Source organism: Methylobacterium oxalidis (genome assembly GCF_007992195.1).
GTDB lineage: Bacteria > Pseudomonadota > Alphaproteobacteria > Rhizobiales > Beijerinckiaceae > Methylobacterium > Methylobacterium oxalidis.
In genome coordinates this window covers 1-57,671 of record NZ_BJZU01000021.1, presented here as the reverse complement: position 1 = coordinate 57,671, position 57,671 = coordinate 1, and the positions used below count along the sequence as shown (strand labels likewise).

At 72.5% G+C, this 57,671-nt stretch carries 24 protein-coding genes (1 of these 24 running past the window's edge); 8 read left to right on the top strand and 16 right to left on the bottom strand.

The genetic code is table 11. The features are described from left to right. The 7 genes from MOX02_RS07125 to MOX02_RS07095 form a co-directional block, all read right to left on the bottom strand. A protein-coding gene (locus MOX02_RS07125) for an LEPR-XLL domain-containing protein (protein ID WP_210250372.1) crosses the window boundary here: on the bottom strand, positions 1 to 31,616 show its 5' portion. 10,921 nt of this gene lie to the left of the window's left edge; 31,616 of the gene's 42,537 nt are visible here — the first part of the coding sequence; its start codon is at positions 31,614 to 31,616; its stop codon lies off the left edge, out of view. A gap of 189 nt (positions 31,617 to 31,805) precedes the next feature. Then, positions 31,806 to 32,597 carry a SapC family protein gene (locus MOX02_RS07120; protein WP_147025115.1) on the bottom strand — a complete coding sequence of 264 codons (792 nt, stop codon included), beginning with the start codon at positions 32,595 to 32,597 and terminating at the stop codon, positions 31,806 to 31,808. A 535-nt stretch (positions 32,598 to 33,132) separates the two neighbouring features. Continuing rightward, positions 33,133 to 34,050 (bottom strand): radical SAM protein, encoded by a 918-nt coding sequence (locus MOX02_RS07115; RefSeq protein ID WP_147025114.1) that lies wholly within the window; start codon positions 34,048 to 34,050, stop codon positions 33,133 to 33,135. Positions 34,051 to 34,058: 8 nt separating this feature from the next. After that, entirely contained in the window at positions 34,059 to 34,931 is an 873-nt protein-coding gene (locus tag MOX02_RS07110; protein ID WP_147025113.1) for a hypothetical protein, read from the bottom strand. Further along, a complete protein-coding gene (locus MOX02_RS07105) occupies positions 34,928 to 37,339 on the bottom strand; it encodes a tryptophan 7-halogenase (protein WP_238179388.1) in 2,412 nt (803 codons plus the stop codon). The genes MOX02_RS07110 and MOX02_RS07105 overlap by 4 nt, the downstream gene beginning before the upstream one ends. Next, positions 37,336 to 37,986, bottom strand: a complete 651-nt coding sequence (locus MOX02_RS07100) for an AAA family ATPase (RefSeq protein WP_147025112.1) — start codon at positions 37,984 to 37,986, stop codon at positions 37,336 to 37,338. Before MOX02_RS07100 ends, MOX02_RS07105 begins: the two co-directional genes overlap by 4 nt. Then, on the bottom strand, positions 37,983 to 39,035 hold the full coding sequence (locus MOX02_RS07095; protein ID WP_147025111.1) for a methyltransferase: 1,053 nt from the start codon (positions 39,033 to 39,035) through the stop codon (positions 37,983 to 37,985). The genes MOX02_RS07100 and MOX02_RS07095 overlap by 4 nt, the downstream gene beginning before the upstream one ends. Before the next feature lie 287 nt (positions 39,036 to 39,322). Between MOX02_RS07095 and MOX02_RS07090 the strand changes: the two genes are divergently transcribed. From MOX02_RS07090 to MOX02_RS07070, 5 genes are read left to right on the top strand one after another with little or no spacing between them, the layout of a single operon-like run. Beyond that, positions 39,323 to 39,631, top strand: coding sequence for a DUF3467 domain-containing protein (locus MOX02_RS07090; RefSeq protein WP_238179386.1), 309 nt, complete (start codon positions 39,323 to 39,325; stop codon positions 39,629 to 39,631). A gap of 44 nt (positions 39,632 to 39,675) precedes the next feature. Then, positions 39,676 to 41,523 (top strand): efflux RND transporter periplasmic adaptor subunit, encoded by a 1,848-nt coding sequence (locus MOX02_RS07085; protein WP_147025110.1) that lies wholly within the window; start codon positions 39,676 to 39,678, stop codon positions 41,521 to 41,523. Between the two features lie 7 nt (positions 41,524 to 41,530). Beyond that, entirely contained in the window at positions 41,531 to 43,678 is a 2,148-nt protein-coding gene (locus MOX02_RS07080; protein WP_147025109.1) for a PqqD family peptide modification chaperone, read from the top strand. Next, positions 43,671 to 45,710, top strand: coding sequence for a preprotein translocase subunit SecA (locus MOX02_RS07075; RefSeq protein ID WP_174804888.1), 2,040 nt, complete (start codon positions 43,671 to 43,673; stop codon positions 45,708 to 45,710). The genes MOX02_RS07080 and MOX02_RS07075 overlap by 8 nt, the downstream gene beginning before the upstream one ends. Positions 45,711 to 45,721: 11 nt before the next feature. Further along, the gene (locus tag MOX02_RS07070) at positions 45,722 to 46,588 is read left to right on the top strand and encodes an efflux RND transporter periplasmic adaptor subunit (protein WP_147025108.1); all 867 of its coding nucleotides are present in this window, start codon (positions 45,722 to 45,724) and stop codon (positions 46,586 to 46,588) included. An 85-nt stretch (positions 46,589 to 46,673) separates the two neighbouring features. On the opposite strand, the gene MOX02_RS07065 is transcribed toward MOX02_RS07070, so the two are convergent. From MOX02_RS07065 to MOX02_RS07050, 4 genes are all read right to left on the bottom strand, one after another. Next, the gene (locus tag MOX02_RS07065) at positions 46,674 to 46,901 is read right to left on the bottom strand and encodes a hypothetical protein (protein ID WP_147025107.1); all 228 of its coding nucleotides are present in this window, start codon (positions 46,899 to 46,901) and stop codon (positions 46,674 to 46,676) included. Then, on the bottom strand, positions 46,901 to 47,083 hold the full coding sequence (locus MOX02_RS07060; protein ID WP_147025106.1) for a hypothetical protein: 183 nt from the start codon (positions 47,081 to 47,083) through the stop codon (positions 46,901 to 46,903). Before MOX02_RS07060 ends, MOX02_RS07065 begins: the two co-directional genes overlap by 1 nt. A 115-nt stretch (positions 47,084 to 47,198) precedes the next feature. After that, a complete protein-coding gene (locus MOX02_RS07055; RefSeq protein WP_147025105.1) occupies positions 47,199 to 48,413 on the bottom strand; it encodes an L-dopachrome tautomerase-related protein in 1,215 nt (404 codons plus the stop codon). A gap of 113 nt (positions 48,414 to 48,526) precedes the next feature. Then, positions 48,527 to 48,940, bottom strand: coding sequence for a VOC family protein (locus MOX02_RS07050; RefSeq protein ID WP_147025104.1), 414 nt, complete (start codon positions 48,938 to 48,940; stop codon positions 48,527 to 48,529). 217 nt (positions 48,941 to 49,157) lie between these two features. Here MOX02_RS07050 and glpD point away from each other — a divergent pair, with 217 nt between their 5' ends. After that, positions 49,158 to 50,678, top strand: coding sequence for a glycerol-3-phosphate dehydrogenase (gene glpD / locus MOX02_RS07045; protein ID WP_147025103.1), 1,521 nt, complete (start codon positions 49,158 to 49,160; stop codon positions 50,676 to 50,678). 47 nt (positions 50,679 to 50,725) lie between these two features. Next, a complete protein-coding gene (gene glpK, locus MOX02_RS07040) occupies positions 50,726 to 52,231 on the top strand; it encodes a glycerol kinase GlpK (protein WP_147025102.1) in 1,506 nt (501 codons plus the stop codon). 7 nt (positions 52,232 to 52,238) lie between these two features. Here the strand turns inward: glpK and MOX02_RS07035 are convergent, their stop codons facing one another. The 3 genes from MOX02_RS07035 to MOX02_RS07025 all read right to left on the bottom strand — a co-directional run bounded on the left by MOX02_RS07035 (position 52,239) and on the right by MOX02_RS07025 (position 55,331). After that, the gene (locus tag MOX02_RS07035; protein ID WP_147025101.1) at positions 52,239 to 53,150 is read right to left on the bottom strand and encodes a DMT family transporter; all 912 of its coding nucleotides are present in this window, start codon (positions 53,148 to 53,150) and stop codon (positions 52,239 to 52,241) included. 97 nt (positions 53,151 to 53,247) lie between these two features. After that, positions 53,248 to 54,345, bottom strand: coding sequence for a bifunctional DNA-binding transcriptional regulator/O6-methylguanine-DNA methyltransferase Ada (gene ada, locus MOX02_RS07030; RefSeq protein WP_147025100.1), 1,098 nt, complete (start codon positions 54,343 to 54,345; stop codon positions 53,248 to 53,250). A gap of 53 nt (positions 54,346 to 54,398) precedes the next feature. Beyond that, positions 54,399 to 55,331: a DNA-3-methyladenine glycosylase family protein gene (locus tag MOX02_RS07025; protein WP_147025099.1), complete on the bottom strand. Its 933-nt coding sequence runs from the start codon at positions 55,329 to 55,331 to the stop codon at positions 54,399 to 54,401. Positions 55,332 to 55,451: 120 nt separating this feature from the next. On the opposite strand from MOX02_RS07025, the gene MOX02_RS07020 reads away from it, so the two are divergent. Next, complete coding sequence (locus tag MOX02_RS07020) at positions 55,452 to 55,847, top strand: hypothetical protein (RefSeq protein ID WP_147025098.1); 396 nt, start codon at positions 55,452 to 55,454, stop codon at positions 55,845 to 55,847. Here the strand turns inward: MOX02_RS07020 and MOX02_RS07015 are convergent. Both MOX02_RS07015 and MOX02_RS07010 read right to left on the bottom strand, forming a co-directional pair. Further along, positions 55,802 to 56,275 carry a hypothetical protein gene (locus tag MOX02_RS07015; RefSeq protein WP_147025097.1) on the bottom strand — a complete coding sequence of 158 codons (474 nt, stop codon included), beginning with the start codon at positions 56,273 to 56,275 and terminating at the stop codon, positions 55,802 to 55,804. The genes MOX02_RS07020 and MOX02_RS07015 overlap by 46 nt on opposite strands. Before the next feature lie 52 nt (positions 56,276 to 56,327). Continuing rightward, positions 56,328 to 56,975: a LuxR C-terminal-related transcriptional regulator gene (locus MOX02_RS07010; protein WP_147025096.1), complete on the bottom strand. Its 648-nt coding sequence runs from the start codon at positions 56,973 to 56,975 to the stop codon at positions 56,328 to 56,330. Positions 56,976 to 57,671: the final 696 nt, after the last annotated feature.

Sequence of the window (57,671 nt, the reverse complement as noted above, 5' to 3'; positions counted from 1 at the left end):
CCGCCTTCGAGCACCAGCGGGCCCTCGATGCGGCTGAGGTCGTGCGGCTGGCGCGAGAAGGTCTTGACGTCCGAGGTCGTCTGCGAGGCGGCCGGATTCCGCTTCACGACGATGCGGATCGGCTGGTCGTAGTTCGTGGCGTCGAAGGTGACGGTCGCGGGGGTCGTCCCGCTCGCCGCGCGGAAGCGGGGATCGGCGCTCGACGTGAGGGTCTGGCCGTCGCCCGCGAGGGTGATCGTCACGGGCGCGGTCGGCGCCGTGGTCAGGACGAGGTCGTAGTAGGAATCCTGGCTCGCCGTCACGGCGACGCCGCCCGGCGCCGGCGTCACGACGACGCCCGCGGTGTTCCCGTCCGTCACCTGCACCCGCACGATTGGCGTGCCGACGAGGGCGGCCTTGAAGAAGCCCTCCGGCCCGTTGGCGCCGCCCACATGGCTCGTCACCACGTGGGTGATGTCGGCCACGAAGCGGTTCTCGGGCTTCGTGTCGGCGGGCGAGGAGACGAGCACGGTCTGCGGCTGGTTCCAGTTCGCCGCCGTGAAGGTGAGGTAGGCGCGGCCCTGCGCGTCCTTCGGCAGCGCGACGCCGCTGGCGTCGGCGAAGGCGAGCTCCGTGGTCGCGACGTCGAGCGTGACGCGCACCTCCTCGCCGGCCTCGGGCTGGTTGTTCAGCGCGACGGTGTAGCTGTCCTTCTGCTGCGGCTTGCTGCCCTCGATGACGGCGGTGCCGCCGTCGCTCTCGGTGATGATGAGGCCCGGCTTGTCGTTGTCGATCACCGTGACGAGCGTGTTGCGGACGTAGGTGCCGTTCACCTCGGCGTTGGTGCTGATCACCGAGTGGCCGATCGCCACCCGCTGCTCGCCCTCGACCGCCGTGTCGGACTTCGCCCGCACCCACACCGTCTGGTCCGCGCTCCACGCGAAGCCGCCGTTGCCGTCGGCGACCGCCGTGAAGGTCAGCGTCAGGATGTCCGCGTAGGTGGCGCCGTCCTTCGAGACCTCGACCGTGCCGGCATTGCCGGAAAGCGCGCGCGACTGCGCGGAGGCCTGGGCGGCCGAGACCGTGATCACGGCCTTGTCGCCGGCGCGCAGCGCGGTGGATTTCGGCGCAGGCGGCACGATGCGGTAGGTGCCGACGCTGCTGCCGGCCGCGTTCGCCGTATTGACCGCGCTGTCCTCGCGCAGGCTCAGGCCGGGGCCGTCGCTGACGCCGCCGCCGTCCGCGGCCGAGACCGAGGCGTTGATGCCCTGGACGAACAGGCCGTCGAAGCGCGCGTCGTCGCTCTTCACCGTGTGGTTGATCACGGCCGAGTTGCCCTTGGCGTCGCGGGCGATCACCTCGCCGCTGACGTCGCCGGCCACGTTGAAGGTGTCGCTGCCGAGGCCGCCGATCAGCGTGGTGACCACGCCCGCGGGGGTCGAGAGCACGTAGAAGGTGTCGTCGCCCTCCAGGCCGTCCACCTCGATCGCCTGCACGTTCGCGAAGCGGATGGCGAGGCCCGCGCCGTAGATCCCGTCGTTCGTCACCACGAAGGTGTCGGCGAACTCGGTGCCGAGGGCGACGATCTTGTTGAACCCGGAGCCGCCGTCGATGTCGAGCGGCGCGTTGATGTTGTACTCGATCCTGTCGTTGCCGGAGCCGGCATTGAGCTTGATCTTGTTCTCCTTGGACGTCGCGAAGGCGCGCACGATGAAGGTGTCGTCGCCGTCCTCGCCCTCCAGGCGCAGGTCCGCCTTGTTCGAGTAGATCTGGAAGGTGTCATCGCCCGTGCCGCCGTAGATCACGGCCGGGATCGAGATGCCGCGCGAGAGGTAGCCGCCGAAGGAGAGCAGCGTCGTCTCGAACGCGTCCTCGGCGAGGAGCCCGTTGGCCACGTCGCGGGGCGAGCCGAAGACCTGGCCGACCTGGAAAAAGTCGTTGCCGGCGCCGCCGTCGATCGTCATCAGCGCGGCGTTGTCGTCCATGCTGAAGCGGTCGTCGCCGAGCCCGCCCTCGACGATGACGCGCCCGTTGACGCTCATGTCGTAGTTGATCCGCTCGACGTCGGTGTTGGTGTAGGTGCCGTCGGCGTCCGGGTGGACGAGGGCCACGAAGTTCCGGCGCATCAGGAACTGGTCCGCGGCGTCGGTGCCGAGGATCGTCAGCGTGTCGACGCCGCGGTCCGCCTCGCCCGTGTCGTGGACGTTGATGCGGTAGCGCGAGGTGCCGCTGACCTGGACGCGGATCGTGTCCGTGTCCTGGCCGCCGTCGATGTCGAGGGTGTCGGTGCGGCTCCCGCTCGTGCTGGTGAGCGAGGGCAGGCGGTCGACGACGATCGTGTCGGCCCCGTCCTCGCCGTAGACGGCAGTGTTCCCGGCGATCGAGACGAGCGCCATGTCGAGGCGGTCGTCGCCCGCGCCGAGGCGGATCTCTGTCGTCGACGACTGCACGCGGCCGCGCAGGGCGAAGCGGTCGCGCCCGCCGGCGCTCGTCAGCGTGAGCGCGGTGGCGGCCACCGTGGTGCCGAGGAGCGTGAGGACGTTCTCGCCCCCGCCGAGGTTCACGCTCAGCGTGCCGCCCCGGAGGGTGGCGGCCCGGAGGGTGAGGCCGCCGCTCTCGGCCGCGTCGACCACCGTGTCGTCGCCCGATCCGGTCGTCAGGCTGAAGGCGCCGGTCGCGACGTGGCTGCCGGCCAGCGTGAGGCTGTTCGCCCCGTCGCCGAGGTCGATCGCGATCGAGCCGGCCTGCAGGTCGGCCGCCTCCGTCACCGCCGCGCCGACGATGCGCGCGTCCGTGAGGACGTCCGCGCCGCTGCCGGCGGTGAGGCTGTAGGCGTTCGTCACGCGGTAGCGGCCGAGGAGGCTCGCGCCGTTGGCGCCGTCGCCGAGGGCGATCGCCAGGGACTTCGCCTCGACGTCGGCCCGCGAGGCCACGGCGCCCACCACCCGCACGTCGGCGAGCGTGTCGTCGCCCGTCGTGCCGGTGATCGTGAAGGCGTCCCCGATCCGGTAGGTGCCCGTCAGCGTCAGGTCGTTGCGGCCCGCGCCCGCCGAGATCTCCATCGAGCCCGCATTGTAGCGGCCCTGCAGGTCGAAGATGTCCCGGCCCGCGCCCGCGCGCAGCGCCAGGGCGCCGGTCACGTCGTAGGTGCCGGACAGGATGATGGTGTTGTCGCCCTCGCCCGCGTCGAGGGTGAACGACCCGGCCCTGATGCCGCCCGCGAGCGTGATCGCGTCGTTGCCGGCGCCCGTCTTCAGGAGCATCGCGCCCGAGACGTCGTAGCTGCCCGCGAGGCTCGACGTGTTCACGCCGTCGCCGAGATCGATCGTGAGGGAGGCGGCCTTCACGTCGGCCCAAGACGGGACGCCCGCGAGGGTGCGCGTGTCGGTGAGGACGTCGAAGCCCGAGCCGCCCGTGATCGCGAAGGCGTTCCCGATCCGGTAGGTGCCCGTCAGGGTCAGGTCGTTGCGGCCCGCGCCCGCGCCGGCCGTGATCTCCATCGAGCCCGCATTGTAGCTGCCCTGCAGGTCGAACGTGTCGGCGCCCGCACCGGCGCGCAGCGCGACCGCGCCCGTCGCCGTGACGGTGCCGTTGAGGGTGAGGGCGTTGCTGCCCTCGCCCGCCTCGACCGTGAGGCTGTCGAGCGTGTAGTCGCCCGCGAGCGTGGCCGTGTCCGCGCCCGCGCCCGCCTCGATCCGCATCGCGCCGGTGCTGTAGGTGCCCGCGAGCGTGAGGGTGTTGGCGCTCTCCTTGGCCTCGACCGTGATCGAGCCGCCGCGCACGAGCGCGCTCTCGCTGGTGCCTGCGGCGGTGCCGTCGCTCGTGATGGTGCGCGTGCCCGTGCGGAAGGTGCCGTCGAGGGCGATCGTATCGCCGTTGCTGCCGCCCTCGATCCGGATCGAGGCGCCGACGAAGGTGCCCTTCAGGTCGATCGTCGCGGGCGTGTTGTCGGGCGTGCCGGCCGCGCTGTAGTCGGCCCGCAGGACGATGGCGACCGCGGCCTTGACGACGGCACCCGCCTCGACGGTGAGGTTGTCGCCCGCATTGAGCGTCACCGAACCGCCGGTCGAGAAGATCGTGACGCCCGACTTCACCGTCAGGTTGTCGCCCGTGGTGTTGGTCTCGCCCGCCTGCTCCGTGATGTCGCCGGCCGCGACGATGTCCTTGTCGATGGTGAGCGGGCTGGAGGTGCGCAGGCCGATCCGGCCCGCGGCCTGGAGGCCGGTGGCCGCGGTCGTGACGCCGCCGACCCGCAGGCCGCCGATGTTCCAGAGCCAGATGTCGCCCGCGATGGCGCGGCCCTCGATGCCGCCGTAGCGGTCGCCGTCGAGGCTGCGCATGTTGGCGACGATGCGCTTGGTGTCGCTGCCGATGCTGCCCGAGGCGATCAGGTACGCCTTGCCGGAGCTGAGGTTCGAGGTGCCGCCGGTGGTCTCGTTGTAGTCCGTGGCACCGTTGAGGATGTCGCCCGCCTGCGCGGTGATGAAGGCGGTGCGGTTCTCGGCCGTGGCGACGGTCGCGAGGTAGAGCGCGTCCGCGGTCTCGACCGCGTAGATGTTGCTGAGGCCCGCGCTGAGCGTCACCGTGCCGCTCGTCGTGCGGGCGACGTTGCTGTTGAACTCGAACGCGTCGTCGGCGGTGCCGATCCCGTCCTTGGCGACGAGCGTCACCGAGCGGGCGCTGACGTTGGCGCCGGGGTTGCCGCGCGAGCCGGCGGCGGTGTCGAGGCCCGAGTCGATGTCGCGCGGGTCGGTGAGGTCGCCCGCGTCGAGGATCGAGGCGTTGGCGCGCAGCACGGCGTCGCCCAGCGTGTTGATGGCGAGCACCTTCATGCTGGCGCCGGTCTCGGTGAGCACCACGTCGCCCGTGGCGGTCGCCCGGATCGCGCCCGTCAGCTTCACCTCGATCGCGTCGGCCTTCGTGCCGATCGAGCCGGTGGCCCGCAGGTAGACGTTGCCCGCCACGATCTTGTTGGTGTCGGTGCCGACCCCGTCGAGGATGCTGCCCGAAATCGCCACCAGGGTGACGTTGCCGCTCTGCGAGAAGGCGGATTCCAGGTTCAGGTCGCCGGCGCGCTCGGTGACGTAGATGTCCCTGGCCGTGCGGACCGCGAGGGCGCCCTCGCCCTGCAGGTCGATGCCGATCACCTTCGCGGCGGTGCCGACGGCGCCGTCGCCGCCCTCCAGCACAATGTCGCCGCCCTTGACGTTGACGGCGTCCGCCGCCCCGCCGTTGACGAGGCCGGCGCTGGACTTGAGGCGGATCTCCTTGCCCCCGGTCGATTCCACCTTGCCGACCGTGACGACGTTCGGCGCGTTGATGAAGACCTGCCCGCCCGCCGTGACGTTGAGCGCCTGGGCGCTCTCCACCACCATCGCCTTGCGCTTCTGGATGAGCAGCGTGGTGATCTTCGAGAACGGGTTGTTCGGGTCGGTCGCCGACTGGAACAGGACGACGCTGCGCTGGCTCTCCGTGCGGAGCACCGGCCCGTCGAAGACGAGGGTCGAGGCGCTGGCGCTGCGGATCGTGTAGCCGGTCGTCGCGCTCGTGGCGTTGAGGGTCTGCACGCCGAAGGTGCCGGCGAGGCCGATCTTCATGCCGTCCGCGAAGCCGTCCAGCAGGAAGCTGCCGGCGGCCCGGGTGATCACCGAGACGCCGCCCGCGCCGGTGGCGCGCACGCCCACCTGCACCGTCTTGCCGGTCTCGGCCACGAAGAGCTGGCCGACCTCGAGCCGGATCACCGACCCGCTCACCGAGGCGATGCGGTAGACGCTGGTGGCGGCCGCGCTGGTGTTGGCCGTGTCGCCCGCGAGGTAGAGCGTGTCGCCGACCGCGTAGGAGGCGTCCCAGCTCTGCCCGTCGGTGCGGGTCAGCACGCCCTGGTTCGCCGCCGTGTCGTTCGAGAAGGTGACGGTGGCGGCCGCGGGGGCCGCCTTGAGGCGGTCGAAGGCGACGTCGGCGGTGGCGCGCGGCGCCTCGCCGCTCACCGCGACGCTGACGCCGAAGCTGAGCCCGCGGGCGGCCCCCGCCGTGAAGTCCCGGTCGACGGTGAGCACGCCGCCGGAGACGCCGGTGATCTTGAACACCGTCGTGGTCTCGGCCGAGGCGTTCGGCGTCAGGCCGCCGATGTAGAGCGTGCCGCCGACCGCGAAGGTCCCTGCGTCCCAGGTCCTGCCGTCCGTGCGGGTCACGGTCCTGCCCGAGAAGACCACGTCGGCCGCGACCGGCCGGGCCGTCAGGAAGACGATGTCGCTGCGCTCGGCTGCGCCGAGGTCGATCTGCTGGTCCTGCGTCAGCGCCGCCTTCTGGCTGAGGTCGATCAGCGTGACGTCGCTGACCGAGCCGACGTTGCGGGCCGTCTCGATGGTGACGCTGCGGCCCTTGATGATCGGGTCCTGCGTGTCGATGACCGTGCTGGTGGTCTCCTTCAGGAGGCCCTGGCCGACGGCGTTCAGGAGCTCGTCCTGCGTCCAGCGCTTGATGCCGGCATCGATGGCATCCGCCGTCGCCTGATCGATGAAGAAGTGCGGGTTCGCCTGCTGGCTCGCGGTGAGGACCTTGGCCGTGCCCGCGGCGGGCAGCGCGTTGAAGAAGGCGTGGAGAGCCGCGAACTCGGCGGTGAGCGCGTCGCCGCGGGCCTGGACCTTGGCGGCCACCGCCGCGGTGATCGCCGTCGAGCCCGCCTTCTCGGCCTCCGCCTCGGCCCGGTACTTGGCGACGGCGTCGGTGAGCGCCTGGCCGGCGAGGCGCGGCGCGAAGGCCGCGTCGTAGACGGACGGGTCGACCTGCTGGTTCCGGTAGCTCCAGTAGGTGTCGTAGGCGGCCCTGTCGGCCTCGGCCACGAGCGAGGCGTCGTAGGCGTTGCCGAGGCTGCGGAAGCGGCCGTCCAGGGTGGCGTAGCTCGCCTTCAGCGCGGCCTCCGCCGCGGCGATCTTCGCGGAGGTGGCCGTGCGCAGGGCCGCCTCGCCGAGCGACTGCGTCAGCGCGTCCTTGGCGAACTGCGTCCGCAGCGCGGTGAGCTCCGTGCCGGTGATCCTGACCGTGCCGCCGACATCCGCCGCGCGGTAGCCGCTGTAGATCTCGTAGGCGGCGGAGAGCTTCTCCAGATAGTGGTTGCCGAAGCCGGCGAAGATCGACGAGAGCGCGGCGTACTCGGCCGGCAGGGCGTCGCCGACCGCCTTGATCTTGCCCGCCACGTAGGTGTCGAGGGCCGCGCCGGTCAGGGTCCTGCCGGTGGCGTCGGCCGTGAACTCGGTCCGCAGGGCCGCGAGCTGCTGGGCGTTGAGCGTCGGCGTCTCGTCGACCACCGAGTCGCGCAATTCCCAATAGCGCCCGTACTGCGCGGCGAAATCGGTGATCTTGCTCGAGTCCAGGCCGCCGAATGTCAACTTGAGGTTGTTGTAGTCGGCGGTCCTGGAGGCTTCGAGGCGAGCGACCTGATCGTCGACGTATTGCGTGAGCGGATCGGCGGCGATGGCGCTCGTGCGCGTGTCGGCCGCCACGAGGCCGACGGTGAGCTGCGCGCGCAGCGCGATCAGGTCGGCGCCGGTCACCTTGGCGTCGCCGTTCGCGACCCGGGTCGCGTTGATCTCGGCGACCTTGGCGTCCACGGCGGCGTTGATCGCCTCGCCCGCGATGGCGCCGGCACGCACGGCGGCCTCGATCGCGGCCCGGTCGGCGGCCGAGACCTGCACCTTGTAGGCGCTGTCGTAGGCGCCCGGCTGCTGGGCCCGGTAGCTCCAGTAGGTCGCGTAGGCCGCGTCGAGATCGGCGTAGTGGACGTCGCCCAGCGCGCCGTACTGGGCGTGGAGCGTGTGGTACTGCAGCGTCCGCGTCGCCTCGATGGCGGCGACGGAAGCGTTGACGGACTGCGTCACCTGCGCGTCCGAGATCGTGACGCCCTTCGCCGCCGCCTCGGAGCGCGCCTGCGCCTCGAACATCGCCTGGTAGTAGGCGAGCTCGCCGTTCTGCGCGTTGAGCTTGATCTGGAAGTTCTTGTCGTAGACGGCCGGGTTCGGCTGCTGGTTCCGGTAGGACCAGTAGGCGTTGTAGTCGCGCTCGCGGGTGCTCTCGTAGGCGTCGAGCGTGTCCTGGAACTTGAGGTTGGCGGCGTCCGTGGTGAGGGCGAGATCCTTCCAGACGCCCTTGATCAGGTCGGCCGCCTTGCGCTCGTCGCGCACGACCACGTTGTTGACGTTGAGCAGGCTGCCGCCGGGGACCGCGATGCGGACGTCGCCGGCCGCCCGGAGGCTGTTGAGGCGCAGATCGCCCGTGGCCTGGCGGACGGAGACCTCGCCCTGCTCGGCCTGGATGTCGACCCGGTCGCGCAGGGTCTGACCCGCCGTGAGGGTGAGCGCGGCAGCACCCTTGCCGACGTCGCCGCCCTTCGCGGCGAGCGTCAGCACGCCGCCCGCGATCGTCCCGGCCTTGCCGCCCGCGACCGTGATGCCGGCATTCGAGACGAGCGTCACGTCGTTGCCGTTGCCCGCGCTCACCGAGGCGATGGCGAGGCCCGCGGAGCCGGTGCCCCGGATGTAGACCGAGCCGTTCGCCGAACTCGCCGTGAGTGAGGGCGAGACCCCGGCCTCCTCGGTGAGCACGACGGTGAGCGCCTGCGCGCCCGCTCCCGGCGTCAGGACGAGGTTCTTGTTCGCGTCGAGGGCGAACTTCGCCGTACCGGTGCCGATGCTGCCGTTGGCGGTGAGGACGACGTTGACGCCCTGCACGAAGGCGGTGTCGGCGATCTGCTCGATCGAGGTGTTCGAGGTGATCGTCGTGGTGCCGGAGGTGTTGACGATCCCGCCCTTGATCAGGACGCGGCCGGCCCCGGTCGCGTTGATCGTGATGTTCCCGGAATCCTGGCCGAAGAAGCTGACGTTGATGGTCCGGTCGGCGCGGATGCTGGCCGTTGCGGTGCGCTCCTGCGGCTGCTCGCGCAGCCACTCCTGGTAGTAGGTCTTCTTGCCGTACCAGGTGCTCGTGCTCCAGCTCTCACCCTTCTTCGGCTGCGAGAAGTCGCCCTTGTCGACGACCCTCACGCCGTTGAAGACGTAGTCCTGGGCGTTCGCGCTGTTGGACACGTCGAGATAGTAGTAGGTGCCCTCCGCCAGCATCCGCGGCTCGCCGACGGCGATCGTCTGGAAGCCGGTGATGGTCGCGGGATCCTTCGCGAGGGCGTCGATGCCGGCCCAGGACGAGGTGCCCGTGACCGTGCGCTGGATCTCCTTCTCCGTCTGGCCGACCGCGTAGGCGTAGCGCCACTTCGCGAGCGGGTCGTAGGTGGCGCCGGTCAGGCCGTTCGTCGTCGCCGTCGGGGTGACGACCACGGGATCCCGGTTGACGTCGTTGTAGATCGTGTAGCTCGTCTTCTCGACGACGTCCGCGTTCTGGGCGTTCTTCGTCGCCTGGTAGATGGTCTTGCGGTAGCGGATTCCGGCCGCGTCGGAGGCGTAGGAGAGATCGTTGATCTCGACCTTGCCGGCGCCGCGGTTGCTGTTGTCGAGGCGGTTGACGACGATGTCGAACCGCGAGGCGTTGTTGATCGTGATGTTCGAGTAGCCGGACAGGGCCTTCAGCTCGCCGGTGCCGATGCCGGTGTTCAGGATCGTGCCGGTGATCGAGATGTAGCCGCCGGCGGTGTAGAGCTCCTGCACCACGAGGCGCTGGTTGGCCACGTCGAGCAGCGTCGTGAACCCGTCCTTCGTCAGGGCGTCGATCTGCATGAAGGCCGCGGTCGGCCGGGCGAGCTTGCGCTCGATCTCGGCGATTGCCGTCGCGTCGACGTTGAGCGTGTAGTCGGAGCGGCCGCTCTGCACGAGGCCGTTGATGTTCACGTACTGCGCGTTGATCGTGATCTGCTCGGCGTACAGGTTCGGCGACGACGACTTGTCGTCGAGCCGGCCCGTGACCTCCGAGGGCGTCGAGGCCGTGAAGCCGTTGTCCTTGAACGCGCCCTTCACCTGCGAGTAGGGCGTGCCGCCGATCTCGACCACCGACTTGTCGGAGATGCCGCCCGTGATCGAGGCGCTGCCGCCGCTCTCGACGTTGCTCTTCTTGACGATGATCCGGGCGTCCTGGAAGTAGTCGCCGCCGCTCTGGGTCTTCGGCGAGTACTCGGCGTTCGGCGCGATGATGTCGCCGCTGATGATGATCGCCGGCGCCGGGATGGTGAAGTTGTTCTCCGCGACGAAGTAGGTGCCGCGGGTGTTGGTGATGTTGATGAAGCTCGACGCCGCGTTGGCGAAGTCCCCGCCCGCGTCGATGCGCGAGAATCCCGGGGCGACCGGCGTGTTGCCGTCCTTCTTCGCGTTGGTCTTCGCGCCCTCGAAGATGTCGGAGCGGTTCTCGCCGACGCTGCCCTTCAGGGAGACGTTCTCGCCGTTCAGGAACAGGCCGCCGCTCGATTCGGGCATGCGGATGCCGCCGATCCGGAGCGTCGCGGTCGACTCGTTGACGATCTCGACCTTGGTCGAGGCCTTGGCCTCGAAGGACCCTGCGCCGCTCAGCTCGTCGGCCTGGACCGCGATGCGGCCCGAACCCGCCTGGAAGGCGCCGATCGTGATGACCTGGACCTGCTGGCGCGCCGCGCCCACGCCCGTGATGTTGCCCTGCGCGTCGCGGAAGATCTCGGCGAGGCCGCGGGACTCCAGGACCTTGGCGATGCGGATCACCTCGTCGCCGTAGAACTTCTGCAGGCCGGCATCGTTCTTGTACTGCTTGGCCTTGGCCTGCGCGTCGTTCATCGCGTCGATGAGGGCGACGCGCTGCAACTCGTAGCCCAGCGAGATGGTGATGGGCAGGCGCGGCGCCGTGAGCGAGTTCGTGTTGCCGCCGGTGGGCTGCGAGAGGGTGAAGGTGTTCGGACTGCCGCCCGTCTCGTCGAGCGTGCCGTCGGCCTTGATGGCCTTGCCGCCGACGTAGATCGTGCCCGTGAGCACGGTCGTGCCCGGGGTCTGGCCGGTGATGATCGTCTGCTTCGTGCCGTCCGCCAGCGTGACCTGGTAGCTGCCGGTGACCTGGCCATCGGTCTTCGAGAGGTCGTGCAGGACGATCTTGAGGTCGCTGAGGATGCCGGTGCGGATCGTGCCGTCCATGACGACGCGGCCGATCGACTGGCTGCGGGCGTCGCCGGACTGGACCGCCTGGCCGCTGCCGCCGAGCATGCTGTCGATGGCGCCCGCGACCGCCGTCGTCCAGTTGGTGCCCTTGGCCTTGGAATCCGTGCCGGCGAAGCCGATCCAGTTGGTGTAGAGGTTGGCGTCGCCCCCCGTCTCGATCAGCGCGCTCGACCGCACCGTGACGGTGTTGGTCTGGCGCAGGTCGATGTTCGAGTCGATCGACTGGATCGGGATGGCGCTGCCGGCGAAGGTGTCGGTGCGCGCGGAGAGGTCGTAGGGGTCGTCGCGCAGGTCGGCCTGCGCGCCCGCCACGAGGCTCACGTCGCCGTAGGCGCGGATCAGCGTGCCGCTGCCGACCGTCACGGCGTTGTTCGGCTTGAGCGTGATGTCGGTGCCGCCGACCGCGACGGTCGCCGCGCCGTAGGTCTCCGAGTTGACGACGATCGAGCCCTTCACCTTGGCGTTGGCCGTGGCGAGGAAGGTGCCGAGCGTCAGCAGCTCGGCGCTGTCGCCGATGTTGACGCGGGCGTCGAGGCCGTTGGTGCCGCGTCCCGCGTTCCACGCGCCGCTCAGCGACGCGGTGGCGCCCGCGCCGGACAGGGCGCCGCCCGTCTTCAGGACGACCTTGTCGAAGACGTCGACCACGTTGAGCGCCGAGAGGGTGATGCCGCCGTAGCCGTTGGCGTATCCCGTCGTCTCGAGCTTGGTCCGGTCGGTCCCGTTGCTCGCGACGTTCACCGCGGTGGTGAGGTCGAGGACCGTGCTGCTGCTGGCGCCCGCGCCGCTGACGAGGCCGCCCGTGGTGCCGGAGATGTTGGCGTCCGAGAGCGCCGGCTTCAGTACGGCGTTCCGGGCACTCGCCGCGATGTCGTAGGCGAGCACCTTCGCGCCGGCATTCAGGTTGGCGGTCGCCGCGTACGAGACCGTGTTGGTGACGACCGCGCCGCTGCCCGCGAGGGCGCCGAAGCTGTTGGTCAGGACCTGCCCGTTGGTCTGCGCCGTGTGGTCGGCCGAGAGGTAGAACAGCCCCGTGCCGGAGCGGCCGGTGACGAGGTCGATGTTCGCCCTGGCGCCGATCGTCGCGGTGGTGCTGCCGTCGGTCCGCGTGTCGGCGAGGGCGGCCGCGCCCGAGATCACGCCGCCGGAGCCGGCCGTCGCGACGGAGAGGTTGTCGTCGGTGCCGTTGGCGGAGACCGAGAGGGAGCCCGCGCTGATCGTGCGCGTGGTGGCGACCGTGGCGGTCGTGGTCGTGGCGGAGCGGGCGCGGGCGACCGTCGCGCCCGCGGCCACGAGACCGGCGGTGGCGCTGTTGGCATCCGCGCGCTGCTGCGTCGCGCTCGTCGCCGCGAGCGAGAGCGCGCCCGCGACCTTCAGGAGGGTGCCGGTGTCGAGGGTGGCCGCGACGGTGCTCTCGTTGGTCGCGCCCGTGACGGTGGCGTTGATGCCGATGAGGCCGCCGACCGAGCCGTTCGCGTCCGCCTCGGCGGTCGGGTTGGTGCCCCTGGCGAGGCTCGCCAGCACGGCCGCGGTGTTGGCCGTGATGTCGCTGCCGCGGGTGAAGGCGCTCACCTGCGCGGCGACGGTCGCCAGGGCGGTCGAGGCGCCGACGGCGGCCGTGCCGGCGTTGATGCCGGTCGCCTTGGCGTAGGCGGTCGGGGTCGCCGTCGCGCTGACCACGAGATCGTCCGCGACGAGGGTGCCGCCGACGATGCTCGCGCTGACAGCGGGGCGCACGTTGACGGTGGCGACGGAGCCGCCGGCCGCGAGCGCGAAGATGCCGCCGGCGACCGAGATTCCGAGGACCTGCGAATCGACCGTGGTGGTGTCGGAGGCCCGGACGGAGAGGTCGCCCGCCGCCGTGACGCGGCTGTCGGTGATCGTGGCGCTGGTGCTGCTCTGGACCGTGTCGCCGGTGCCGGCGCCGCCGCCCGCGACGCTGAAGCCGAAGGGCGTGAAGCCGGCCGCCATCGAGGCGGTGCGGGCCCGGCTCGTCAGGCTCGCGCTCTCGGTCGCGGTCACGCTGACCGCGCCGCGGGCGCTGAGCCCGTCATTGACGTTGCGGATCGAGGCCGAGACGGCGTTGGCGATGAGGTTGTTGGCCGCCGCCACCGCGATGGAGACGGAGGCGCCCCCCACGATGCCGACCGAGGCGGCGACCGAGGCCGCGCCGGTGTCGACCGAGAGCCGCGACGTGTCGCGTGCCGTCACGGAGACGTCGCCCGCCGAGATGCCGGCGCCGTCCCCGTCGACCCCCGCGCTCACCTGCGCGGCGACGCGGTTCGTCGTGCCCGCGCCGGAGCCCGCGAGGCTGACGCCGATCGCGCCGCCCGTGATCGCCACGGCGCCGGCCTTGATCGATGCGTCGATGGTCTGGCCCGAGGCAGCCTCCACGGAGAGGTCGCCGCCGGTCTGGATGCCGCTGTTGCTCGACAGGGCCTCGATCGCCAGCGCGGGGACGGTGGTGGCGCCTGAGCCCATGCCGATCAGGTTGATCGCCACGCCGGTGCCGATGCTCGCCGCGACGGCCACGCCGCCGATGCTGGCGCCGGCCGCGATCGCCACGACCTCGGCGTTGATGCGGCTGTTGTTGGCCGCGCTCACCGAGACGTCGCCGCGGGCGTTGAGCGTCGCGCCGCTCAGCCGCGCCCGCGTCGATCCGCCGATCAGGTTCGTCGCCACCGCGCCGCCGCCCGCGACGGCCACGCCGACGCCGCCGCCCGCCAGCGCCGCGGAGGCCGCGGCGACCTTGGCGTTGATGCTCGCGCCCTCGATGCCGGGCGTGGTCGGGTCGTCGGCCGGCACCAGCGCCTCGACGGAGATGCCGCCGGTGCGGGCGGTCACGGAAGCCCCGTCGATCTGCGCGGTGAGCGCGTTGTTGATGATGTTGAGAGCGGTGGCGACGCCGATCGAGGGCGCGACGCCGACGGCGCCGCCCGCGGCGGCGACCGCCGCGGTGCCGACGTCCACCGTGATGGCGGCCTGGTCCTTGGCGCGCACCGACACGTCGCCCGCGGCGACGCTCGTCGTGGCGCCGTCGATCGACGCCTTGGTGGCGATGCTGATCGCGTTGCCCGAGTAGCTCCCGGCGCCGGCGACGCCGACCGCGACCGCCGCGCCCGTGACCACCGCGGCGCCCGCCGCGACCGCCGCGCTGATGGTGCCGGACGAGGTGGCGCTCACCGCCACCATCCCTTGCGCGTCCACGGTCGTGCCGCTGATCACCGCCTCGACGGCGGCGCTGCCGTTGGCGTTCAGCGACGGCTGGGCGAGCGCCTTGCCGTCCGAGCCCTTCGTCGTCCAGTCGCCGATGATGTTCTGGGCGCCGGCGAGGCCGATCGCCACGGGGACGCTGGCGATGCCGGCGCCGCCGCCGGCCGCGGCGAGGGAGACCACCTTGGCGTCGATCGCCTGTGTGCTGACCGTGGTGACCCGCACGCCCGCGGCACTGGTGACCCGGTTGTTGGCGCTCTGGCCGGTGGCCTTCTCGATCGCCGCGCGGGTGCGCGTGGTGATGATGTTGAGCGCCGAGGCGCCGCCCCCCGAGACCTGCACGTTGGCGATGCCGGCTCCGCCGAGGCTCACCGTCGCCGCCGTGGCGACGGCCTTGATGAAGCCGCCACTCGTGGCAGCGACCGCGACGTCGCCGCTCGTCGCGGTGATGCCGGTATCGGCGTTGCGGATCGTCGCCTCGACGGCGTTGCCGATCGTGTTGGTGGCGTTCGAGGCCGCGATCGTGACGCCGACCGCCGCGACGCCCGCGCCGCTGCCCGCGATGCCGGCGGCGCCGACCGAGGCGGTGATCTCGGACGTGTCCTGCGCCGTGACCGAGACCGCGGTGGCTCGGATGCCCGTGGCTCCGTCGCCGTCGATGTAGGCCCGGGTCGGGACCGCGATGACGTTGCTGGCGCCGACGCCCGCGCCGGCCACGCTGACGCCGGCCGCGCCGCCGCCCTGGACCGAGGCGGAGACCGCCGCGACGTCCGCCTTGATCGTCTGCTTCGAGGTGGCGGTCACGGAGAGCGCGCCGTTCGAGTCCACGCTCGTGTCGCTCAGGTAGGCCTGGACCTCGTTGCCCGCGCCGATGACGTTCACCGCCACGCCGACGCCGACCGAGACTCCGACGCCCGCCGCGCCACCGCCGCCCGCCGCGGCGGCCGCCGCGACGATGAGAGCCTGGATGTCGGAGGTGGCCGAGGCCGTGACGCTGGAGGCGCCGCCGCGCACGGTCAGCCGGCTGCCGGAGACGAGGGCGTTCGTCTTCGTGGTGATGACGTTGGCCGCACCCGCGCCGCCGCCGCTCACCGAGACGCCCGCCGCGCCGCCGCCGCCGACCGAGAGCGCCGCCGCCGCCGAGACGGCCTTGATGCGGCCGTTGCTGGTGGCACTCACCGAGACGCCGCCGTTGCGGGTCGTGAGGCCGGAATCCGCGCTCCGGATCGAGGCCTCGACCGTGCCGGCGATGGTGTTCAGCGCGAGCGCGAAGCCCACCGCGACGCCGACGCCCGCGGCGCCGCCGCCGGCCGCCGAGAGCGCGGCCGCGCCGGTGGCCGCGGTGATGGCGGAGGTGTCGCTCGCCTTGACCGAGACGCTGCCGGCCTGGATGCCGGAGCCCGCGCCGGTCCCGTCGCCTTCGATCGTGGCGCGGGTGACGACGCCGATGGCATTCGCCGTGACCGAGCCCGCCCCGCTGCCCGAGACGCCGGCCGCGCCGCCGCCCTGGATCGCGGCCGCCGCCGCGATCACGGTCGCCGAGATCGACTGGTTCGAGGTCGCCTCGACCCCGAGCGCGCCCGTGACGTCGAGGACGGAGTTGCGGACGGCGGCCTCCACCGCCATCGCGTCGCCCGCCAGCGTGTCCTTGCGCGCGCCGTCCGCGCCGCTCGTGGTCCAGCGGCCGATCCGGTTCTCCGCGCCGCCGACGCCGAGGGCGACGCCGACGCCCGCGGCCCCGCCGCCGCCGGCCGAGGCCGCGAGCGCCGAGACGATGGCGGTGATCTCGGAGGTGGCGCCCGCCGTGACCGTGAGGGCGCCGGCGCTCGTCAGCCTGCTCGCCTCGACCGTGGCGGCGACCGAGCCGCGGATGCTGTTCGAGGCGAAGGCGCCCCCGCCCGAGACGCCGACGCCGGCCGCGCCGCCGCCCGCGACGCTGATCGCCGCCGCGGCCGCGGCCGCGTAGATCCGGCCCGTCCGCGAGGCCGTGACCGAGATGCCGGCCGTGTTCGTGCGGATCAGCGTATCGGCGTTGGCGATGCTCGCCTCGACCGCGCCCGCGATGCTGTTGAGCGCGATCGTGAAGCCGACCGCCACCGAGACGCCGGCCGAGCCGCCGCCGGAGCCGGCGAGCGAGGCCGAGCCCGCGTAGGCCGCGATGGAGGAGGAATCCGCCGCGTTGACCGAGATGCTGCCCGCCTCGATGCCGTCGCCGTCGCCGTCGATCGTGGCGCGGGTCGAGACCGCGATGGCGTTGGTGACGACGACGCCCGCCGCCGAGACGCCGACGCCGGCCGAGCCGCCGCCGCCGATCGAGGCGGCCGCCGCCGCGACCTGGGCCGTGATCGCCTGGGTCGAGGTGGCCTCGACCTTGAGCGCACCGGTGGTGGCGACGCCGCTGTTGCGCAGGCGGGCCTCGACCAGGGAGCCCTGCCCGTCCGCGGCCGTGTCGACCCGGTCCTTGCCGGTGCCGGTGGAGGTCCAGCCGCCGATCTGGTTCGCCGCAGCCGAGGCGCCGACCGCCACGCCCACGCCGGCCGAGCCGCCGAGCGCCGCCGCCGCGCTCGCCGCGAGCACCCGCGCCTCGATCTGCGCGGCGCCGGCCGCCGTGACGGTGACGCTGCCGCTCCGTGTGATCGGGCTCGCGTCGATGACCGCGCTCGTCACCGAGCGGATCGTGTTGAAGGCGAAGGCGCCGCCGCCCGCGACCGCCACGCCCGCGGACCCGCCGCCGCCGAGGCTCACTGCCGCCGCCGTCGTGTTGGCGCGGATAGTAGACGCATTTCGAGCGTTGACGAGCACCGCGCCGGAGGCGGCGAGGCCGTTCCCCACGTTCTGCACGTAGGCCTGCGCGGCGGCGTTGATCGTGTTGAGGGCGAGCGCGAAGCCGATCGAGACGGAGACGCCGGCCGAGCCGCCGAGAGAGGCCGAGACGGCCGCCGTGAGCGCGTTGGCGACGATGCTCGACGTGTCGCGCGCCTGCACCGTGACGGCGCCGGCCTCAACCGCGTTGCTCGGGATGGCGCTGTTGGCGACGCCGTTGCCCTCGATGAAGGCGCGGGTCGACACGCCGATGGCGTTGATGACGGAGGTGGCGCCACCCGAGACGCCGACGCTGTTCGAGCCGCCGCCCGCGAGCGCCGCGGAGAGCGCGGCGATGTCCGCGTTGATGGTGTTGTTCGAGAGCGCGTCGACGGTGAGCGCGCCCTTCGCGTCGACGGCGACGCGGGTGAGCGAGGCCTCGACGACCGTGCCGCCGTTCGCGGCGAGCGCGTAGGAGGTCGCGCCGTCCGTGCCGGACGGGGTCCAGGTGCCGATCCGGTTCTCGGCGACGGCCGCGCCTACAGCAACGCCGACGGCGCTCGAGCCGCCGACGCCGGCCGCCAGCGACGCGGCCAGGATCTTCGCCTCGATCGCCGCGGAAGCCTCGGCCGTCACGGAGACGGCGCCGGTGCCGGTGGTGCGCAGGATGCTCTCGCTCGCCTGCGCGCGGGTGCTCGTGGTGATGACGTTGCGGGCGAAGGTGACGGCGGCGCTGACCGCAACGCCGTTCGAGGCGCCCGCCCCGATGCTGATCGCGGCCGAGGCCGCGTTCGCCTTGATGGAGCCCGCCGACTTGGCGGAGACCAGGATGGCGCCGCTCGTCTGCAGCGCGCGGTCGACGTTGCGCACGACGGCCGAGACGTCGTTGGCAATGCTGTTGAGCGCGATGCTGCCGCCGACCGCGATCGAGACCGCGTTCGAGGAGGAGGCGGCGAGCGCCAGACTCGCCGAGAGGGCCGTCGCCGCGATGGCGGAGGTGTCCTGCGCGCTGACCGCGGCGCCCGAGGCGGCGATGCCGACGCCCGTGCCGGCGCCGTCGCCGTCGACCAGAGCGGCCGTCGCGAGGCCGATGTTGTTCATGGCGAAGGTGCCGCCGATGCTGACCGCACCGGCGTTCGAGCTCGAGACGGTGACGCCGACCGCGATCGCCGCGATGTTCGCCGAGATCGTGTTCTGGCTCGACGCCGTCACCGAGAGCGCGCCCGTCGCCGCCACCGCCGTGCTCGACAGGGTGGCCGAGACGTTCGCGCGGGAGCCCATCGCGGGCGTCTGGCTGATCTCGTTCTTCGCCGCGTCGTAGGCCGTCCAGGCGCCGATCTCGTTGTAGGCGATGGCGATGCCGAGCGCGCCGGCGCCCGCGGCCGCGCCGCTGCTCACGCCGACCGAGGCGGCGGCGGCGATCACGTCCGCCTTGATGGTGGCGAGGCTCGAGGCCGACACCGTCACGGCGCCGGCCGCGCTGAGGGAGGCGCCCTGCACGGACGCCGTCGTGCTGCTGTTGAGCCTGTTCACGGCGCCGACGCCGGCGCCGGACACGCCGACGCCCTTGCCTCCGCTGCTCGCGCCGACCGCCACGCTGGCGGCCGCGGCGAGCGTCTCGATGCGGCCCTTGCGGTCGGCCGTCACGGTGACGCCGCCCGAGCGGGTCGTCACCTGGGCGCTCTGCACGGACGCGCCGACGTTGCCGGAGACGCTGTTCAGCGCCACGCTCGCGGCGAGCGCGACCGTGATGGCGCCGCCCTGGCCGAGGCCGGCGGCGATGGAGGCCGCGCCGACGTTCGCCTTGATCTCGGACTCGTTGAGGGCCGTCACGGACAGGCTGCCCGCGTCGATCGCCACGGAGCCGGCGACCTCGGACGTGGTCGCGACGTCGATGACGTTTCGGGCGACGGAGCCGCCGAGGCTGACGGAGGTGGCGTCACCGGTGCTGCTGCCGGACAGGCCCACGGCGACGGCGACGGTGGTCGCGTCGACGATCACCTTGGCGGAGGCGCGCACGCTCACGGTACCCGCGGCGCGCACGGGCGTGCCGGAGACGGTGGCGCGGACCTCGTCGCCGGAGCCGATCACGTTGTTCGAGACCGAGGCGCCGATGGCGACGCCGGTCGCCTTGTCGTTGGCGGAAGCCGCGAGCGCGATCGAGGTCGCGCCCGTGAGCGCGGCGATCTCGGCGGTGTCGCTCGCGGTGACGGTGAGGCTGCCGACCTTCGAGGCGTCGGTGGTGCCGTCGCCGACCTTCGCGGCGGTGATCTCGGCGACTGTCGAGCCGCCGACGGTGTTGAGGGCGAGCGCGCCGCCGCCCGCGACGGAGAGCCCCTGGCCCTGCGAGGAGACCTGCGCGCCGACAGCGGCCGCGAAGGTCTGCGCGAAGATCCTGGCCTCGCGCGTCGCGGAGACCGTGACGGCGCCCGAGCCCGAAACGTCGGCGACCTGCGTGATGCGCGCCGTGACGTCGCTCTCGATCTCGTTGTTGGCGAGCGCGGCGCCAATCGACACGGTGGGCTTGGTGCCGGAGCTGCTCGAGTCCGCCGAGAGGTTTGCCGAGACGGCCAGCGCCACCGAGGTCGCCCGGATGATCGCCCGGTCGCGGGCCGAGACGGTGACGCCGTCCGAGCCCGAGCTCACCGCGTCGTCGGTGCTGCCGGTGCCGTCGATGATCGCCGTGGTCGCCGTGACGATCTTGTTGCCGACGTAGAGGCCGCCGCCCGCGAGGGCGAGGCTCGACGAGCTGCCGCCCCCGCCGCCGCTGCCGCCGCCCGTCGAGACGCCGACCGCCACGGCCGCAGCCGTCGTCTTCGCCGTGATGGACTCGGCCGAATCCGCCTCGACCGAGACCTTGCGGCCGGCGCTCAGGCGGGACTTCGTCACGCCGGCGCGCACGTCGAGGGAACGGCCGGTGCCGTCCTTGAAGTTGGCGCCGGTCGGCAGGCCGCTGCCGTAGAAGCCGATCATGTTGAAGGCGAGGGTCACGCCGATGGCGATCGCCTGCGAGGTGCCCTTGCCGACGACGACCGCGGCGGCGGCGGCCGCCGTCTCGGCCGTGATGTCCGAGGCGTTCGCCGCCGAGACGGTGATGCCGCCGCTGCCGCCCGTCCCGTCCTGGCTCGGAGCCAGGGTGCCCGAGGCGGTGACCTTGCTGTCCGCGATATGCGCGTCGACACCGCCGAGGATCGTGTTGAAGCCGAGCGCGCCGCCGCCGGCGAAGCCGAGGTTCTTGCCGTCGTCCGTGCTGAGCAGCACCGCGATCGCGGTGGCGGTGGCCTTGGCGTTGATGGTGGCGTCGCTCCTGGCCGCGACGCTGACGTTGCCCGCCGTCGAGGTCAGGTCCGCGACCTGGTCGATGCCGGCTTTGAGGGCCTCGTCGACGATCGTGTTGCGGGCGATGCTGAGCGCCACCGCGACCGTCGAGCCGGACTGGGTGCCGGTGCCGCCCGAGGTGCCGCCGGTCGTGCCCCCGGTGGTCCCGCCCGAAGCCGGGTCGGTCTGCGACATCCGGTAGGCCACCGCCGTCACCGGAGCCGTGACGACCGCGTCGATCGCTGACGCGCTCGTGGCGGAGACCGCGACGCCGCCCGCGGCGCGCAGGCTCGTCACGTCGGAGATGGTGGCGGAGGTCGAGAGGCGAGCGAAGTTCAGCGCGACCACCGCGCCGACGCTCGTCACCTGTGCGCCGACCGTCGTGACGGCGTTCTCGATCCTGGCGTCGATCGTCGCCTTCGACTGCGCCGTGACCGTCACCGTGCCGGTGGCGTTGATCGGCTGGCCGGAGATCGAGGCCGTCGCCGCGAAGGTGCTGGCGCCCTGGATCACCGTGCCGAAGTCGGTGCCGAGGATGGCGTCCGAGAGGTCGAACAGCACGTTCTGGCTCGACGTGCCGATCTTGTTGAAGGCCGCGGTGACGCCGACCGCGGTGCCGCTCGACTCCACGGTGCTGTCGACGGTGGAGCGGATGGTGCCGGTGTTGAGCGCCTCGACCGTGACGTTGCCGACCGTCTTCGACGCGGCGGCGTCGCCGAGCTTCGAACCGGTGATGGTCGCCGTGCTCGATCCGGTGACGACGTTCGCCGCGATCACGGCGCCGATCGCGACCGACTCCTTCGTGCCGGGCTTGGTGCCGGGCTTCAGCTTCGACTCGACCTTGCTCGTGATGCTCGCGGTGATCGTGCCGGTCTGCGCGGCCTTGACCGCGACGTCGCCCGCCTGGACCACGGCGGCGCCGACGAGGCTCGCCGCGGCGGTGCTGCGCACGTCGTTCGTGACGAGGATGCCGCTCGCCGCCACCGCGTAGGGCTTCGAGGCCGCGGTGCTGCCGGCCGAGGTCGAGCCCTGGGCCGGGGCCGTGGAGGAGCCGGCCGTGTCCTTGCTCTCGCCGAGGTTGAGCACGCCCGGCGGCAGGAATTTCACGAACTCCTTGAGGTTGTTCTCACGCCAAGAATTCGCCTCGAAGGTCTCCGTACCGAGGTCGACGCTCTTCGTGGCGCCGAAATAGACGTAGCGCTTCTCCTGACCACTCACCTTCGCGAAGACGATGTCGCCGAACTTGACCGTCTTGGTGCCGGACTTGGTGGTGTAGGTGTAGTCGTCGAGGATCTTGTTCGCGAAGTCCTCCAGCACGCTCGCCTTCGTCAGGCTGGCGAGCGAGGCGAGGCTGTTCTGCGAGTCGATTCTCCCCGCGCCCGTGGCCGCGATCGTCATCGCGCCGCCGGCGTCGACGGTCTTCGAGGTGCCGGAATTGTCGAGCGTCGCCAGCGCCCGCGCGTTCACCATGTTGCCGGTGAGCGCGAAGCCGACCGCGTAGGCGCTCGCGTCCTTCAGGACCGCGTTCGAGGCGCTGGCCTTGTTGTTGAGCTTCGCCTCGATGGTCGCGCTGGAGGTGGCGGTGACCGCGAGCGCGCTGCCCGCGCCGGTGGCGACGCTCGTGCGCAGCACCCGGGCCGTGGCGCCGGACGGCGTGGCGTCGTAGCCGAGGCCCTCGGCGATCAGCGGCTGGCCCGTGATCGTATCGGCGGCGCGGAACAGAACGTTCTGCTCCTGCCAGCCGATCGTGTTGAAGGCGAGCGTGATCGAGACCGCGCCCTGGTCGCTCGACGTGGCGGTCTTGTTGGTGGCCTGGATCGTCGCGGTGTTGTCGGCCGTCACGGAGAGGCCGCCACCGCCCGTGATCGCGCTGTCGAGGATCGCGGCGTCGGCCGCGCCGAGCACGCTGTTCGTGGCGATGACACCGCCGAGGGCGAGGCTCTTCGTCTGCGTCTTGGTGCCGACGGCCGGCGTGCCGGCTGCCGGATCCGTTGCAGGCGTGGTGCCGCCGGCCGGTGCCGGCTGGCCGTTCGTCGGCTTGTAGGAACTCGCCGACTTCACGGTCGCCGCGCTGTCGGCGGTGGCGGTGATCGTCGCGGTCTCCTTGGCGGAGACCGTGATGGCGCCCGTGCCCGAGGTGGCGGTGGCCGAGACGATCTGCGCCGTGGCGTCGCCGTGCACGCTGTTGAGCACGACGAGGCCACCGATCGCGAGCGCGGCGGAATTCTGCGGCTGCACGGCGCCGGGGTTGGCGGTGGAGGGGTCGCCGGTCGGCGCGTCCGTGGTGGTGGCGGCCGTCGCGGCGGTCGGCGTCGCCGGCGCGGTGCCCGTGCCGGTGCCGGTGCCGGCCGGCGTGCTCGTGGTGCCCGGCAGCTTCAGCCCGTCCGGGATGAAGTTCGAGTCGAGCGCCCGCTTCCAGAGCAGCTTGTCGGTGAAGTCGGTGGCGGCGAGGTCGAGCTTCACCGGCGTGCCGTCCGGATTCGTCGACGCGCCCATGTAGACGAAGATGTCGCCGGCCTTGTAGTCGCCGGCCTTGCCGGCGATCTTGACCCAGTCGGCCTTGCCGCCGGTCTTCGTCGTCAGGTCGACGGTGCTCGGCTGCGTGTCGGTCAGGGTGGCGGCGGCGACGTACTTGTAGATGGCGCCGTCCGCGGTCTGGATCGTCTCGCCGGTCTTGATCGTGACCGCCTCGGTGGAGACGATCTGGTAGGTCGGCTTGGCGTAGCCGTCCGCGATCCGCACCCGCGTGCCGAACTCGACGGTCTGGACGTTGGCGGTCTTCGGCGGCTGGCCGAGGGCGGTCAGATCGAGGCTGACGAAGTCGGCCGTGCTGATGCCGAGCGGCTTCAGGAAGGCGTCGAGGCCCTCCTTCAGCGAGAGGATCGTCTCGCCGGCCGAGAGGGTCAGCTTCTCGATGCCGACGACGCGGCCGATCGTGTCGCCGACCGCCGTCTTGGCGGCGTCGCCGCTCGCGCGCAGAGCCGCGTCGTCGAGATAGCCGCGGGCGGCGGCCTCGGCGGCGACGCGGTAGGCGGCGTCGCGCAGCGCGTCCGTCTCCGGCTTCAGCGTGTCGGTGGCCGCCACCTTCTTCAGGTCATCGGCGGCCTTCGTGAGGCGCTCCCGCAGCTTCGTCGCGTCGCTGAGCGGAATCGTGGCGTTGCCGGAATCCGCCAGCGCCTCCATCGCGTCGGTCAGGGCCTTGTAGACCGCGCGGAGGTTCTCCGCCGCATTCGACTTCGCCTTGAGCTCGGCCTGGGCACGCTCCAGCGCGGCGGTGGCCCGCTCCACCTTGGAGCGCGCCTCGAGGGCGAGCTGCTTCACCCGCTCGACCTGAGCGGCGATCTTGTCCTCGAGCGCCGTGACCTCGGCGGGCAGAAGGTCCTTGCGGTTCTTGATGAGGTTCGACTGCAGCGTCGCCGACTGGGTCTCGTTCGGGTTCGTCGAGAAGTCGGAGGGCAGGTACTTGTTGAGCTTCGACTGGTTGGTGACCGCGCCGCCGTCGGCCTTCACGACGGTCGAGCTCGTGACGATCTGCGCGTTGGAGGTGATGCCGGCCGCATCCTCGGCGGTGACCGAGAGGGCCCCGCCCGCGAGGATCGTCTTGGCCGCCGTGCCTGTGTTGTCGATGCGCGCGAGCGCGCTGCCGCTGACCTTGTTCGAGGACAGCACCACGCCGAAGCCGGACCCGCCCGAGCCCTTCATGGAATCGGTCGAGGACAGGGCGGCGTTGCTGATCGTCGCGTTGATCTTGGCGGCCGAGGTCGCCGCGACCGTGAGGTCGCCGCCGGCCTTGGCCGAGGATTGAACGATCGTCGCCCGGGCGCCGGAGCCGACCTCGCCGCCGAAGGCGCCCGAGAGGGTCGGCGAGCCGATCAGCGCGTCGATCGTGTTGAACAGAAGGTTCTGGGTCTCGTAGCCGACCGAGTTGAACGCCAGCGTCACCGCGGCCGAGACGCCGCCCTGCGTGCCGCCCGAGGTGGTGGAGGCCGCGCGCAGGCGCGCGTCGACGCCCGCCTCGTTCTCGGCCTCGACCGAGAGGTCGCCCGTGGTGGCCTCGATCGCTGAGCGCAGGACGCTCGCGACGGCGCCGCCGCGCACGACGTTCGTCGCCGCGATGCCGTTGGCCGCGATCAGCGTGCCGCCGCCCGTGCCGCCGCTGGTCCCGGCCGTGCCGGTCTGCGACTGGAACGAGGCGCCGCCCGAGGCGGTCACGGTGCTGACCACGGTGGCCGAGATGTCGGCCGCGTCCTTGGCGAGGACCGCGAGATCGGCATGCGCCGTGACGGTCGCGTCGGTGATGCGGGCGGTGGCGCCGCCGTTCACCTCGTTGAACACGATGAGGCCGCCGAACGCCTTCGAGGAAGAGGCGGGCGTGCGGGCGGTCGGGACGGTGGCACCCGCGGCGGGCGGTGTCGCCGGCGTCGCGGGCGGGGCGGGATCGGCCACCTTGTCGAGCTGCGGCAGCACCGTGCGGGCCGGGGCCGGGATCCAGTTGTCGCTCAGGTAGTCGGCCGTCTTGAGGTCGACCCGCGTGTTGTCGGGGCCCCGGTAGATGTAGATCGTGCCCTTCACGCCCTTCGTGCTGGTGTCGTTCTTCGAGAACAGCACCGTCTCGCCGGTGCGCAGGACCGGGTCTCCATCGAGGGAGGAGTAACGCGCCTTGAGGCGCGTCACCGAGGTGGTGCCCTGCGGCGTCGTGACGGTGGTCGTCACGGCCGTGTCGGCGGCGTTCGTCGTGGTCGTCGTCGTGGTGGTGGTCGTGCCGGCGGGCGCCGGCTTCGTCACCACGCTCGCGCCCTCGGAGACGGCGAACCAGAGGGCCGTGTTGGCGTAGTCGGTGGTGGCGAGGTTCACGCTGTCCGGCGTGCCGATGTAGATGTAGACCCGCCCGGCGATCGCGGCGTTGGCCGCCGTGCCCACGGGGTGGTCGGCGGCGAGCCGCACCCGGTCGCCGGTCTTCAGGTCCTTCGTGCCGGACTTCGTGGTGTAGTCGTAGATCGTCAGCGCGGTCTCGGCGGCCTTCTTGGCGAGCGCCGCCACGGTTCCGGAGACGGCCGAGGAGCCGATCAGGGTGCTGTCGGCCTCGATCGAGGCGCGGTTCGTCGCGGAGACGGTGACGCTGCCGCCCGTCGAGGTCACGCTGGCGGCGGGCTGGGCGGGAGCCGCCGCGGCTTCCGTCGCGGCGCCGATATAGGCCTCGGCCTTAGCACTCACCTTGTTCGAGGCGAGCACCGCGCCGGCCGAGATGCCGCGCGCGCCGGTCTCGGCCGCGTGCTCCGTGTCCTCGGCGTCGGCCTGCGCGACCTCGTTGCCGACCTCGGCCGTGATCGTGGCCTGACTCTCGGCGGTGACCGAGACGTCGCCCTCGGCGAGCACGGTGGTGCGGGTGATGTAGGCCGTCGCGCCGGCCGGCTGCTCCGACTTCGTCGCAGTGGCGATGAGCGGGTCGCCGACGATCGTGTCGACGGCCATGTAGAGCGGGTTGTCCTGCTTGAAGCCGACCGTGTTGAAGGCCAGCGTGAAGCCGACCGCCGAGGTCTCGCCCGCGACCGAGCCCTCGGCCGTCGCCTCGATCTCCGAGGTGTTGACCGCGCTGACCGTGACGCCGCCGCCGGACGCCGTCGTCGCGCCCGCTTTCGTTCCGCCGTCGATGGTGCTGTCGGAGATGGAGGCGGTCGCGCCGTTGAGCACGCTGTTCGAGACGAGCACGCCGCCCGCCGCGGTGCCGCCCTCGACCTCGCTCGCGTCGGTGGCCTTGATCGAGCCCGTGGACTCGGCCGCGACGGTGACGTCGCCGCGCGCCTCGACCGCCGTGTTGACGATCTTCGCCTCGGCCTGCCCCTCCACGGCGTTGCGCGCGAACAGGGCGCCGAGGCCCTTCGAGTCGATCTTGCCGACCTTCGGCTTCGAGCCGGTGGTGCCGCCGGGCACGACGTTCGCCGCGTCGAGCTTCTTCCAGAGCGAGAAGTCCGAGAAGTCGCGCGTCGTGTCGCCGAGGTTCAGCGGGGTCGCGCTGTTCTCGCCCATGTACTGGTAGACCGCGCCCGCCACGCCCTTGCCGGCACCGGTCGGGGCGAAGCTGTCGCTGAGGCGGATCTTCTCGCCGAACTTGATCGCCCGCGAGCCCGAGGCGGTGGTGTAGGTGTACTCGCCGAGGAGCGCTTCCGCGCCGCGCTCGGCGCCGGTGACGGAGCCCGTCTTCACGGACTTGGCCGAGGCGCCGACCGTGGTCTCGGCCTCGATCGACACGGAATCCGTCGCCTTCACCGACACGTCGGTGGCCGAGACGGTCTTGCCCTGCGCGTCGAGCGTGGCCCGCGCCGCGCCGCTGACCCGGTTCATCGCGACGATGCCGGAGACCGCGAGCGCGTCGGCGCTCGCGGCCTTGGCCGAGGCTGTGACCTCGTTGCCGAGCTCGGCCGCGATGGCGCCGGAGGATTCCGCCTCGACCGAGACCGCGCCCGAGGCCGTGACCGCGCTGTTCGTGATCTCGGCGACGGCCTGGGCCGGCGCCGCGTTGCCGAGATTGGTCCCGACGATCGCGTTGAGCGTGTCGAAGGCGAGATTGCTGCTGGCGTAGCCGATCGCGTTGAAGGCGAGCTGGATGCCCGCCGCCCGCGCCGTGGTGCTCGGCGGCGTAGCGAGCCCCGTGCCGCCAGTGGTCCCGGTGCCGCCGGTGGTCCCGGTGCCGCCAGTGGTCCCGGTTCCGCCCGTCGTGCCGGTGCCGCCCGTCGTTCCGGTGGTGCCGGTGCCGGTGGGGTCGGACTCGCCCGCGGCGCCCTGCGAGGCGGCCGTAATCTGCGCCTTGACGGTGGCTTCGATCGAGCCCTCGGTCTTGGCCGTCACCGCAACCGAGCCGCCGCTGCCGCGGGTCGTGACCGTCGCGTTCGCGATGCGCGCCTCGGCGGTCGACAGGATGGTGTTCGTCGCGATGACGCCGTTGATCGCCAGCGCGGTCGAGCGCGAGTTCTGCGCGGTGCCGCCGGCCGGCTTGTCGAAGGCCGAGGTCTGGCCCGGAACGGTGCTCGCGGTGCCGGTCCCGGCGGTGCCGTCGGCGGCCGTGCCGGTCTGCTCCTTGATGGTGGCGATGGCCTCGACGGTGGCGTCGGCCTTGGCTGTGATCGTCGCGGCGCGCTCGGCCGAGACGGCGACGCTGCCGGACGTGACGGTCGAGCCGGAGATGGCGGCGCTCGCGCCGCCCTGGATCTCGTTGCGCACGACGATGCCGCCGGCGGCGACGGCCCCGGAGCCGCCCGCCTTGGCCGCGCCGGCGCCGCTGGTGGCGCCCTCGCCGTCGCCGACCCGGCGCCAGAGGTCGAGGTCGGCATAGTCGGCCGTGCGCAGGTCGAGCGAGTTGGCCGCCGTCCTGTCGGCGCCCATCCAGGCATAGATCGCGCCCTTCTCGCCGATCTTCTTCCAGGTGCCCGCGACCGTGAAATCGGTGGTGGCGAGGTTCAGCGCCGCGGAGGCGGTGGCCGGGACGTAGCGGTAATAGGCGCCGGCATCGCCCTTGCCGGCCGGGTGGCCCTGGCTGATCAGCACCACGTCGCCGGGCTGGATCACCCGCGTCGCCGGGCTGGCGGCGGGCGTCCGGCCGGCCTGGGCGGCCGCCGTGGAGGTCGGCAGCGCGCCCTTCACCTTGTCGAGGACGGGGATCGTCGCGATGGCGGCCGGGAAGTTCAGGGCGACGCGCTGGCCGAGCGTGATCGCCACCGGCGTCGCGCTGCTCGCCTGGTGGTCGGACCGGATCTGCGCCTGCTTCTTGAGGCCGCCGTCGCTCGCGGCCTGGCCCGCCGCGACGAGCTTCACGTTGGCGTTGATGGTGGACGTGTCGGCCGCCCGCGCGCCGGTCTCGCCGCCCGCCGTGATGGTGGCGGCGGAGACGATCTCGGCGCTGGCCGTGCGCGCCATCCGGTTCGTGGCGATGAAACCGCCGAAGCTGCGCGAGCCCGCGCTCGTCGTGGTGCCGCTGCCGGCCACCGTCTTGAGCGGGGTCTTGCCCGCGAGCTGGCGCGCCTTGTCGATGACGACGGCCTTGTCGCGGTTCTTGATCGCCGCGGCGGCGTTCTGCTCCGGCGTGCGGACGGTCACGGTGTTGCTGACCGTGGCGTTGACGGTGCCGGCGCTGGCGGCGTTGACGCCGACCGCGCCCGACGTCGCCATGACGGTCGCGCCTTCGATCCGGGCGCGGATCGCCTGCGTGGCGAGCGCCGTGAAGAAGCTCGTGCCGAGCACCGCGTCGAGGGCGGTGCCGACGATCTTGTCGGCGATGGCGCTGGTCGCGATGCCCGTGAGGCCGTAGCCGACGACATTGAAGGAGGCTGCGCCGCCGATGGCGGTGCCGCCGCCCTTGGAGCCGCCCTCGACGGTGGTCTCCACGCGCGAATCGATGTTCGAGACGTCGGCCGCGCTCACGGTGACGTCGCCGCCCGACGCGGTGACGCTGCCGCGGGTGATCGTGGCGGTGGTGCTGCCGAGCACGACGTTGGCGGCGATCGAGCCCGCGACGCCGAACTTGCTCGGTGCGGCCGACGCCTGCGCGTGGGTCGTGAGGTCGAGGGCGTTCTGGGCCGTCAGCGTCACGCCGGCCGTGGCCGTCGCGACGGAATCCGTGAGGGCCGCGGTGATGTCGCGCTCGACGGTGTTGATGGCCGAGCCGCGGCCGATCGCAACCGCACCCTGGCTCACGACCGTGGAATCGACCTGCTGGTCGAGCGTCGTGATATCGGTGGGCTCGGCGATGGCGCGGGCCACCGTCGCGTCCATCGCGGTGACGGTGATGCCGCCGGCCGTGGCCGAGAGGCGGGCCTTCTCGGCCGTCGCGACGGTCGAGCCGGTGAGAAGCGTGCGCGCCTGGATCGCGCGGGCCTCGATCTCGGTGCTGTTGGTGGCGACAGCCAGAAGCGAGGCGCCGGTGACGGACGCACCGCGCAGGGCGACGCGCACGGTGTCGTTGGCGGCGATGAGCGCGGCGCCGGCCTTGATCGGGGCGGCGAGCGAGCCGTCCTCCTCGCCGTCGCCCGCGATTGCCTTCGTCGGGTTCACCGGGTCGTCGGGCGCCTCGGTGGCGGCGCCGATCTTCACGAGCAGGGCGCCGCTGTTGGCCGCCTGCAGGGCGACGCCGCCCTCGGCCGCGATCACGGCCGGGTCGGAGGCGAGCGGGGCGGTGCCCGGCAGCATGCCGTTGGCCGCCACGCCGACATCGACGCTCGTCGTGCGGGTGACCGTCTGGTTGCCGGTCAGCGCGAAGAGATTGAGGATGTCGCTGAGGATCGGGATGCTGGCGCCGTCGGCCGCCACGAGCTTCGTCGTGACGTTGGTGGTGTCGGTGGCCGCGAGCTGGACCGCGAGGGCCGGGTCGGTCCCGGGGAGCGCCGACGTGCCGGCCTGCGTGAGGCGCGCGGCCTTGTCGACGGTGACCTGGGTCGTGTTCGTGACCGCGGTCTCGGCCTTCTTGATCACGCCCTCGACCGCGAGCTCGGCCGGGGTGAAGACGTCCGACAGACTGGTCTCGCCGCTGACGATGCCCTTGAGCGCGTCGCCGGTGCGCTTCGCGGTGTCCTGGAAACTGTCGGCGCCCGGCAGGACGAGGCCGATCGCCTTGACGTCGACGGTGGCGCGGGTCGTCGCCGCGAGCCTGATCGTGCCGCCGTTGACGGCGCCGGTCGCCCCGACCGCGATGACCGAGGTGTTGGTCTGCGTCGGCGTGATGCTCTTGAGCTGCGAGGAGAGCGAGGAGCGCAGGATGACGCTGTCCACGACCTCGGTGGTCAGGGCGGCGTCGCCCGCCGCGACGACGCTGCCGTCGAGGGTGATGCGGGCTGCGCCCGTGGCCGTGACGGACAGCGTCTGCGTGTTGATCGGCGCCGTGTCCGAGAGCGTGATACTGCTGCGCACGGCGATCGTCACGGCGGCGCCGTTGATGACCGCACCCTGGTTGATCGTCACGCCCATGCGCGCGTCGGCCGTCGCCGCGCGGTCGTCGCCGCTGGTGACCAGCACCGGGCTCACCGTCGCGTCCGTCGAGAGGGTGACGGCGCCGCTCGCCCGGATCGTCTTGCCCTGCGCGAGGACGAGGCTGTTGTCGCCCGCGCCGCCGTGGAAGGTCACGCCGATATCGCCGGCCTGCGCCCGCAGGTCGGCCGACAGGGCGATGCGGTCGTTGCCCGTGCCGCCGTCGAAGGTGATGGCGACGTTGCCGGACGCGACCGTCAGATCCGTGTCGAGGACGAGGGCGTCGTTGCCGGCGCCGCCGGTCAGGCCGAAGCTCGTGCCGGGCGGCAGGGTCGCGAGGTGGAGCGTGTCGTTGCCGGAGCCGAGGAGCACGCCGAAATTCGTGGTCGGCGCCGTGAAGGCGAGGCTCGCGAAGGCCGCGGTTGACGCGTTCGCCGTCCGGTCGAGGCTGTAGCCGCCGCCGGTCTGCGAGAGCGTGGCGTCGATGTCGCCCGCGACCATGCCGGAGAGGTCGAGCTGCAGGGAGGCCTTGCCGCCCGCGAACGTCCCGCTGAGGCTGCCGCCCGCGCCGACCTTCAGGGTGTCGGAGGCGCCCGCCGAGCCCGTGAGATTGCCGACGCCCGAGAAGCTGCCGGTGAACTTGCTGGCCTCGATCGTGCCGGTGTCTGAGCCCGTCAGCTCGAATGTCGCCCCGCTGGCGTTGCGCAGGACGATGCCGTCGCCGTCGGCGGCGCTGGCATCGACGACCGCGAGGGTCGGGCGGCGCGCGTCCGGCAGGATATTGAAGGTGTCGACGGCGACGGTGATGACGTCCTTGTTGGCCGCCGAGCCCTGGATCGTGAAGGTGCTGAAGGCGGCGACGTCGCCGAACGTGTGGAGGACGGCGCCCTCCTGGCCGTTCGTGTAGTCGAGGATCTGGATCCGCTGGACCGGATTGCCGGACTGGTTGGCGCCCTGGCTGTCCTGAACGAGCTTGACGAGGAGCTGGTGCTCCTGCGTCGGCGGGTCGGACGGCACGGTGTAGGTGATGTCCGCGTTGAGGAGGACGCGCGGCTCGAGCGGGTCGAAGATCAGCCGGTCGCGGTAGAGCATCCGGTCCGTCTTCGCCTTGAGGCGCATGACGAGCTCGCGCTTGGTGGGACGGTGGGCGCGCGCCGCGTCCTCGACCGGCTTCGGCCGGTTGCGGCGGCGAAACAGCGGCCCCCAGAAGCCTTCCGACTTGAACGGAAAAGCCATCCCACTCTCTCCAGCCGTAAGGCGCGCGCCGAGAAGCGCACACGAGGCGCTTGACCCGGCGCGCCGAGAGGCGCCCGGGGGTGTCGTTCAGGTGTTCCGGTGGTCTGGACCGCCGCTCCGCCCCGGCGCGGCGATCCCTGTCGGAGGGCCTCGCCCGGACCGCCCCCTCGCGGCCCAGGCGATGCCGCCTCAGGCGTTGCCGGAGGTCTCGAAATCGGCCGGCGTGGCCGGCGCGGTGTCCGCCGGCTCGGCGGCGCCGCCGATGCGCTCGGCGATCGGGGTCAGGTTCCGCAGCGAGCCGAGATGGAGGTAGATCAGCTCCAGCTCGTCCGCCTGCATCAGCTCGGCGAGCCTGTCCGCAGGCAGAGCCTTGAGGCGGTCGCGGTTGACCACGCTGAAGCCCGACAGCGTCGAGCGCTGGCCGGTGCGCAGGGTGAACTGCGCCTGCATCGGCTCCAGCAGGTCGAGATCCTGCAGCCGCTTCACGAAGTCCTTCGTGCGCTGGAACTGGACCTGGTAGGCCTGGAGGAATCCGAGCACGTTCTGCAGGTACTGCGTGCGCTCGCCGTCCGCATCGAACAGGCGCTCGCCGCGGCCCTCGTCGTTGCAGCCGGAGAACTCCTCGTCGACGCACAGGGTGAAGGTGGCGTCGGCCTCGTTCGCGTTGTCGCTGGAGAACACGAACGGGTAGCGGCGCAGGAAGGCCGGCACGTAGTTGCCCGCCCAGGCGCCCGAATCGTTGACGTAGAGGTTCTCGTTGTCGCGGATGCCGAGGAGCGCCACCGGGATGATCTCGTCGGCGGCGCCGCCGAACACGATCGTGTACTCGGCCGCCGCGTTGCCGAACTCGGCCACCATCAGGGGCACGGAGTTGACGCCGCGCGCGAACTCGAAGGTCGTGCCCGCCTTGACGGACCAGGAGCCGTGGCGCTGCCGCGTCACCGGAACCGCGCGCTCGTAGATCAGAAGTTGCTTGGTCATGTGTCCCCCAGGGGATGGATGTGCGGTTTCCGCATCGTTCCGTACGCTTCGTACCAACGCGGTCGCACGTTGCGGAGATGGGCGGCGCGTTTCGCGTTGATCCTGCGTCTCACGCCGCACGCCGTATTCTGAAAAGCACAGTTGAGGTAAATCAAAGGCGGCTCAAAGCTTGGCCCTGAGCGCACAGCTATTCGCTGAAATAAAGTCGAGCTGCGCATCCTTCGCCGCTATTTTCAGCGTATTCGGACGATCCCTGCGCGCTCCGAGCGGTCGAGCTGCGGATCACGTGAGCTTTTGGTGTCTTTGCCGTTCGCGCCGTGACGGCGGGTGCGGCTGCTGATTCTGCCGTGACTTGGAAGACATCAAGATGAGGGATCGGGCCGCCGGGGCGACGTCGGATGGTTCCGGGCCCCATGCGCCGGCACAGGCCGGCGCCGGCGCGGATTCGCAGGGCTGCGGCTGGCCCGGGAGGCACGAGAAGCCGGCCCGGTGATTCGGTCGCTTCGCGCAGGCGGGGCCCGACCGGCGCGGACGATCAGGCGCGGACCGTGCGCCGGGCGCGCAGGGGCCTCAGAAGCTCCGCCTCGGTCCCGAATTTCGCGATGTAGGCGGTGTTCAGCCCCAGGCATTCCCGCGAGGAGCAGGCGTCGCGGTGGACGCATTGGTAGAAGCCGTTGCGCTCGAACTCGCGCCAGAAATCGGGGTCGATGTGCAGCTCCGGCTGGCCGTTGACGAGCGCGTCGCCGAGCTCGCCCAGCAGGCATTCGGGGAAGTTCTTGACCTCCACCGCCCGGCCGAGGGCGCGGGCCCGCAGGACCGCCTCGCGCAGGTAGGGCAGGATCTCGGCGTGGGAGGCCACGAGGCCCTTCGCGTCGCGCTCGGCCATCGGGAAGTAGACCCAGAACTCCATCTGCGTCAGGCGCTTGAGGTGCGCGAGCCGCTCCACGATGCCGGGCAGGAGGCGGTAGCTCCGCGCCGTCACGACGGTGTTCGTGAGCGTCGCGACGCCCTCCATCGCGTCCAGGGTCTCGAGCCCCCGCAGGGCGCGCTCGAAGGAGCCGGGCACGAGGGTGAGGCCGTCGTGGCTCGCCGCGTCCGAGCCGGCGATCGAGACGAAGAACTCGTCGATCCCGGCCTCGACGAGGCGCCGGCAGAAGCTCGGCTGGCCGAGATGCATGCCGTGGGTCTGGATGCGCACGTGCTCGAAGCCGCTCGCCCGGGCGCGGCGGGCGAGGTCGGGCAGGTCGCGCCGGAGCGTGATCTCGGAGCCCGTCAGGATCAGCCCGGTCCAGCGCCGCTCCCGCGCGTTCCGCGCCAGCAGAGCCTCGAAATGGGCGTCGGATTCCGGCGCGAGCCGGTCCATCGTGCCCTCGATCATGCAGTGCACGCACTTCAGATTGCAGCGGAACTCCATCGTCAGCGAGACGTAGGCGGCGTGGTCGTAGAGAGCCATCGCGCGCCTCACAGCAATCCGTAATAGGCGCTCTTCGTCACCGCCGGGCGGCCGTCGACGACCGCGTAGTCGATGCCGACGTCGAAGAGCAGGTGGGAGAGCCGCCGCCGCTCGTCCCGCAGGAAGGCGAGGAGATCGGCCGGGTAGGCGAGCCGTTCGAGGGCGAGAATCAACGGGTCGATCCCGATCCGCGAGAAGTAGACGCCATCGCACAGGCGCTTGTTCGCCACGACGACGGTGTGGCAGCCCATCAATTCGGGCCAGAGAATCTGGTCGAGATCGAGGCCGGCGAGGTCGAGATGGGCCGAGCAGGCGGCCTTGGCGCGGATGGCCTCGCGCTCACTCGCCGCGTCGAAGAAGCTGTAGAGGTTGTCGAAGCGCAGGCCCTCCCGCGTGAGCGCGTAGGAGAGCCCGGACGAGACGCTGCTGCCGGGATTGCCCACGTAGATGTTGATCTGGTCGAGGTCCCGCTCGCCCCGCGCCAGCGCCGCGTCGAGGTCGAGCGAGAACATGAAGTAGGGACGCCCCTCCGGGTCACCGAGCCGCGTCGGCGCGAAGGGCGCCAGGATCGCCAGGACCCGCGCGACCGACACCGCACGCTCGAGGCGCGCATAGTCGTAGAAGTAGAACTCCCAGGTGGTGACCGCGCCGCGCCGCTTCGCGCCCCAGACGCTGCGGCCGGGGCCGAGACCGGCGCGCAGGGCGTCGCAGATCGCGTAGAGGCGCGGGTGCGCGCCGGCGCCCGCCAGCGAGTGCCAGAGCAGCGTCGATTGCCGCAGGCGGCCGGTGGTCGGTCCCAGCGGCTCGTAGTCCCACAGGCAGTAATCGGCGTAGCGGTCGTCCGGAGCGGCGAGTTCGACGCGGGCGGAATCGAGTCTCATGTACCCGATCCCGCGGCGACGCCGGAGTAGAGCGTGAGGAAGGGGCGCCCGTCCCGCCCGACGCCGCCCGCAACGTGGCCGAGGGATTCCTCGCGCCGCTCGGCGAGCACGGAGGCGGCCTCGGGCGGGGGCACGCCGAGATCGGCGAAGGCCCCGGCGAGGAGCGGTTCGGCCGCGGCGACCGGGAGGCCGCAGGCGTAGAGGTTGAGATCGTAGGAGAGGCGCGGGCCCGGCGCCTCCCGGGCTTCCAAGTAGTGGGGCAGGCCGCGCCCGCGCGCCCGCGCCAAGTCGAGGAGCGCCCGCGCCGGGGCGAGCACGCGGGGTCCGGCCTCGCCCCAGCCGGCCTCGCCCGCACCGAGGCGTGAGAGGCGCGCGGCGATCGCCTCGGGCGTGCGCACCCGCGGCCAGTGGTAGAGGGTGACGACCGGCGGCCCCGGCCGGCGCGGGTCCCACTTGTAGGCGCGGTGCACGAGGAGCGGCTCGCCGCCCGGCGCACCCTCGTCGGCGAAGGCCGCATCCGTCCGGGCCGACCACTCGACGTAGAGCTTGTAGAGCGGGCCCGCCGGCCCGTCCTCGTATCCGAGGTGCAGCAGGTCGGCCTCGGCCATGAGGGCCGCGGCCTCGGCGCGCGCCGCCTCGGCGAGGCCGAGCTTGGCCGCGAGCGCGTCGAGGACGGGGCCGGACTCGGGGCCGAGGCTCGTCCGGTGCAGGCTCATCAGGAACCGGTCGGTCTGGAGCACGCCCGCCGACGCCTTGACGGAACGCTCGTAGCCGAAGGGCTGGCCGAGGCCCGCGACCAGGTCGGCGAGGCGGGCGCCGTCTTCGCTCCGGCGTAGCGCCTCGGGCCCGGCGGCGGCGCGCGCCGCGGGCGCGACGCGAACCTCCGCGCGCGGGGCCTCGGCCGGCCCGTGCAAACGCTCCATCAGCAGCGCGTGCGGCGCCATCGTCTCCGCGATCTGAACGGCGCGGGCGCGGATTCCGGCGAGGAAGGTCCCGAGGCCGCGCGGGCCCGCGAGGTCGACCGGCGCGAAGGTGCGGCGCGGCAGGAGGTCGGCGCCCGCGAGCAGGCGGTAATGGTCGCTCTCCCCGAAGAGGCGCGCCTCGGGCACCGAGACCCGTCCGCCGATCTCGTAGAGATCGAGCCGGTCGGCGAGCGCGTCCGGCAGCGGCGCGGCGCGGGCCGCCGCCCAGAACGGCTCCGTGCGGCGGCCGAGGGCGTAGTGCAGCGCCACCGCGCCGAATGCCTCGTCCGCGAGATCGTTCATCCGCCGGGCATAGGCCTGGCGCAGCACGGCCACGCCCTCGCCGCGCGGCAGGTGCTCCACGAACGCCTCGAGGGCGCAGACGATCAGGTCGGCCTCGAACCCGCCGAGCGGGCCCGGGTCCCGGGCCGAGGCTCCGATCGCGACGACGTTGCGCAGCCAGGGCGCCCGGCGGCGGCCCGTCCGCAGCACGCGGTGGCGGATCGCGGCGCCGGGCGCCGCGCCGCTCAAGTCCCTCAAGGCGGTCTCGGCGGCCTCCGGTCCGGTCGCCTCCGACCGATAGGCGAGCGACGCCTCGGTGCGGCCGGCGAGCGGCAGGCGCGAGGTCCAGCCTTCGGGCGCGCCGGCATAGGTTGTGAAGGGCGGGCGCGCCGGGTCCGGCGGCAGCGCGAGGCTCGCGAGGCGGTCGCAGACGCCCGCCGCCGCGTCCTCGATCCAGGGCTCGCCGAGGGTCCCGCCGATGAGGAAGGCGGCGGCACCCGTGCCATCGACGAAGATGTCGCCCGCGACGCTGGCGCCGCCCTCGAGGGTGAGGCTCTCCACGTCGCCGAGCGGGCTGGTCTCGGCCGCCACGACCCGGCCCGTGATCGCGCGCACGCCCTCCGAGATGGCGATCTCGCGGAAGAAGGGCACGAGGCCGGCGCGGTCGAGATGGTAGCCGTAGCTACCCGCCTCGGTCACCGCGGAGCCGCCCTCCTCCGGCGCGGGACCGCGCCCGGCCGCCGCCATGTGGGTCTGCGGGGCGTAGTCCCCGTAGGCGCCCGCCTCCTCGCCGTCCAGGCGGTGCTTCAGCCAGGGGTGGAACAGGTCGAGCCCGTCGATGCGCGGCCCGCACTCGCCGTAGGGGTGCCAGTGGCCCGCGCCCTCCTCGAACCAGCCGTCGTAGCGGTTGGCGAGAGCGTAGGTCGCGCCGCAGCGGCGCATGAAGATCGCCTCGTCGACCGCGAAGCCGCGCAGGAAGCGGGTGAAGGCGGGCCGCGTCGCGAGGGCGCCCGGCTCCGGCGCTGCGGCAGCGGCGACGAGCGTCACGGGCGAGCCGATCCGGCGAAGGACGCGCCGAAGGTAGGCGGCCGACATCCAGGCCGCGAGGCCGCCCCCGACGACGACGACGCGCGGGGCTCGAGTGTCGGCGGTGTGGCGCATCATCGGGAGATCTCGGCTGCCGCCGCGGGTAGGACGCGGGCGAGAGCCGGTAGCGCCGCGGCGAGGAGGTCGGCAAGGGGAGCGGCCGGCAGGACGAGGTCGGCACCCGGCCGCACGCGCTGGCGCTGGATCGCGTAGGTCGGGCGCAGCAGATCCTCGTAGCGGCCGAGATAGGCGTCGAGGGAGGCGAGGAGCGGCGGCCCGGCGCGCGGGTCGCGCAGGGCCTCGGCGGTGAAGCTGCGGAGCTTGCGCGCGAGCGCCACGTCGAAGGGCACGTCGAGCCAGATCAGGTAGTCGATGTGGCAGCCCGTGCCCGCGTGGGCGCGCCCGAGGAGGGTGTCGAACAGGGCGACCCGCGGCTCGCCGCGCGGCAGGCGCAGGCTGCCGCCGCGAGCGCGGTCCGGCACGCTCTCGCCGCGCTTGAGGGCGGCGAGATCCGTCGCGAGGCCCGGCAGCGGAACCTCGGCGAGGGGCGCGCCGCGCCGCAGCCAGTCGGCGACGCGGTCGGGCGGCCAGGCCGTGATGCGCTCGTAGGCGTCGTAGGACAGGATCGGGGCGCCGCCGAGCTGCCGGCTCAGCGCCTCGGCGAGGCTGGTCTTGCCGCTGCCGGGGGGACCGGCGACGGCGACGACGAAGGCCGGCCCGCTCACGGGTGGCCCCCGGGCTTTCGCGCCTCGATCAGGTGGAAGGGCGTCTCGAGCTCGACGGCGCCGACCGCGACATCCGCGAAGCCGAGGCCGCGCAGCACGTCGCAATAGAGGTCGGCCGAGCGGAAGAACGGCTCGAAGACGAGGTTCGGCGCGGCGGCGAAATCCGCCCGGCGGCCGCGCCGCGGCAGCGGCGCCCGCTCGAAGATCACGAGGCACCCACCGGGTTCCAGGGCCTGCCCTGCGCGGGCGAGCAGGGCGCGCGCCTCCTCCTCGGGCCAGTCGTGGAGCACGGACTTGAAGGTCACGAGGTCGTGGCCCCCGGGCAGAGGATCGCGGCGCATGTCGGCGGGGTGGAAGGCGACCCGCGCACCCTCCTCCCGCCCCGACAGGTTCTCGCGGCCGAGCGCGCAGACCACGGGCAGGTCGACCACCGTCGCGGCGAGGTGCGGGGCCCGCGCGCAGGCGCGTGCCGCGAACTCGCCGCTGTTGCCGCCGAGATCGAGCAGGCGGCGGTGGCGGGTCAGGTCGATCCGGTCGAGGCAGGGGCCGGCCTCGTAGCGGGTAAGGCAGGTCGTGTAGGAGACCCAGCGGCGGGTCGCGGCGATGTTCTCGGGCGTCAGCGCGAAGCAGCGGTCGTAGCGGAACAGCTCGAAGGTGCGCGAGCCCTCCATGAAGGCCGGCATGTCGGCGACGAAGGCGGGAAACAGCGTGCGCAGGTCCTCCGCCGCCGCGGCGGCGAAGGCGAGCTTCGCCTCGATCAGGTCGCGGGCCGGGAGCACGGCCCGGAACTCCGGCGTCAGCGCGACGCCCTCTTCCTCTTCCGCCAGCACGCCGCTCTCGACGAGGAGCCCGACGAGCATGCCCACCCGCTCGGGCGGCAGGCGCGCGGCCGCGGCGAGGACGGGCACGGCGGCGGACCTGCGCGCGAGGCGGCCGATAAGCCCGCGCTCGAGGGCAAAGGCGAGGGCCCGCGCCTCGATCTCGTGGGCGAGGAAGCGCTCGACACGCGGAAACCCGATCTCCGCCGACAGCCTGTTCGGCGCATTCATGGGCAGGGCGGCGTGAATGCTGGGGTGAGACGCTGGATCAACACAAAATCCCCGACGCTGATCGTCCGCGCCACATTCCAATCCTGATTCGCCAGCACGGAGAGCGGGGATAGCACTGATCGTGTTGCTCTGCGACACTTGCAAAGCAACATGAAGTCGATATGCAGCAAAGGCAAGGTGCTCGTCGACGAGCGCTTTTACTCGAAAAAGACATTGACGGTGACTTGGGTGCATCACCCCCGCTTCGGCAGGGGCCGGTCCGGGCGCCGCGCCGAATGGGGGACGCCGTGAGCGACACGATGGGGACCGGGGCCGACGCGAAGGCCACCGATAAGGTCCGCGCGATCGAGTGGCGCGAGGACGGGATGGCGACCCACTTCGCCAACGTCGTCAACGTGCAGGGCACCCGCGAGCAGGTCGACCTGTTCTTCGGCACGAACCGGACCTGGAACGTCGCCGAGACGGCGAACGTGGTGGTCGACCTCTCGAACCGCATCATCCTGACCCCGCTCGCGGCCAAGCGCCTGCTCTCGGTGCTCGGCGGCGTCCTCGCCGAGTACGAGACCCGCCACGGGCGCCTCGACCTCGAGGGCTGATCACACACAGCGCAGCACGGGTCCGGCGGGGCGGGCGGCGAGCCATGAGCGAGCGTTTGGCGGCGGAGATGCCAGCGGCGGCCCAACCGGACGGCCGCCTGTCCGTCCTCGAGCCGGCCCTGTGGCAGCGCCTCCAGGCTGCCGATACGCTGGCAGAGGCCGCCAAGGCGTGGCTGACGCTTCAGGTCCGGATGCTGGCGGCCGCCACGGGCGGCTGCGTTCTGGCGCCACGCGACCTCGCCCCCATCGCCGTCACCGGGACGGAATCCGAGAGCTTTCTGCGCGAGGCGGCCGCCGCGGCGCTGCGGGAGAACCGCCCCGTGGTGCACGAGACGGAGGACGGGCCGACCCGCGCCGCCGTCGCCCTCCCCCTCGTCGCGGACGGGGCCGCCTTCGCGGTCGCGGCCTTCGCGGTGGAGACCCGCGACAAGGACGAGCTCCGCGGCGCGGTGCGGCAGGTGCAGTGGGGCGCGGCCTGGCTCGTCGCCAAGCAGAGCGAGGTGATCGGCCGCCAGGACCGGCAGGGCCTCGCCCGCTCGCGCGCCGCCCTCGATCTCTTGGCCGGCGTGCTGGAGCAGCCGGGCTTCCGCGGCGCCTGCATGGCGGCCGTCACCGACCTCGCCATCACCTTCTCGTGCCAGCGCGTCGCCATCGGCTTCATGCGCCGGGGCGTCGCCCGCATCGCCGGCATCTCGCACTCGGCGCAGTTCGGCCGCGAGATGAACCTCGTGCGCCGCCTCGGCGCCTGCATGAACGAGGCGGTGGATCAGCGCAGCCTGATCCTGTTCCCGCCCCCGCCGGGCGAGGTCTTCGTCACGACGGCGCACGCCGACCTCGCCCGCCTCCAGCACGACGGGCGCGTGCTCACCGTGCCGCTGCTCGTGGACGACCGCTTCGTCGGCGCCGTCACCCTGGAACGGCCGGGCGACCAGCCGTTCCTGCCCGAGACCATCGACCTGATCTCGGCGACCTGCGCGGCGATCGGCCCGGTGCTCGAGGAGAAGCGTCAGAACGACCGCTGGCTGGCGCTCAAGGCCGCCGACTCGATGATGGGCCTGCTGCGCCGGATCGTCGGACCGAACCGGACCGGGCTGAAGCTCGGCCTCGCCGCGCTCGTCGCAGCGATCCTCGCCCTGTCGCTGATCCAGGCGGATTACCGCGTCACCGCGGATGCCCGCGTCGAGGGGCTGGTGCGCCGCTCGGTGGTGGCGTCGTTCGACGGCTACCTGAAGGCTGCGCATTTCCGGGCCGGCGACACGGTGCGCAAGGGCGACCTCCTCGCCGCATTGGAGGACCGCGACCTCGCGCTGGAGCGCCTGCGCTGGGTCACCGAGCGCCAGCAGCGCACCTACGAGTACGACAAGGCGCTGGCGACCCGCCAGCCGGCCACGATCAACGTGGTCAAGGCCCAGATCGACCAGGCGGACGCGCAGATCCGCCTCATCGACGAGCAGCTGGCGCGGGCGAAGTTCACCGCCCCCTTCGACGGGCTGATCGTCTCGGGCGACCTCTCGCAGTCGATCGGCGGCGCGATCAGCCGCGGCCAAGTGCTGTTCGAGATCGCCCCGCTCGACGCCTACCGGGTGGTGCTCAGCGTCGACGAGCGCCTGATCGCCGACCTGCGCGAGGGCCAGACCGGGCAGATGCTGGCCTCGTCCCTGCCCGACCAGCCGCAGGCGCTCACCGTCCAGACCATCACGCCCGTGGCGGAGGCCAGGAACGGCCGCAACCTGTTCCGGGTCGAGGGCCGCATCACGGAGGGCTCGACCCGCCTGCGTCCGGGCATGGAGGGCATCGCCAAGGTCGACGTCGACCGGCGCCTGCTCGTCTGGATCTGGGCCCGGCCGGTGGTCGACTGGGCGCGCCTCGCCCTCTGGCACTGGTGGCCGTGAGGCGGCCATGGCGCAGTCGCTCTTCAGCCAGTCCTGGTACCGGGTCGCGGGCCTGAAGCCGCGCCTGCGCCGTCACGCCGAGATCCATCGCCAGCGCTTCCGCGGCGAGGTCTGGTACATCCTGCAGGACCACCAGACCGGGCGCTTCCACCGGCTCTCGCCGGCCGCCAACCTGATCGTCTGCCTGATGGACGGGCGCCGCACCCTGCAGGAGATCTGGGAGCAGGCGGCGCGGCGCAACGAGGACGACCCGCCGACCCAGGACGACGCGATCCGCCTGATCTCGCAGCTCCACGGCTCGGACCTCCTGCAGGGCGACCTGCCGCCGGACCTCGCGGAGCTCGCCGAGCGCTCGGCCTCCACCGCCCGCCGCACCCTGATCGCGCGGGTGCGCAACCCCCTCGCCCTGCGCTTTCCCCTGTTCGACCCGGACGCCGCCCTCGACCGGCTGGCGCCGCTCTACCGGCCGCTCTTCACGGCCTGGGGCTTCGGCGTGTGGCTGGCCGTGCTGATCACCGGCGCGGTGCTCGCCGCGCTGAACTGGAACCAGCTCACCGGCGACGTCGCCAACCAGATGCTGTCAGCGCAGAACGTCGCGCTGATGATGTGCCTCTACCCCGTCATCAAGGCCCTGCACGAGGCCGGCCACGCCTGCGCGGCGAAGGCCTGGGGCGGGGAGGTGCACGAGGTCGGCATCATGCTGCTCGTGCTGCTGCCCGCCCCTTACGTCGACGCCTCCTCCTCGGCCGCCTTCGCCAGCAAGTGGCAGCGGATGATGGTGGCCTCCGCCGGGATCTTCGTGGAGCTGTTCCTGGCCGCCGCCGCCGCGATCGTCTGGGCGCTGGCCGAGCCCGGCCTGGTGCGGGCGGCGGCCTTCAACGTGATGGTGATCGGCAGCGTCTCCACGCTCGTGTTCAACGGCAACCCGCTGCTGCGCTTCGACGGCTACTACATCCTCGCCGACCTCGTGGAGATCCCCAATCTCGGCTCCCGGGCGAACCGCTACGTCTTCTACCTGATCGAGCGCTACGTCCTGAAGATCGAGGGCGCGGAGAGCCCGGTGACGGCGCGGGGCGAGCGGGGCTGGATGGCCTTCTACGCGGTGAGCGCCTTCCTCTACCGCACCACCGTCTCCCTCGCGATCGCGACCTTCGTGGCGACGCAATACTTCATCTTCGGCATGCTGCTGGCGATCCTGGCCGTAACCGGCATCGTGGTCGGCCCGCTCGTGAAGGGCCTCAAGTTCATCCTCTCGGACCCGAAGCTCAACGGCCGGCGGCGGCGCGCCGTCCTCGTCGCGGGCGGCGCGGTGCTGACGGTGCTGGCCGCCCTGTTCGCGGTGCCCCTGCCCTACGCCACGATGGCGCAGGGCGTCGTCTGGGTGCCGGACGACACGCAGCTCCGCGCCCGCACCGACGGCGTCCTCACCGGGCTCCTCGTGCAGCCCGGCCGTGAGACCGGCCCCGGGGAGGCCGTGGCTGTGCTGGAGGATCCGAGCCTCGACAGCCGCGTCGCGGTCCTGGAGGCGCAGCTCGCCGAACTGCGCCTGCGCTACGACGCGGCCCGCCTCGGCGACCGGGTGCAGGCCCAGATCCTCCAGGAGCAGATCGCCAGCGCGCAGGAGAGCCTGCGCGTGTTCCGCGAGCGCCGGGCCGACCTGACGGTCCGCGCCGAGCACGCGGGGCGCCTGATCGTGCCGGGCGCGGTCGACCTGCCCGGCCGCTACCTGCGCCGGGGCGAGCGCATCGGCTACGTGCTCGCGGCGGACGATCCCGTAATCCGCGTGGTGGTGCCGCAGGCCGACGTCGATCTCATCCGCAGCCGCACCCGCGCGGTCGCGGCGCGGCTCGCGGAGGCGCCCGAGACCGTGCGCCTCGGCGCCGTCGCCCGCGAGGTGCCGGCCGCCCAGCAGGACATCCCGAGCCTCGCGCTGACGACGCAGGGCGGGGGCACCATCGCGGTCGACGCGAGCAACCCGCAGAAGCCGGTGGCGCTTCAGAGCATCTTCATCTTCGACGTGCAGCTCGCGGGCGGCCTGCCCCTCGACGTCCTCGGCGAGCGCGTCTACGTCCGGTTCGATCACGGCCACGAGGCCCTGGCCTGGCGCCTGCTGCGCGGGCTGCGGCAGGTCTTCCTGAGCCAGTTCCGTGTCTGAGGCGCTGCCAGCCCCCGGGCTAGCCCCGGCCTCGCGCGCAGGCCCGCCCCTGCCGCGTGCCCGCGCCTACGCCGAGCGCCCGAATCCGAAGGCGACCGCCCTCGACCAAGCGGTGGCGCGGGTCATCGGCCTCGCGCGGGCGGGGCTGTCGCGCTTCGGTGCCCGCCGCTACGCCCGCATCGCCGCGGGCGCGCTGGCGCAGGAGGCGGCCGTCGCCGCCCTCCCCCGCGAGGCGCTCGACGCGGAGATCCGCGCGGTCGCCGGCCGCCTGCGCGGGCGCGAGCGTTTCCGCGACGCCGACATCGCCCGCGCCTTCGCCCTGATCCGCGAGATGTCCGGCCGGGTCAGCGGCCAGCGCCACTACGCCGTCCAGATGATGGGCGCCGCGGCGCTCCTCGACGGGCGCGTCGCTCAGATGGCCACGGGCGAGGGCAAGACGCTGACCGCGACGCTCGCCGCCGGGGCGGCGGCGCTCGCGGGGCTGCCGGTCCACGTCGTCACCGTGAATGACTACCTCGCCGAGCGCGACGCCGAGCTGATGCGCCCGCTCTACGCGGCCCTCGGCCTCAGCGTCGGGGTGATCAAGGAGAAGCAGGAGCTGCCCGAGCGCGCGGCGGCCTACGCCTGCGACATCACCTACTGCACCAACAAGGACCTCGCCTTCGACTACCTGCGCGACCGCATCGCCCTCGGGCAGCGGGCGAGCGACGTCCGCCTCAAACTCGAGAGCCTGCACGCGGCGGGCGGCCGCCTCGGGCAGCTGCGCCTGCGCGGCCTGCACTTCGCCATCGTCGACGAGGCCGACAGCGTGCTGATCGACGAGGCGCGCACCCCGCTCATCATCTCGGCCGCCGCCGGCACGCAATTCGGGTCGAAGACCCTGTCCCGGGCGATGGCGGTGGCGGCGCTCCTCGAGAGCCCGCGCGACTACCTGATCGAGGCGAGCGAGCGCCGCGTGCTGCTCACGGAGGCCGGGCGCGACCGCATCGCGGAGCTCGTGGCCGGCGACGGGCCGGCCTGGCGCGGCCGCGTCACCCGCGAGGAGCTGGTGCGGCAGGCGCTCTCGGCGCTGCACCTGTTCGTGCGCGACGAGGACTACATCCTGCGCGAGGGCAAGGTCGTGATCGTCGACGCCAATACCGGCCGCGTCATGCCGGACCGGGCCTGGAGCGACGGCCTCCACCAGATGATCGAGCACAAGGAGGGCTGCGCCCTCTCGCAGGGACGCTCGACGCTCGCGCGCATGACCTACCAGCGCTTCTTCCGGCGCTACCGCCGGCTCTCGGGCATGACGGGCACCACGACCGGCGTCGTCGCGGAGTTCTGGAGCGTCTACCGCCTGCCCGTCGTGCGCATCCCGACCCACCGGCCGGTGCAGCGACGCCACCTGCCGGACGCCGTCCTGCCGGACGCTCCCGCTCAGTGGCGCCATCTCACGGCACGGATCGCGGAGCTGCACGCGCGTGGCTGCCCCGTCCTCGTCGGCACCCGCTCGGTGGCGGCCTCCGCCAAGGCCAGTGCCCACCTGACGGCGGCGGGCCTGCCCCACACGGTGCTGAGCGCGGCCCAGGACGGCGCCGAGGCCCTGATCGTCGCCGAGGCCGGCCAGCCCGGCCGCATCACGGTGGCGACGAACATGGCCGGGCGCGGGACCGACATCAAGCTCGGGCCGGGCGTCCACGAGGCCGGGGGCCTGCACGTCATCATGGTGGAGCGCCAGGACGCGCGCCGGATCGACGACCAGCTTGCCGGCCGCAGCGGGCGCCAGGGTGAGCCCGGCTGCTTCCAGGCGATCCTCTCCCTCGACGATCCGCTCCTCGACGACGGCGCGATCCCGCGCGGCCTCGCCCGCCGCACCCTCGCGGTCGCCGCCTCGCTCCTCGGCCCGCGCCGCGCCGAGCGCCTCGGCGCCCTGCTCCTGCGCCACGCGCAGGGACGGACCGAGCGCCTGCACGCGCGCATGCGCGCCGACCTCCTCCGCTCCGACCAGATGCAGGACCGCATCCTGGCCTTCGCCGGCCATTCCGAATGAGGACGCCCCCGATGACGACCCGACCGACGACGCCGATGCGCCGGAGCCTCCTCGCCCTCGGACTGATCCTGTGCGGGGGCGCGGCGGAGGCGCAGGCCACGCGGGTCGACTGCGTGGTGGAGCCGGCCCAGAAGCTGAAGATCGGCAGCGCGACGGTCGGAATCCTGAAGAGCGTCGGGGTCAACCGCGGCGACACGGTCAAGGCCGGCGACGTCATCGCCCGCCTCGATTCCAGCGTCGAGGAGGCGAACGTGGCGCTCGCCAGGGCCCAGGCCGAGACCTCCGCCGGTATCGAGTCCCAGAGGACCCGCGTCGAGCTCTACAAGCGCCGCCAGGACCGGCAGAGCCAGCTCGCCAAGGGAATCGTCACGCAGGAGAAGCTCGATCAGGTCGAGGCCGATTACGAGATCGGCAAGCGCGACCTCCAGACCGAGATCCTCAAGCACGACCTCGCGGGCATCGAGCTTCAGCGGGCGCAGGCCCAGCTCGACCTGCGCGTCATCCGCAGCCCCATCACCGGCCTCGTCACCGAGCGGCTGATGTCGGCGGGCGAGTTCGTGCGCCAGGACAGCGCGATCTTCACGCTCGTCCAGCTCGACCCGCTCTACGTGGAAGCCTACCTGCCGGTGCCGCGCTGGGGCGACGTCAAGCTCGGGCAGGCCGCCACCGTCGATCTCGACGAGCCGATCGGCGGCAGCTACCAGGCCAAGGTGACGGTGGTCGATCACGTGTTCGACGCGGCGAGCGGCACCTTCGGCGTGCGGCTCGAACTCCCGAACCCGGGCCACAAGCTGCCCGGCGGCCAGCGCTGCAAGGTCGGCTTCCCGCTTCCGGCCGGCGGCCCGGTCGCGACGGCGCTCCCGCCCGAGCGGCCCTGAGCGCGTCGATTCGCTTGTCGGCCGGCACCGGGATCGCGGGCCGCATCGGGCGGCTCCGCGACGTCGGCGCCCGGAGTGACGGCCCTCAGTGCGAGCGGTCGGTCCGGTCGGGCGCGTGGCCCATGTTGCTGTGGCGGTGATGCGCGTCGCGCTCGCCGCCGCCGCCCGAGACCGCGGATTTCGTGGTGTTCGTCGGGCTGCCCGGCTGCGGGCCGTGCCGCTCCTCGGTCTTCGGCTCGGAGCGGTCCTGGTGGCTGCTGCCGGGACCGCCGTGATGGCGGTCGGTGTTGGGGTGCTTCTGCGACGTGCTCATCAACGATCCTGCTGGTAGCCCTGGTTCGTGGTGTTCACCTTGCTGTTGCCCGACTGGCCGATCTTGTCCGGGTCCTTCGTCTGCGACGAGCCCTGGCCCTGCGAGACCGGGGCCTCGGTGGCGCTGCCGGTGCCCTTGGGCGAGCGGTTGGCGGGCGGGACGGGAGGCGGTTTCGTCGTCATGCGACCTCGCTTCTGGTTGTGATTCGGGGTTGTAGGGGGCCAACCCCGCGGCCGGCGACCCGTTCCGAGCGAATCCGCGCCGGCCGGGCCGCTGGGATGGCGCGCGGGACGGGGCTCAGCGCGCGGCGGGGCCGGTGGACCCGGTCGCGTCCGCGGGCGCGGGCTTGAGGCTCCACAGCTCGGTCGGCAGGCTGATCGGGGCGCCGGGCTTGTAGTCGGCCGAGTCCTGGATGTGCGAGGTCGTCACGTAGATCGTGCCGTCCGGCCCCTCGCCGAACGTGTCGGGCCAGCGCAGCCGCGCGTCCTGCACGAGCGTGGTGAGGCCCGCATGGCCCCCTGCCAGATCGCGGACCTTCACCGCGTCGTCCTGCGGCGAGGTCACGTACATCCGGCCGTCGTGGCGCGAGACCAGGAGGCCGTCGGCGACGCCGTTCTCGCCGACCGTCCTGATCTTGCCCGACAGGCTCTTGTCCGTGAGCGCCTCGGGCACCACCGAGGCCGTCGCCCAGCCGGTCAGCGCGTCGGTCGGCAGGCTGTAGAGGGTCTTGCCCTTGATCGCCTGCCAGTAGAGCGTGCCGCCGTCCTTCGAGAGGGCGATGCCGTCCGCCGCGAAGGTAACGCCGCGACCGTCCGGCCGGCGCAGCGGCTTGCCGTCGTAGGTCACCGTCACGGACTTGTCCGGCATGGTCGTGGGATCGCCCGCGAGCAAGCGCTTGGCCTTGCCGCTGTCGATGTCGACGACGATCAGCGCGCCCTCGGCACCGGAATCCGTAAGGTAGGCGGTCTTGCCGTCCGGCGAGATTCGCACGTCGTTGATGTAGGAGGCCTGCAGCACGGTGCTGGTGTCGAACGGGATCGTCTTGACGACCCGGTTGGTCTTCAGGTCGATCCCGACGAGCTTCGGCCCGTCCTTGATCACGTGCGCCATCGCGGGCGCGGCGGCGTCGACCACCCAGAGCCGGTCCCGGCCGTCCGCCACCACGCTCTGCACGCAGACGAAGTGGTCCTGCGGGGAGATCTCGTCGGCCTTGGCGTTGCGCCAGGAATTCCAGGCGGCGTCCGGGTAGGGCACGGGCTTGCCGTCCTTCACCTCGGCGACCGAGACGGGCGCGTCCTCGCTCCAGCGCGGGAAGTTGACGAAGATCCGCCCGTCCCGCGAGACGGTCACGCCGGTGACCTGATGCTCGAAGCTCGCGACCTTGGTGAGCTGGGCCTGCCCCGTCGCGGGCACCGTTGACTGCTGGGCGGAGACCGGCACGGCGAGCGGCAGCAGCGTGCCGGAGAGCAGGATCGCGGCGAGCCCGGTGCGGGCGCGGTGGGCTGTGTTCATGCGGGATGTCCTTTTGGGAGCGTGGGACGCGCAGCAGCGGTCCATCCGCCGGGCAACGCGGGCGCGGCCGGCCAAGCTCCGGCCCGTTTTCCGCCGGGCCGGGGCCGCTCGGCCTAGTAGCCTTTCCAGAGGCCGGGGGTCGCGAGTTCGAGGAGGTGCCCGTCCGGGTCCCGGAAGTAGAGGCTGGTGCCGCCCCGCGGCCATCGGGTACGCCCCTCGATGACGATATCCGCTTCCGCGAGATGAGCCTCCCAGGCGGGGAGCGCCTCGGCCGCGATCGCGAAGGCGACGTGGTGCGGCCCGCTGCCGTCGTGCGGCGGGATCGTGCCGCCGGGCGTCTCGATCGGGTGCAGCGAGCCGCCGCGGGGGAAGAGCAGCAGCACGCCGCGCCGGGCCACGTCGTAGCCGCGCATCCGGAAGTCGCTGTGGAGGCAGGGCAGCCCCATGACGCCGCCGTAGAAGGCGTCGGCCCGGTCGAGATCCTCGACGTACAGCACGGTCTCCAGGATGCCTGTCAGGTCCGGCATGAGCAGCCTCCCGCGATCGGACATGATGAGGCGGCGGTGCCCGCCCGAGGGATAACGGGCGGGCACCCCGGCGCGTCCCGTCGCCCGCCTCACCTTCGCCGCAGACGGCTGCCCGCCCCGGCACGCTGCCTGGCTCGGCCCGATCTCGGCGCTATCTTGGCGATGGGGGCTGCGGAGACGCGGGCGGGCTCCGCATCGTGCAGGGGCGGGAGCGGCTTTGGATCAGGTATCGGATCACGTCGACTTCCTCGTCATCGGCGGGGGCATCAACGGCACCGGAATCGCCCGGGACGCGGCCGGACGTGGGCTCTCGGTCATGCTGTGCGAGCAGGGCGACCTCGCGGAGGCGACCTCCTCGTCGAGCACCAAGCTGATCCACGGCGGACTCCGCTACCTGGAGCAGTACGAGTTCCGGCTCGTGCGCGAGGCCCTGGCGGAGCGCGAGCGCCTGCTGCGGCTCGCGCCGCACATCATCTGGCCCCTGCGCTTCGTGCTGCCGCACGACGAGGGCCTTCGCCCGGCCTGGCTGCTGCGGCTCGGGCTGTTCCTCTACGACCACCTCAGCAGGCTGCGGGTCCTGCCGGGCTCCGAGAGCCTGCGCCTGCGCGAATCCGATCTCGGCGCACCGCTCCAGGCCCGGCTGACGCGGGGCTTCGCCTACTCGGATTGCTGGGTCGAGGACAGCCGCCTCGTCGTGCTCAACGCCCGCGACGCGGCCGACCGCGGCGCCGAAGTGCGCACGCGGACCCGGGTCGAGGCCGCGCGCAGGTCGGAGGACGGCACCGCCTGGAACGTGCGCCTGCGCGACCTTTCGACCGGCGTCACGGGGAGCGTGCGCGCGCGCGCGATCGTCAACGCGGCCGGTCCCTGGGTCGCGGCGATCCTCGGGCAGACGCTCGGCCTCGACACGCGCGCCACCCTGCGGCTCGTCAAGGGAAGCCACATCGTGGTCCGGCGCCTCTACGCGGGCGAGCAGGCCTACATCCTGCAGCAGCCGGACCGGCGCATCATCTTCGCGATCCCCTACGAGCGCGACTTCACGCTGATCGGCACCACGGACGTCGCCTACGACGGCGCGCCCGGCCCCGTGACGATCTCGCCTGAGGAGACCGCGTATCTCTGCGCCTGCATCAACCGCTCGTTCGAGCGCCAGATCTGCCCGGCGGACGTGGTCTGGAGCTATTCCGGCGTGCGCCCGCTCTACGACGACGCGGCCGCCGACGCCTCGACCGTGACGCGCGACTACGTGCTGGACCTGGCCGCCGCGGACGGCGCCGCGCCCGTCCTGTCGGTGTTCGGCGGCAAGATCACCACCTACCGGCGGCTCGCCGAGCACGCGATGGAGAAGCTGAGGCCCTACTATCCGGGCCTGAGGCCGGCCTGGACCGGAGCGGCGCCGCTGCCGGGCGGCGACATGGCGGGTGCGGATTTCGAGACGTTCCTCGCCCGCTTCGCCGCGCACCACCCGTTCCTGGCGCCCGAGACCGCCCGGCGCCTCGCCCGCGCCTACGGCACCCGGGCGGAGCGGATCGTGGCCGACGCGCGCGGCATCGCCGATCTCGGCGAGCGTTTCGAGGCGGACCTCACCGCGGCCGAGATCGCCTACCTGCGCCGGGAGGAATGGGCCCGCACGGCCGAGGACATCCTGTGGCGGCGCACGAAGCTCGGGCTGCGCACGAGCGCGGAGGGCCTCGCGCGGCTCGAGCGCCACCTCGCCCACGCGGAGGCCGCCGCCTGAGAGACCGCGCGCGTCGGGGAGAACGCGCCGCCACGGAGGAAGCAGCCATGACGCGCTACGTCGGCGCCATCGACCAGGGCACCACCAGCACCCGCTTCATCGTGTTCGACCGCAGCGGACGCATGATCGCTTGCGCCCAGCGCGAGCACGAGCAGATCTACCCGAAGCCCGGCCACGTCGAGCACAGCCCGCAGGAGATCTGGCGGAACACGCAGGCGGTGATGCGCGAGGCCCTCGACGCGGCCGGCCTCACGCACAGGGATCTCCTCTCGATCGGCATCACCAACCAGCGCGAGACGACGCTGATCTGGGACCGCCGCACCGGGGAGCCGCTGCACAACGCCCTCGTCTGGCAGGACACGCGGGTCGAGCCGCTCGTGGCGAGCCTCGCCCGCGAGGGCGGGCGCGACCGCTTCCGGGCTCGCACCGGCCTGCCGCTGGCGAGCTACTTCTCCGGGCTGAAGCTCGCCTGGCTCCTCGACCACGTCGAGGGTGCCCGGGCGCGGGCCGAGGCCGGCGAGATCCTGTTCGGGAACGTCGACACCTGGCTCGTCTGGAACCTGACGGGCGGCGCGGCGGGCGGCCTCCACGTCACCGACGTGACCAACGCGAGCCGCACGCTGCTGATGTCGCTGGACGGGCTCGCCTGGGATCCGGACCTGTGCCGGGCGCTCGGAGTGCCCGAGGCGATCCTGCCGCGCATCGTCTCGTCGAGCGAGGTCTACGGGCAGACGCGGGCGCCCTTCGAGGGCATCCCCATCGCCGGCATCCTCGGCGACCAGCAGGCCGCCCTGTTCGGGCAGACCTGCTTCCGCCCCGGCGAGGCGAAGAACACCTACGGCACAGGCTGCTTCCTCCTGATGAACACCGGTGCGGAGCCCGTGCCCTCGACCTGCGGCCTCGTCACCACGGTCGGCTACCGGCTCGACGGGCAGGCGCCGGTCTACGCCCTCGAAGGCTCGATCGCGATCACCGGCGCCCTGGTGCAGTGGCTGCGCGACAATCTCGGACTGATCCGCGACAGTGCCGAGATCGAGGGCCTGGCCGCCGACGTCTCGGACAACGGCGGCCTCTACTTCGTGCCCGCCTTCTCGGGCCTCTACGCGCCGCACTGGTGCGAGAGCGCCCGCGGCCTCATCATCGGCCTGACCCGCTACGCGAACCGGGGCCACATCGCCCGGGCGGCTCTGGAGGCCACCGCCTTCCAGACGCGCGAGGTGGTGGAGGCGATGGTCAAGGACTCGGGGATCGACATCCGCGAGCTTCGCACCGACGGCGGCATGGTCGCCAACGATCTGCTGATGCAGTTCCAGGCCGACATCCTCGACGTGCCGGTGGTGCGCCCGCGGGTGACCGAGACGACGGCGCTCGGCGCCGCCTACGCCGCCGGCCTCGCCACCGGCTACTGGAACAGCCTGGACGACCTCGTCGCCAACTGGGGCGTCGACCATCGCTGGGAGCCGGCCATGGAGGCGGCCGAGCGCGGGCGCCTCTACGCGGGCTGGAACCGGGCGGTGAAGCGCTCCTTCGACTGGGCCGAGCCCGAGGCGTGAGGCCGCGTCACGGCGCGGGCCTGCGGCCGAGGCGCTCGGCCACGAGGATGCCGCCGAGCACGAGGGCGAGCGCCAGCGCGTCATTCCAGCCGAACGGCTCGCCGACGAGGAGCACGGCGAGCGCCGCGCCGAACACGGGCACGAGGTTCACGAACACGCCGGCCCGGTTCGGGCCGATGAGCTCGACGCCCCGCATGAAGAAGAGCTGCGCGGCGAGCGAGGGCCCGAGCCCGACGAAGGCGGCGATCAGCCAGCCCTTGGGCGTCGGCCAGATCGTCTGCCCGGCCGCCCATTCGGCCAGGAGCAGCGGCAGCGAGGTGGCGAGGGCCGCCGCCGCCATCGCGGTGAAGAAGGTCAGCGAGGAGACCTTGGGGCGGGAGGGCAGCGCCACCGTGTAGCCCGCGTAGAGAACGCAGGCGGCGAGCATCAGGAGATCGCCTCGGTTGAAGTCGAGCGTGGCGAGCACCCGCCAGTCGCCGTGGCTCGCCGCGACGGCCGCGCCGAGGAGCGTGATGGCGACGCCGACCCCCTGCCCCCAGGTCACCACCCGCCGGTAGACCGCGAAGTTGAGGAGGATGACGAGGACGGGGATCGCGCCCTGCAGGAGGGCGAGGTTGACCCCCCGCGTGAGCGTCCCGGCCGCGTAGAACAGGCTCGCGTAGATCGTGTAGCCGCAGGCACCCATGGCCAGCACGCGGCGCCAGCTCGGGACGATGCGGTGCCACTCGGCGAGCAGCGGGCGCCGCGCGAAGACCGCGAGGGCCGCGCAGGCCACCGCCCAGCGCAGGCAGGTGAGCGCCTGCGGCGAGACCTCGCCCACCGCCATCTTCCCCGCGGCCGCATTGCCCGCCCAGAGCAGCGCCGTGAGGGTGAGAAGCCCGTAGGCACGGCGGCCGGCGGCGGTGGAGGTAGGCGACATCTCCGGTCGGATCTCGTGGCGGAACGGGACGGAGTGTTAGGAGATCGCCGTCCGCAACGACAGGCGGCGGGGCGCAGGTCAGCCCCGCCCGGGCGCCTCAACGCGCCCCGCCCTCGCGCGCGAGCAGCCGGCGCTTGCGCTCGACGCCGAAGCGGTACCCCGACAGTGCCCCGTCCGACCGCACGATCCGGTGGCAGGGGATCGCTACCGCGATGCCATTGGCGCCGCAGGCCTGCGCCACCGCCCGGACGGCGGCGGGCGCGCCGATGGCGCGGGCGATGTCCGCATAGCTCGCGGTGCTGCCGGCGGGGATCCTGCGCAGGGCGTCCCAGACACGCTGCTGGAAGGCCGTGCCGCCGATGTCGAGGGGCAGGTCGAGCCCGCGGCCCGGCGCCTCCACGAAGCCGACCACCTCGGCGACGACGCGCTCGAAATCGCCGTCCCCAGGGCCGATCTCGGCCTTGGGGAAGCGCGCGCGCAGGTCCGCGACGAGAGCCTCGCCGTCGTCGCCGAGCAGGATCGCGCAGATGCCCCGCTCCGTCGCCGCCACCAGGATCGCTCCGAGGTAGCAGGTCGTCGCGGCGTAGCGGATCGCCGCGCCGGCGCCGCCGTCCCGGTAGGCCCGCGGCGCCATGCCGAGTCGCGCCCCGGCGCTGGCGTAGAAGCGGCTCGGCGCGTTGAACCCGGCCTCGTAGACGGCCTCGGTGACGCTCGAGCCGCGCTGCAGCTCCGAGGCGGCCCGCGCCGCCCGCCGCGCGTCGGCGTAGGCCGCCGGGGTGACGCCCGCCACCTCCTTGAAGACGCGGTGGAAATGGAACGCGCTCAGCCCCGCCGAGCGGGCGAGATCGGCGAGCGCCGGCACGGTCTCCGCCGTCTCGATCGTCCGGCAGGCCCGGGCCACGATCTCGGCCCGGCGCTCGCGCCGGGACGGCTCGTTCGGCCGGCAGCGGCGGCACGGGCGGAAACCCGCAGCCTCCGCCGCCTCGCAGGTGGGATGGAACGCGACGTTCTCCGGCCGCGCCCGCCGCGCCCGGCAGCTCGGGCGGCAGTACACGCCCGTCGTGCGGACGGAGTAGACGAAGAGCCCGTCGGCGCCCGCGTCCCGCCGCGCGAGGGCCGCCCAGCGCGCCGCCTCGTCCGGGCCCGGCGCCCGGCCCGGCTCGATGTCTCCGTGGATCTTCTCGGCCATCAACATCGACCATCTCTCCCGGCTTGCCTCTGGCGCGCGGATCGGCGCCCGGTCTCGGCTCACCTTCGCCCGCCCGCGCGGCCCGCGCTTCCCGGCTCTTGCTCGGCAATCCGCGCCGCGTCGCCGGTCCAGAGGTGCAGGACGGCGTAGGAGCGCCACGGCCGCCAGCCCTCCGCCCGGCGCAGCAACTCGGCCGGGGTCGGCCGCCCCCGCCCGAGATCGAGGGCGCGCAGCAGGCCGATATCGCCGACCGGCAGGGCGTCGGGCTCGCGCAGCGCCCGCATGGCGATGTACTGCGCCGTCCACGCGCCGATGCCGGGAAGCGCGGTCAGCCGCTCCACCGCCCTGTCGAGCCCCTGCCCCGGCGCGAACAGGTCGGGCTCGGCGAGACACGCGGCCGCGAGCGAGGAGATCGCGCGGCCCCGCGCCCGCGGCATGTTCAGCGCGGCCGCCACATCCGCCTCGGCGAGGCGCTCGGCCTCCGGGAACAGGTGGGTGAGCCCGTCGCTCCGCGCGGCGAGGTCCGGCGCGAGCGGCGTCCCGAGGGCCGCGACGAGCCGGCCAGCGAGGCGCGTCGCCACCGCCACCGAGACCTGCTGTCCGAGGATCGCGCGGACCGCCATCTCGAACCCGTCGAAGGCGCCCGGGACGCGCAGGCCCGGGCGCGCCCGGACGAGGGGCGCGAGCGCGGGATCGGCCGCGAGGCGGGCCGCGATCGGCTCGGGGGCGGCCTCGGTGTCGAACAACCCGCGCAGGCGGTCGAGGATGGCGTCGTGGTCCCCGGCCGGCAGGTCGATCGTCACGCGCAGCGCGTCCCGTGCGGGCTCCACCGCGACCGTGCCGTGAACGCCCCGGTGCCGCAGCGTGCGCCGGTACAGGCCGGGCTGCACCGACTCGACGCCGGGGATCGCCCGGCCGGCCAGGAAATCCGTCATCGCCGCCCAGTCGTAGGGCGCCCGGACGGGGATGGCGCGGTCGCTGCCCAGGCTCATCGGCGCTCCCCCGTCCGCCCACGCGCCGGCGCCTTCCGCGACCGGACAGAGGCCGCCCGAGAGTCGACGGGGAGCGGTCGCGCATGGCACAACCCGGAAAGGCATGTGGGGTGCTGCATCGTGAGTGAGAGCGGAACGGCGCGGGGCGTGAGTTTCGGCGTCGAGATGGGGCCGAGCAATCCGCGAATCCGGATCCAGATCGGGGAACGGTCGATCCCGGTGGATATCGAGCCGGAACAGGCGGCCAAGCTCGGACTCTCCCTGCTCGCAGCGAGCGCGATCTGTTCGCCGGGCCACCCGCGGCCGAACCAGGGCGAGGCGATCGAGCCCGTGCACCTGCCCGTGGTCGGCTGGCAGACCGGCAGCCTCAGCGCCTCGCGCCTGCCGGTGATGGTGGCGCACCTGCTCGGCGGCGCCCAGATCGTGCTGCGCTTCTCGGTCGACCAGGCGATCGCCTGCGCGAACGCCCTTCAATCCGTCGGCGAGAGCCTGCGCTCGCCCCCGCCCGCGGCCTGACGGAGCCGCCGGAAGCCGGGCGGGAAGAAATCCGGGTCGGTGAGCGCGGCTGCCAGGAAGGCGAACAGCCCGGCATGCAGCGCGACCGCGGCCGGCCCCACAACCTGCATCTGCCAGAGGGCTGCAGCCCCGCCCGCCATCAGGGCCGGCGCGGCGAGGTAGACCGCCTCGCGCCACGGGGCTGCGGGACGGGCGAGGCGCCACAGACAGACGAGGAGCGCCGCGAGCGCGAAGCCGCCCTTGACCAGGGCCATGAAGCGGATCAGCCGCGCGAGATCGGGCTCGATCCCGGCCGGAGCGCCGCCGAGCGCGAAGGCCGCCGCCGGCGCCGCCAGCGCGAGGCCGACCATGGCGGCCCGGCGTCCGCGCCGGTCGCGCGGGGCTGAGATGGGCGAGGTCCTGTCGAGGAGAATGGCCGCGTCGTGCATCCTGCGCCTCCTTCGGGACCCGAGGGTAAACGCCGGCCGAGCCGAGGGATAGTCAGGACGTCTCCGCCCACTTCATCGCACCCGAGCGGTCGCGGACGCCGAGCGCCCGGTAGAGGGCGTTGGCGTGGACCTTCACGGTGTTCTCGGTGAGTCCGAGGCTCTTGGCGATCTCCTTGTTCGAGAGGCCGGAGCGGATCAGGTGCAGCACGTCGAGCTGGCGGGGCGTCAAGCGGAAGGGCTGAGCGTTGCGCCGCTCCGAGCCGGGCTCGCCCACCGCTTCCGCGGCGAGCGGCAGCGCCACGAGCTCGGGCGGCACGAACACGTCGCCGCCCATCATCTGCGCCACCGCTCGGACGATCTCGGCCGGCTCGAACGTCTTGGGCACGTAGCCGTGCAGGCCCGCGCGCAACGCGAGGAAGATGTCATCCCGTCGGAGCGCGGCGGCGAGCGCGGTGAGGCGCAGGTCGGGATAGACCTCGCGCACGCTGCGCAGGCTCAGCGGATTGCCGACGCCGGGCGTCGCGAGATCGAAGGCCGCGAAGGCGATGTCCTTGCGCTCGTCGAGCATCTGCAGAGCCTCGTCCAGCGACCCGGTCTCCAGGACGCTGCCGAAGCCGCACCCGCTCTGCAGAAGCGTGGCGAAGGCCTCCCGGAACAGGCGGTGCGTGTCGACGATGAGGGCGAGGGGCCGGTCCGCCATGCCCGTCACATCCCGTCGGCGCCACCGCGGCGCGCCGGGAGTCGGCGGGTGGTGCAACCGCACGCGTCGCGAACGAACATCAAACCGACGACCCTGAAATGACCCTCACACAAGGTATACCGGACCTCACAACGCCAAGCATGACAAGAACGATCCGAAGATCCATCCAATCATTTGAGTGTGTTTTACACTAACATAGCATCAAATGATGATCTCCGTACGCTTTTGTACATGTCAAGAACATTCGTTAATTTTAACTGTGCTAGGATGCCGAGGTGTGTGGGAAGATCCAGGAGCCGACACCCGGCGTGCGGCTCCAATACTCCGATGGGGGTAATCTCGTTCCGCGAAAATTCCGGGCGGCGACGTCACGAGGCTCGACAGTAAAATCCGCGTCAGCGCCGGCCTCGTCACTCGGGAAACGGCACGGAACGGGCTGTCGCAGACGGGCCAAGTATGTTTCACCGACGCTTCGGCAGGTTCGACCCGCAATTTTTACCATGCTGCCAGCCGCGAGCGGCACCGTAGAGTAAAGATGCGTTAAGCTTGAGTGGGAATAACCAAAACGACACGGATGATTAGGTATTAAGCCGTAGGATTAGCGACAGATTGCGCTGGATTCCCATCGTACGAACCGTCTACAAAACCTCGGCCTCGGAGGATCGATCGCCGTGAGAAGTGAGCGCAACTCGGTCG

Bases quoted from the DNA above. Each gene is read 5' to 3' on its own strand.
- MOX02_RS07120 (WP_147025115.1), bottom strand. From the start codon at position 32,597: ATGACCAAGCAACTTCTGATCTACGAGCGCGCGGTTCCGGTGACGCGG.
- MOX02_RS07115 (WP_147025114.1), bottom strand. From the start codon at position 34,050: ATGGCTCTCTACGACCACGCCGCCTACGTCTCGCTGACGATGGAGTTC.
- MOX02_RS07110 (WP_147025113.1), bottom strand. From the start codon at position 34,931: ATGAGACTCGATTCCGCCCGCGTCGAACTCGCCGCTCCGGACGACCGC.
- MOX02_RS07105 (WP_238179388.1), bottom strand. From the start codon at position 37,339: ATGATGCGCCACACCGCCGACACTCGAGCCCCGCGCGTCGTCGTCGTC.
- MOX02_RS07095 (WP_147025111.1), bottom strand. From the start codon at position 39,035: ATGAATGCGCCGAACAGGCTGTCGGCGGAGATCGGGTTTCCGCGTGTC.
- MOX02_RS07085 (WP_147025110.1), top strand. From the start codon at position 39,676: ATGAGCGAGCGTTTGGCGGCGGAGATGCCAGCGGCGGCCCAACCGGAC.
- MOX02_RS07080 (WP_147025109.1), top strand. From the start codon at position 41,531: ATGGCGCAGTCGCTCTTCAGCCAGTCCTGGTACCGGGTCGCGGGCCTG.
- MOX02_RS07070 (WP_147025108.1), top strand. From the start codon at position 45,722: ATGACGACCCGACCGACGACGCCGATGCGCCGGAGCCTCCTCGCCCTC.
- MOX02_RS07065 (WP_147025107.1), bottom strand. From the start codon at position 46,901: ATGAGCACGTCGCAGAAGCACCCCAACACCGACCGCCATCACGGCGGT.
- MOX02_RS07060 (WP_147025106.1), bottom strand. From the start codon at position 47,083: ATGACGACGAAACCGCCTCCCGTCCCGCCCGCCAACCGCTCGCCCAAG.
- MOX02_RS07055 (WP_147025105.1), bottom strand. From the start codon at position 48,413: ATGAACACAGCCCACCGCGCCCGCACCGGGCTCGCCGCGATCCTGCTC.
- MOX02_RS07050 (WP_147025104.1), bottom strand. From the start codon at position 48,940: ATGCCGGACCTGACAGGCATCCTGGAGACCGTGCTGTACGTCGAGGAT.
- glpK (WP_147025102.1), top strand. From the start codon at position 50,726: ATGACGCGCTACGTCGGCGCCATCGACCAGGGCACCACCAGCACCCGC.
- MOX02_RS07035 (WP_147025101.1), bottom strand. From the start codon at position 53,150: ATGTCGCCTACCTCCACCGCCGCCGGCCGCCGTGCCTACGGGCTTCTC.
- ada (WP_147025100.1), bottom strand. From the start codon at position 54,345: ATGTTGATGGCCGAGAAGATCCACGGAGACATCGAGCCGGGCCGGGCG.
- MOX02_RS07025 (WP_147025099.1), bottom strand. From the start codon at position 55,331: ATGAGCCTGGGCAGCGACCGCGCCATCCCCGTCCGGGCGCCCTACGAC.
- MOX02_RS07015 (WP_147025097.1), bottom strand. From the start codon at position 56,275: ATGCACGACGCGGCCATTCTCCTCGACAGGACCTCGCCCATCTCAGCC.
- MOX02_RS07010 (WP_147025096.1), bottom strand. From the start codon at position 56,975: ATGGCGGACCGGCCCCTCGCCCTCATCGTCGACACGCACCGCCTGTTC.